General features: G+C 57.1%; 41 protein-coding genes and 2 pseudogenes (1 of these 43 running past the window's edge). 26 read left to right on the forward strand and 17 right to left on the reverse strand.

Annotation, left to right across the window (positions count from 1 at the left end; genetic code table 11):
* Positions 1–538, reverse strand: the 5' portion of a protein-coding gene (gene nfsA, locus C6A40_RS09250; RefSeq protein ID WP_008503442.1) for a nitroreductase NfsA. Its footprint begins 185 nt before the window's first position; 538 of the gene's 723 nt are visible here — the first part of the coding sequence; its start codon is at positions 536–538; its stop codon lies off the left edge, out of view.
* A 185-nt stretch (positions 539–723) separates the two neighbouring features.
* Between nfsA and C6A40_RS09255 the strand changes: the two genes are divergently transcribed.
* The gene (locus C6A40_RS09255) at positions 724–993 is read left to right on the forward strand and encodes a GrxA family glutaredoxin (protein ID WP_006809455.1); all 270 of its coding nucleotides are present in this window, start codon (positions 724–726) and stop codon (positions 991–993) included.
* Positions 994–1,028: 35 nt separating this feature from the next.
* Here the strand turns inward: C6A40_RS09255 and C6A40_RS09260 are convergent, their stop codons facing one another.
* Complete coding sequence (locus tag C6A40_RS09260) at positions 1,029–1,403, reverse strand: inner membrane protein YbjM (RefSeq protein ID WP_025912901.1); 375 nt, start codon at positions 1,401–1,403, stop codon at positions 1,029–1,031.
* Positions 1,404–1,676: 273 nt separating this feature from the next.
* Between C6A40_RS09260 and C6A40_RS09265 the strand changes: the two genes are divergently transcribed.
* Positions 1,677–3,362 (forward strand): aspartate:alanine antiporter, encoded by a 1,686-nt coding sequence (locus tag C6A40_RS09265; protein ID WP_008503440.1) that lies wholly within the window; start codon positions 1,677–1,679, stop codon positions 3,360–3,362.
* A gap of 204 nt (positions 3,363–3,566) precedes the next feature.
* Here C6A40_RS09265 and C6A40_RS24905 read toward each other — a convergent pair whose 3' ends face one another.
* The gene (locus tag C6A40_RS24905; RefSeq protein ID WP_131641656.1) at positions 3,567–3,821 is read right to left on the reverse strand and encodes a hypothetical protein; all 255 of its coding nucleotides are present in this window, start codon (positions 3,819–3,821) and stop codon (positions 3,567–3,569) included.
* A gap of 123 nt (positions 3,822–3,944) precedes the next feature.
* Here C6A40_RS24905 and C6A40_RS25225 point away from each other — a divergent pair, with 123 nt between their 5' ends.
* A complete protein-coding gene (locus C6A40_RS25225) occupies positions 3,945–4,526 on the forward strand; it encodes a GIY-YIG nuclease family protein (protein WP_045334003.1) in 582 nt (193 codons plus the stop codon).
* A 140-nt stretch (positions 4,527–4,666) separates the two neighbouring features.
* On the opposite strand, the pseudogene C6A40_RS25230 reads toward C6A40_RS25225, so the two are convergent.
* Positions 4,667–4,830, reverse strand: a pseudogene (locus C6A40_RS25230) (regulator).
* A gap of 168 nt (positions 4,831–4,998) precedes the next feature.
* On the opposite strand from C6A40_RS25230, the gene C6A40_RS25235 reads away from it, so the two are divergent.
* The 8 genes and pseudogenes from C6A40_RS25235 to arsC all read left to right on the forward strand — a co-directional run bounded on the left by C6A40_RS25235 (position 4,999) and on the right by arsC (position 11,704).
* The gene (locus tag C6A40_RS25235; protein ID WP_239991047.1) at positions 4,999–5,133 is read left to right on the forward strand and encodes a hypothetical protein; all 135 of its coding nucleotides are present in this window, start codon (positions 4,999–5,001) and stop codon (positions 5,131–5,133) included.
* An 80-nt stretch (positions 5,134–5,213) separates the two neighbouring features.
* Positions 5,214–6,890, forward strand: a complete 1,677-nt coding sequence (locus tag C6A40_RS09285) for a DUF4041 domain-containing protein (RefSeq protein WP_114191265.1) — start codon at positions 5,214–5,216, stop codon at positions 6,888–6,890.
* Positions 6,891–6,972: 82 nt separating this feature from the next.
* Positions 6,973–7,993 (forward strand): annotated as a pseudogene (locus tag C6A40_RS25015) (phage integrase).
* 164 nt (positions 7,994–8,157) lie between these two features.
* On the forward strand, positions 8,158–8,625 hold the full coding sequence (locus tag C6A40_RS09305) for a Panacea domain-containing protein (RefSeq protein WP_039029590.1): 468 nt from the start codon (positions 8,158–8,160) through the stop codon (positions 8,623–8,625).
* Between the two features lie 5 nt (positions 8,626–8,630).
* Positions 8,631–9,374 carry a hypothetical protein gene (locus C6A40_RS24910; protein ID WP_063930476.1) on the forward strand — a complete coding sequence of 248 codons (744 nt, stop codon included), beginning with the start codon at positions 8,631–8,633 and terminating at the stop codon, positions 9,372–9,374.
* A 235-nt stretch (positions 9,375–9,609) separates the two neighbouring features.
* On the forward strand, positions 9,610–9,930 hold the full coding sequence (locus C6A40_RS09310) for a metalloregulator ArsR/SmtB family transcription factor (RefSeq protein ID WP_008503437.1): 321 nt from the start codon (positions 9,610–9,612) through the stop codon (positions 9,928–9,930).
* 40 nt (positions 9,931–9,970) lie between these two features.
* On the forward strand, positions 9,971–11,260 hold the full coding sequence (locus C6A40_RS09315; RefSeq protein WP_021240936.1) for an arsenic transporter: 1,290 nt from the start codon (positions 9,971–9,973) through the stop codon (positions 11,258–11,260).
* Between the two features lie 12 nt (positions 11,261–11,272).
* A complete protein-coding gene (gene arsC, locus C6A40_RS09320) occupies positions 11,273–11,704 on the forward strand; it encodes a glutaredoxin-dependent arsenate reductase (RefSeq protein WP_021240937.1) in 432 nt (143 codons plus the stop codon).
* Positions 11,705–11,773: 69 nt separating this feature from the next.
* Here the strand turns inward: arsC and C6A40_RS09325 are convergent, their stop codons facing one another.
* Positions 11,774–13,288 (reverse strand): sensor domain-containing diguanylate cyclase, encoded by a 1,515-nt coding sequence (locus C6A40_RS09325; protein ID WP_045333993.1) that lies wholly within the window; start codon positions 13,286–13,288, stop codon positions 11,774–11,776.
* Between the two features lie 107 nt (positions 13,289–13,395).
* Complete coding sequence (locus C6A40_RS09330; protein ID WP_021240939.1) at positions 13,396–13,959, reverse strand: TetR/AcrR family transcriptional regulator; 564 nt, start codon at positions 13,957–13,959, stop codon at positions 13,396–13,398.
* Positions 13,960–14,040: 81 nt separating this feature from the next.
* Here C6A40_RS09330 and C6A40_RS09335 point away from each other — a divergent pair, with 81 nt between their 5' ends.
* A complete protein-coding gene (locus tag C6A40_RS09335) occupies positions 14,041–15,255 on the forward strand; it encodes an MFS transporter (protein ID WP_023326980.1) in 1,215 nt (404 codons plus the stop codon).
* Entirely contained in the window at positions 15,245–16,057 is an 813-nt protein-coding gene (locus tag C6A40_RS09340; protein ID WP_021240941.1) for a Cof-type HAD-IIB family hydrolase, read from the forward strand. Before C6A40_RS09335 ends, C6A40_RS09340 begins: the two co-directional genes overlap by 11 nt.
* 58 nt (positions 16,058–16,115) lie before the next feature.
* On the opposite strand, the gene C6A40_RS09345 is transcribed toward C6A40_RS09340, so the two are convergent.
* Positions 16,116–17,348 (reverse strand): MFS transporter, encoded by a 1,233-nt coding sequence (locus tag C6A40_RS09345; RefSeq protein WP_021240942.1) that lies wholly within the window; start codon positions 17,346–17,348, stop codon positions 16,116–16,118.
* Positions 17,349–17,516: 168 nt separating this feature from the next.
* Between C6A40_RS09345 and C6A40_RS09350 the strand changes: the two genes are divergently transcribed.
* The 3 genes from C6A40_RS09350 to deoR all read left to right on the forward strand — a co-directional run bounded on the left by C6A40_RS09350 (position 17,517) and on the right by deoR (position 19,687).
* Positions 17,517–18,245 (forward strand): phosphatase PAP2 family protein, encoded by a 729-nt coding sequence (locus tag C6A40_RS09350; RefSeq protein ID WP_023326979.1) that lies wholly within the window; start codon positions 17,517–17,519, stop codon positions 18,243–18,245.
* A gap of 7 nt (positions 18,246–18,252) precedes the next feature.
* Complete coding sequence (gene ybjG / locus C6A40_RS09355; RefSeq protein ID WP_021240944.1) at positions 18,253–18,861, forward strand: undecaprenyl-diphosphate phosphatase; 609 nt, start codon at positions 18,253–18,255, stop codon at positions 18,859–18,861.
* Positions 18,862–18,928: 67 nt separating this feature from the next.
* Entirely contained in the window at positions 18,929–19,687 is a 759-nt protein-coding gene (gene deoR / locus C6A40_RS09360; RefSeq protein ID WP_045333989.1) for a DNA-binding transcriptional repressor DeoR, read from the forward strand.
* Positions 19,688–19,772: 85 nt separating this feature from the next.
* On the opposite strand, the gene dacC is transcribed toward deoR, so the two are convergent.
* The gene (gene dacC / locus C6A40_RS09365; protein ID WP_008501207.1) at positions 19,773–20,978 is read right to left on the reverse strand and encodes a serine-type D-Ala-D-Ala carboxypeptidase; all 1,206 of its coding nucleotides are present in this window, start codon (positions 20,976–20,978) and stop codon (positions 19,773–19,775) included.
* Between the two features lie 241 nt (positions 20,979–21,219).
* Here dacC and C6A40_RS09370 point away from each other — a divergent pair, with 241 nt between their 5' ends.
* The gene (locus C6A40_RS09370; protein WP_008501206.1) at positions 21,220–21,846 is read left to right on the forward strand and encodes a glutathione S-transferase family protein; all 627 of its coding nucleotides are present in this window, start codon (positions 21,220–21,222) and stop codon (positions 21,844–21,846) included.
* Here C6A40_RS09370 and C6A40_RS09375 read toward each other — a convergent pair whose 3' ends face one another.
* Both C6A40_RS09375 and bssR read right to left on the reverse strand, forming a co-directional pair.
* Positions 21,847–22,965, reverse strand: coding sequence for a PQQ-dependent sugar dehydrogenase (locus tag C6A40_RS09375; RefSeq protein ID WP_023326977.1), 1,119 nt, complete (start codon positions 22,963–22,965; stop codon positions 21,847–21,849). It lies immediately after the preceding gene.
* Positions 22,966–23,071: 106 nt separating this feature from the next.
* On the reverse strand, positions 23,072–23,455 hold the full coding sequence (gene bssR / locus C6A40_RS09380) for a biofilm formation regulator BssR (protein ID WP_021240947.1): 384 nt from the start codon (positions 23,453–23,455) through the stop codon (positions 23,072–23,074).
* 216 nt (positions 23,456–23,671) lie between these two features.
* Between bssR and rimO the strand changes: the two genes are divergently transcribed.
* Entirely contained in the window at positions 23,672–24,997 is a 1,326-nt protein-coding gene (rimO, locus tag C6A40_RS09385; protein WP_008501203.1) for a 30S ribosomal protein S12 methylthiotransferase RimO, read from the forward strand.
* Between the two features lie 63 nt (positions 24,998–25,060).
* Here rimO and gsiD read toward each other — a convergent pair whose 3' ends face one another.
* The 5 genes from gsiD to iaaA are packed head-to-tail and all read right to left on the reverse strand — an operon-like array spanning position 25,061 to position 31,283.
* On the reverse strand, positions 25,061–25,972 hold the full coding sequence (gene gsiD / locus C6A40_RS09390) for a glutathione ABC transporter permease GsiD (protein ID WP_021240948.1): 912 nt from the start codon (positions 25,970–25,972) through the stop codon (positions 25,061–25,063).
* A gap of 1 nt (position 25,973) precedes the next feature.
* Positions 25,974–26,894, reverse strand: a complete 921-nt coding sequence (gene gsiC / locus C6A40_RS09395; protein ID WP_021240949.1) for a glutathione ABC transporter permease GsiC — start codon at positions 26,892–26,894, stop codon at positions 25,974–25,976.
* 5 nt (positions 26,895–26,899) lie between these two features.
* The gene (gene gsiB / locus C6A40_RS09400; RefSeq protein WP_023292928.1) at positions 26,900–28,438 is read right to left on the reverse strand and encodes a glutathione ABC transporter substrate-binding protein GsiB; all 1,539 of its coding nucleotides are present in this window, start codon (positions 28,436–28,438) and stop codon (positions 26,900–26,902) included.
* Positions 28,439–28,461: 23 nt separating this feature from the next.
* The gene (gene gsiA, locus C6A40_RS09405; protein WP_045333983.1) at positions 28,462–30,333 is read right to left on the reverse strand and encodes a glutathione ABC transporter ATP-binding protein GsiA; all 1,872 of its coding nucleotides are present in this window, start codon (positions 30,331–30,333) and stop codon (positions 28,462–28,464) included.
* 11 nt (positions 30,334–30,344) lie between these two features.
* Positions 30,345–31,283, reverse strand: coding sequence for a beta-aspartyl-peptidase (iaaA, locus tag C6A40_RS09410; protein ID WP_032622895.1), 939 nt, complete (start codon positions 31,281–31,283; stop codon positions 30,345–30,347).
* A gap of 187 nt (positions 31,284–31,470) precedes the next feature.
* On the opposite strand from iaaA, the gene moeA reads away from it, so the two are divergent.
* Together moeA and moeB are read left to right on the forward strand one after the other, a co-directional pair.
* Entirely contained in the window at positions 31,471–32,703 is a 1,233-nt protein-coding gene (gene moeA / locus C6A40_RS09415; protein WP_008501197.1) for a molybdopterin molybdotransferase MoeA, read from the forward strand.
* 1 nt (position 32,704) lies between these two features.
* Positions 32,705–33,457: a molybdopterin-synthase adenylyltransferase MoeB gene (gene moeB, locus C6A40_RS09420; protein ID WP_045333981.1), complete on the forward strand. Its 753-nt coding sequence runs from the start codon at positions 32,705–32,707 to the stop codon at positions 33,455–33,457.
* Between the two features lie 86 nt (positions 33,458–33,543).
* Here moeB and fsa read toward each other — a convergent pair whose 3' ends face one another.
* On the reverse strand, positions 33,544–34,206 hold the full coding sequence (gene fsa / locus C6A40_RS09425; protein ID WP_008501195.1) for a fructose-6-phosphate aldolase: 663 nt from the start codon (positions 34,204–34,206) through the stop codon (positions 33,544–33,546).
* A gap of 129 nt (positions 34,207–34,335) precedes the next feature.
* Between fsa and C6A40_RS09430 the strand changes: the two genes are divergently transcribed.
* The 4 genes from C6A40_RS09430 to C6A40_RS09445 all read left to right on the forward strand — a co-directional run bounded on the left by C6A40_RS09430 (position 34,336) and on the right by C6A40_RS09445 (position 40,062).
* The gene (locus C6A40_RS09430; protein WP_008501194.1) at positions 34,336–35,235 is read left to right on the forward strand and encodes a glycyl-radical enzyme activating protein; all 900 of its coding nucleotides are present in this window, start codon (positions 34,336–34,338) and stop codon (positions 35,233–35,235) included.
* 4 nt (positions 35,236–35,239) lie between these two features.
* A complete protein-coding gene (locus tag C6A40_RS09435) occupies positions 35,240–37,672 on the forward strand; it encodes a formate C-acetyltransferase/glycerol dehydratase family glycyl radical enzyme (protein ID WP_045333978.1) in 2,433 nt (810 codons plus the stop codon).
* Positions 37,673–37,838: 166 nt separating this feature from the next.
* Complete coding sequence (locus tag C6A40_RS09440) at positions 37,839–38,654, forward strand: Cof-type HAD-IIB family hydrolase (RefSeq protein ID WP_008501192.1); 816 nt, start codon at positions 37,839–37,841, stop codon at positions 38,652–38,654.
* Between the two features lie 151 nt (positions 38,655–38,805).
* Entirely contained in the window at positions 38,806–40,062 is a 1,257-nt protein-coding gene (locus C6A40_RS09445) for a DUF1479 domain-containing protein (RefSeq protein WP_045333975.1), read from the forward strand.
* Here C6A40_RS09445 and C6A40_RS09450 read toward each other — a convergent pair.
* Entirely contained in the window at positions 40,059–41,132 is a 1,074-nt protein-coding gene (locus C6A40_RS09450) for a LacI family DNA-binding transcriptional regulator (protein ID WP_023326968.1), read from the reverse strand. The genes C6A40_RS09445 and C6A40_RS09450 overlap by 4 nt on opposite strands.
* 288 nt (positions 41,133–41,420) lie before the next feature.
* Between C6A40_RS09450 and C6A40_RS09455 the strand changes: the two genes are divergently transcribed.
* A complete protein-coding gene (locus C6A40_RS09455; RefSeq protein WP_008501189.1) occupies positions 41,421–42,722 on the forward strand; it encodes an MFS transporter in 1,302 nt (433 codons plus the stop codon).
* A gap of 17 nt (positions 42,723–42,739) precedes the next feature.
* Positions 42,740–45,103, forward strand: a complete 2,364-nt coding sequence (locus tag C6A40_RS09460) for a glycoside hydrolase family 31 protein (protein ID WP_045333971.1) — start codon at positions 42,740–42,742, stop codon at positions 45,101–45,103.
* Positions 45,104–45,244: the final 141 nt, after the last annotated feature.

Raw genomic sequence — 45,244 nt, forward strand, 5'->3', positions numbered from 1 at the left:
GGTTTTCATGCACCAGCATCGCCGCAGGAATGCGCGGCTTCAGATCCGGGTTATCCGCCGGCCAGCCAAGGCACAGGCCAAACAGCGGCAGCACGTGTTTTGGCAGCTTCAGCAGGTCGGTCACACTTTGAATGTTGTTACGCAGGCCGCCAATGTAGACGCCGCCTAACCCCAGCGACTCCGCCGCCGTAAAGGCGTTTTGCGCCATCAGCGCGGTATCCACCACGCCCAGCAGCAGCTGTTCGGCCAGCCCCAGCTCGGCCTCAGGGCAGATCTGCAGGTGGCGGTTAAAGTCGGCGCAGAATACCCAGAACTCGGCTGCCTGAGCCACATGCTTCTGCCCGCCGGTCAGCGTCACCAGCTGTTCACGCATCGCCGGGTCGGTAATGCGGATAATGGAGCTGCACTGCAGGAAGCTGGAGCTGGAGGTCGCCCTTGCGCTGTTAATAATCGCTTCGCGCTGCGCATCGGTAATCGGCTCATCGGTGAAGTGGCGAATGGAACGATGGGAAAGGAGCAGGTCTATGGTTGGCGTCATCTTGTCTCTCTTTATCTTGCTTAAACCGTATGGCAGCCAGTATAGGCAATGATATGCGCGGTGTAATTGGCGAAACATAGCTCATAGATATTATAACGACAGGCGAAACCTTCTTTAATGACGACAGGTTATGGGGCACTATACGTGTCATTCGCCGTCAGGCTTGTTTTTTTGAGGAGAGAGAAATGTTTGCAGTTATTTTTGGTCGTCCAGGGTGCCCTTACTGTGTGCGCGCGAAAGAGCTGGCTGAGAAACTGACCGAAGAGCGCGATGACTTCAACTTCCGCTATGTGGACATCCACGCGGAAGGCATCACCAAAGCCGATCTGGAAAAAACTGTCGGTAAGCCGGTTGAAACCGTACCGCAGATCTTCCTCGATCAGAAACACATTGGCGGCTGCACCGACTTTGAAGCTTACGCCAAAGAGCACCTGGGCCTGTTTGCTGCCCAGTAATGAAATGAAAGGACGCCCTCACCGAGAGGGCGTTTTTATTTGTGGTGCCGTCGGTTATGAAGCAGACTGCGCACAAATAAGTAGCAGAGCGCGCCAAGGGCGCACCAGAAAACAGCGCTCATCAACCACGCCAGCTCCTGCCAGAAACTCCGCGTAGAGATATACAGCAAGCGCATCATCAGCAAACAGAGCGGCGCGGCCAGCATGGCGCCCAGCAGTGGCTTCACCACCTCCCCTTTACGGGAGAGAAAACTGGCAGCTGCCCCCGGCAGGGTAAAAAAGAGCAACCCGAGCTCCGGATGACCCGACGCCCTGAATGCCCCTTTCACGTTAAAAGCAAGCGACATGCATACGACCGTGAACAGCAAAAAGCAGCTGATCACCCCCGCCCAGTTTCGTTTCATATTCAACCTATCCTCCTGACTTATCTCTATCAAATACACTTTCGTCGGGTAGACGCCCAGTCAGATAAAGCAATGCGGCAATCCTTGCCAAAGTACGCACAGGGTGATGCGATAATCAGTAGCTGTCAGTAGCTAATGCGATTAAACTACACGCCAGCTAATGTTTTAGGGAATAAAGCAGGAAACAGGGAGCGTTAACGCTTTTCCCTGACCCAAAAAACAGTAGCCCAAAAAGTCCTTTCATTCAACAACTTACTGGTAAACAAGAAGTTAGCCTCCGTGAATATAAACGTCGCAGACTTGTTAAATGGGAATTACATCCTGTTATTATTTGTGGTACTGGCGCTGGGTCTTTGCCTGGGTAAATTGCGCCTGGGTTCGGTTCAACTCGGTAATTCCATTGGCGTTTTAGTCGTCTCCTTATTATTAGGCCAGCAGCACTTCAGCATTAACACGGACGCGCTCAACTTAGGTTTTATGCTGTTTATTTTTTGTGTTGGCGTGGAAGCGGGACCTAACTTTTTTTCCATTTTCTTCCGCGACGGCAAAAATTATCTGATGCTGGCGCTGGTGATGGTCGGCAGCGCGCTGCTGATCGCGTTAGGGCTGGGTAAACTGTTTGGCTGGGATATCGGGCTAACGGCCGGTATGCTGGCAGGCTCGATGACCTCCACTCCGGTGCTGGTGGGTGCCGGTGATACCCTGCGCCACTCCGGTATGGCCGGGGAACAGCTCTCCACCGCCCTCGACCACCTGAGCCTGGGCTATGCCCTGACCTATCTGATTGGTCTGGTGAGCCTGATCGTTGGCGCACGCTATCTGCCAAAACTGCAGCATCAGGATCTGCAGACCAGCGCCCAGCAAATCGCCCGCGAGCGCGGTCTGGATACCGACTCCAAACGTAAAGTTTATCTCCCGGTGATCCGCGCCTACCGAGTCGGGCCAGAGCTGGTGGCGTGGGCAGACGGCAAAAACCTGCGCGAACTGGGGATTTACCGCCAGACGGGCTGCTACATCGAACGTATCCGCCGTAACGGCATTCTGGCGAACCCGGACGGCGACGCGGTGCTGCAGATGGGCGACGACATCGCGCTGGTCGGTTACCCGGACGCCCACGCCCGTCTCGACCCGAGCTTCCGTAACGGCAAAGAGGTGTTCGACCGCGACCTGCTCGACATGCGCATCGTCACCGAAGAGATCGTGGTGAAAAACCATAACGCCGTTGGCCGCCGCCTGGCGCAGCTGAAGCTGACCGACCACGGCTGCTTCCTCAACCGCGTGATCCGCAGCCAGATTGAGATGCCTATCGACGACAACGTGGTGCTCAACAAAGGCGACGTGCTGCAGGTCAGCGGCGACGCCCGCCGCGTGAAAACCGTGGCCGACCGCATCGGCTTTATCTCCATTCACAGCCAGGTCACCGACCTGCTGGCCTTCTGCGCCTTCTTTATCGTTGGCCTGATGATCGGGATGATCACCTTCCAGTTCAGCAACTTTAGCTTCGGCATCGGTAACGCCGCCGGGCTGCTGTTCGCCGGGATCATGCTGGGCTTCCTGCGAGCGAACCACCCGACCTTCGGCTACATTCCGCAGGGCGCGCTGAACATGGTGAAAGAGTTCGGTCTGATGGTCTTTATGGCGGGCGTGGGCTTAAGCGCGGGAAGCGGCATTGGCCACAGCCTGGGTGCCGTTGGCTGGCAGATGTTGGTTTCCGGACTAATCGTCAGCCTGGTGCCGGTGGTGATCTGTTTCCTGTTCGGCGCCTACGTGCTGCGCATGAACCGCGCCCTGCTCTTCGGGGCGATGATGGGGGCGCGTACCTGTGCGCCTGCTATGGAAATCATCAGCGACACCGCGCGCAGCAACATCCCGGCGCTGGGGTATGCGGGCACCTATGCTATCGCTAACGTGCTGCTGACGCTGGCGGGTACGCTGATTATCATCATCTGGCCCGGACTCGGATAACTCCTAAGAATGCGCGTGGCGGAAAATATTTTCGTTACGCGCAGAACTTTTTTATCAAGGGGCAGTCATAACTAGTGCCACTGCTTTTCTTTGATGTCCCCAATTTGTGGAGCCCATCAACCCCGCCGTTTTGGTTCAAGGTTGATGGGTTTTTTGTTGTCTGAAGTTCGTGCCTTGTGGCGAACAGCCATAGGCAAAGCCTTCCTACGCCGTTTCAATCGCATATAGCAGTTCAACCAGATCAACCGCACTTACATCATCCCAGCGAAGGTAGCTCGACAGAGAGCTTGTTCCCGAATCTTGCCCTAAAACGCGCTGGCATATTGCCTGGTGGTCAACGGATGCAGATACCCAGACAGCACCACTCTGCTGACAAAAGTAGGTCGAACCTTTCAACCCATCCCTTTGAATACGTTTCTTCCAGGTATCCACCTGCTGTGTCGTCACTTTTAAACTCATATCTTCCCCTAAGTAAATCAAGCAATCCCAGTTGATGATCCCATAAAATACCCGGATAAATCAGCGCGGAGAATATCAGTGTTCAATTTTTATCCTGACAAGACATTTAACAGAACGGAAGTTATGAGTCGACCAACACCCGTTCCCGCCATCAACGGAGTCTATTTTTGGTGGTTCAAAGAAATCCCGCCGGGCGTTCCAACAGAAGGTTGCCTAACTCATGATGGGCTAACTCTGCTTTATGTGGGTATTTCTCCCGACAAAAAAGGGAAACCTAATAGTAGAGCCAATCTCAAAACACGTATCAAAACTCACTACAGCGGAAATGCCGAAGGCTCTACGCTGAGACGAACGCTAGGTGTTTTGCTTGCGGCAGTAAGCAATTATCCCCTCCGTCGTGTTGGAAGGGGAAACAGAACGACATTTACCCATGCTGGGGAACAATGGCTCGATCTTTGGATGGATCAGAATGCAAAAGTATACTGGGTAGCAGACGAAGAACCTTGGGTGCTGGAAGAAGCGTTGATAAGAAGTATTCCGCTCCCATTAAACATTCAAGGTAACACTCATCCTTTTAAGCCAACGCTCTCAGCAATGCGCAGCAAAGCTATGGCAGAAGCCAAACTGATGGAGATTGCGAACGAAACAGGATTTAGCAGACGTAAGGTCGTGGAGATTGTTGAGCAAGCTGTGAGGGTAGAATAATCGGCTCAGGAAGACCGCCGTTGCGCAGTTGCACCAAATAAAAGGCACAGCCCAGGCGGCAAACCATAAGTATTACGTTAACTGTTCAGGTATTCCATTCAAGTTTGTGCATTAAGGTGTGACAACATAGCCGTACAGATTTACCAAAGGCAGCATTTCTCATTATCTTTATGCAGGCGATGACGAGGCAATCGACCATCTGCTGGTATGTCGTTTAGGGTGACAACAGGCAGCCCAGTTAGCTCGCTATAGCGTTCCATAGTGACGTGCAGTTTGTTCAAGAAATTGTAATATTAGGGGTCATGGTGCAACACCTCCTACTGGCTTGTGGTGAGCCGTTTGTAAACGGGACAAGTACATAAATGGAAACAAAACTGATAATGGTTGATGGGAACGCTTACATTTTTGACGCGCCATTTCTTCCTATCAATCTTCATCTCCGATTGTTGTTAGTGATGGTCGTACTACATATATCAGTTGTCAAAAATTCACGGAAGTGTTAGATGCGCACTGGTTGATCAATATTGATGGGACCTATTCCGTTAGACTGATTACAAGACTGCAGAAAGGCATGATTAAAGTTTCTACTGCAGAAAATAGTTTTTAGTGTGCTTTTTCTTGTATAGAAGTTATTGCATGTATAAGAAGCACAACAGTTTCACACTGATTAGGTAAAAGGATTTAGAAATGGATTTGTTTCTTGTTGTAGTTTTGCTTTTGGCCTTACTCGCCCCCATCCTTAGTCTTATTTTGCTCAAGAAGAGCAAACAACATAAGACAGAGATCGAGGCACTTAATCATCAAAAGATAGCTCTTTCGAATGAACTAAGTGAAAGCCAAAAACATTTAACGAACGCTATAAGAGAGCACTCAGAGCTGGAAGGAAGAGCTGCTCCTCTGTGGCAATATGAAGAACTGCATAGTGCCGTTCTGGATGCAGAAAAGACGATAAAAACAGCAGACTCGATTGCTAAAAACACAGTGAATGAAGCACAACTTAAAGCATCCAGCATCGTCTTTGAAGCAAATAACCAAGCCCGACTAACGATAAGTAATGCCAATAACGAAGCAGTTGTAATAACTAAAGATGCTCGCGATGCTCGTTTAAAAGCCAAGGAACGATTGGAGAACGCCAATAGTAGGGCCGATGAGCTAATCTCCAATGCTAATGATAATGCAATGAAAATAGTCGCTGATGCAGAGATTAGAGCAAAAGAAATCGCCGGCTCTGCATATGAAGCAAAAGAATTTGCAGAAACCTACCAAGCTGTGGCCAAGTCAATGAAAAATAAAATTGAAGGGTACGGTGATGAATGGATTGTTCCAAACCGAAGCGTTCTGGATGAACTAGCAGAGAATTATGAATTTACTGATGCAGGCAGAGAGCTACAAAAAGCCAGAGAGTTAACAAAATCACTAATTAAAACGAGCAAAGCGGCAAGTTGTGATTATGTCGAACCGAATAGACGTAATACTGCGATAAAATTTGTATTAGATGCGTTCAATGGCAAAGTTGATAGTACACTTTCTAAAATCAAACATAACAATTACGGTAAACTTTCCCAGGAAATTAAAGACGCATTTCAGCTTGTAAATTATAACGGCTCAGCTTTTAGGTCGGCTAAGATCACTGATATATTCTTACAGGCCCGACTCAACGAACTGAAATGGGGCGTTGCAGTTAATGAAATTATGCTCGAAGAAAAAGAAGAACAAAGGCGCATCAAAGAGCAGTTGCGCGAAGAAGAAAAAGCACGTCGAGAATACGAAAGAGCGATAAAAGAAGCCAAGAAAGAAGAGAAAACAATTCAGCAGGCTATAGATAAGGCTACTAAAGAGCTGATGCTTGCAGGTGAAGAGCAACGACTCGCCCTTGAGCAGAAACTGGCTGAATTACAAATTAAATTCGAAGAGGCTGAAGCCAAAAACCAGCGTGCAATTTCGATGGCTCAACAAACACGCTCAGGTCATGTCTATGTAATTAGTAATATAGGATCGTTCGGCGAAAATGTTTATAAAATTGGCATGACGCGACGCCTCGAACCTCTAGACCGTGTTCGTGAACTTAGTGATGCCAGTGTTCCATTCGCCTTTGATGTACATGCAATGATCTACAGTGACGATGCACCATCATTAGAGAATCACTTGCATAAAGTATTTAATGGAAAACAAGTTAACAAGGTTAATTCTCGGAAAGAATTCTTTAATGTGGGCATTAAAGATATTAAATCAACTGTAGCCAATATGAATATCGATGCACATTGGACGATGTTTGCAGATGCCAAAGAATATAGAGAGTCTCTCGCAATTGAGAATGAACGCTCAGCCGCGCAGGTTGCAAACGAAGAACTCGTTGTTGCCTGACATAGGTGATTTCACGTAATCATACATTAATCACGATTTTTATATACAGTTAAATTTAGCCCTCAGACATGAGGGCTTTTTTATGGCAGTACGAAAACTCGAAACAGGAAAATGGATTTGTGAATGCTACCCCGCCGGACGCAACGGGCGGCGTGTGCGTAAGCAGTTCGCTACCAAAGGCGAAGCACTGGCTTTTGAACGCCACACAATGGAAGAGACGGAGGCTAAGCCCTGGTTGGGTGAATCGGTAGCTCGCCGAACTCTGAAAGACGTAGTTGAACTCTAGTTCAAGCTGCACGGCAAATCTCTGACCGCTGGCGAGCATGTTTACGACAAGCTGATCCTGATGGTCTATGCACTCTGAAACCCTATTGCTACTGATCTCAGCTCGAAATTATTCGCACATTACCGTGACAAACGCCTGACGTGTGAAATCTATTTCAGTGAGAAGTGGAAGAAAGGTGCCAGCCCGGTAACTATCAACCTTGAACAAAGCTATCTGAGCATTGTTTTTAGCGAGCTGGCCCACCTTGGAGAATGGACGGCACCAAACCCGCTGGAAAGCATGCGCAAGTTCACGATTGCCGAAAAGGAAATGGCCTGGCTGACGCATGAACAAATCACAGAGCTACTTTATGACTGCCAACGCCAAAGCGCCCTGCTCGCTCTGGTTGTAAAAATCTGTCTGAGCACCAGGGCACGCTGGCGCGAAGCTGTGAATCTCACTCGTTCCCAGGTAACTAAGTATCGAATCACTTTCGTCAGGACAAAAGGCAAAAAGAACCGCAGCATCCCGATCAGCAAAGAGCTGTATGAAGAACTCATTGCTATGGACGGCTTCAAGTTTTTCACCGACTGCTACTTTCAGTTTTTGGCAGTGATGGATAAAACTTCCATCGTGCTACCACGCGGGCAGCTAACCCACGTCTTGCGCCATACATTTGCAGTACACTTTATGATGTCAGGCGGGAACATCACTTGCCCTTCAGAAAATCCTGGGTCACCACGACATAAAAATGACCATGCGTTATGCCCACCTGGCACCAGATCACCTTGAGACAGCGCTACGTTTTAACCCGTTAGCTACCATGATAACTGCTTAAATTGGAAGAACCGCTCATACGCACTCACCGCGTTTTAGCACGTTTGAATCTCGATTTATTCAACTATGTATGCCACTATAAGTTAGCTTGGTTTTCAAAGATTCTTAGCAGCTGATTTCTCTAAAAAATTTGGCTACCTAGACACCAAGTTAAGGGGATAAATAATGATAAATATCAATCAACTATGTGATTACATCATCACAAAAATCTCAGCTTCAGGCGAAACTATGTCTAATTTGAAGCTGCAAAAATTGGCGTATTACGCGGATGCTTGGTATCTGGCTTTTTTTGATGAAAAGTTAGTGGATGAGGGGTTTCAAGCGTGGATTCACGGCCCAGTAAGCCGTGCGATTTATAACCGATTCTCTTCTACAAAATCACTGTATTCGGACATCACGATTGCAGATTGCACTCCTGGATTTGATCTTTCATCTATTCCAGCCGCTGCCGCAGCTCATATTGATGGCGTTCTTGAAGTCTATGGTGCTTTTTCTGGTGCACAACTTGAAGATATGACCCATAAAGAAGAGCCATGGATTAAGGCTCGTGAGGGTTACAGACCGTCAGCACGTTGCGAGGTAGTCATTGATCGCAACATAACTAGAGATTTTTACCGTAGCCGATTGAATTAATAACCATGGTGAAAGCCTTTCGCCCTTCATTAGGGACAAATCAGCCGACAGCGGTACAGACCCCTAAAACGCCCTCCGCACCCGAAAGAAAGTGGGCGTTTTCTTTTCGTTATTGGCGTCAAATTGAGAATTTTGGGTTAGATCGTACCGATTCAGGCTGGTTTGTTTCACTAATTGGAAAATTATCCGAGCTTTCCCAAAAAGATGTCAAAGGCTTTATTACCAGTGGGGCCGAAAGAGAGGCATGGCGCTATCATTCAATAAACTGGGAACAAAGAAATATCCCCGTACAACGTAACCAGTTGACCTGGATTGACTCTGACTACCTTGAAAATGACGAAGAATACCCATTATTACAATTTCAGATATCTACTGCCCTTGGTAGAGTTGTAGGCTTTTGGGATGAGAACCAAATTTTTAATGTTGTGCTTTTAGATCCTCTTCATAACATCCAGCCAACACGCTCTCATAACTATCGAGTTGACTACTGTGCACCGCTTGAGACCCCCTACTCACTTTTACTCTGTAGAGTAGATGATATAAGACGCACATGCCGTTGTTCAGATCCTGAATGTAGCTTCAAACGTCGAATCGAGCAATTTGAAGAAATTCCAATCCAGACAAACACACTTGTACACTATGTCAGTGACATGGAATGGGCTGAGACACAGCAATTTATAGCGGATGGTTTGATAAGCGATGCCAAAGAAGTTTTCTCTTGGGGGCTACTGGCTATCAGGGACCAGTAACCACCTGCCAAGTGGCGACAAAGTGGCGGCAGCGGTTGGCAATACCCCGTAATCGTCACTTCTCACCACCAAGCTAACTTATTGATTATCGTACAACTCATTGTTTTCACTAACCCGTCTATATAAATGGGTTTTTTGTTGTCTGAAATACCCCTTCCTCTAATCTTATCTTCTCTCTCGCCACCAAAACATATATGATTAAACACATATAAAAATCACATCTGCAGGAACACCCATGCTCCACCCACTCCACCTCTTCAAAACCCTCTCCGACGAAACGCGGCTCGCCATCGTCATGCTGCTCCGCGAAGCGGGCGAGCTGTGCGTCTGCGATCTCTGCGCCGCCACCGCCGAATCTCAGCCTAAAGTCTCCCGCCACATGGCGCTGCTGCGCGAGTCCGGGCTGGTGATCGACCGTCGCGAGGGTAAGTGGGTCCATTACCGTCTCTCTCCCAACATGCCTGCATGGGCGGCAGCCGTTATCGACACCAGTTGGAACTGCCTGCGGGAAGAGACGCGTATGAAGCTGAAAAACCGGCTTCCGGGTTCGTGCTAATCAAAACACATTCACAAAAACAGATATAACGGAGTAAGCGATGTTTCTGGCAGGGGCAATTTTTCTGTTTACGCTGGTGCTGGTCATCTGGCAGCCCAAAGGACTGAGTATCGGCTGGAGCGCGACTATCGGCGCCGTGCTGGCGCTGGCTAGCGGCGTGATTCACATTAACGATATTCCGGTAGTCTGGAATATCGTCTGGAACGCCACGGCAACGTTTATCGCCGTTATCATTATCAGTCTGCTGCTGGATGAGTCCGGCTTTTTCGAGTGGGCAGCACTGCACGTCGCTCGCTGGGGGAAAGGTCGGGGGCGATTGCTGTTTACCTGGATTATCCTGCTGGGCGCAGCCGTCGCAGCGCTGTTTGCTAATGACGGCGCGGCGCTGATCCTCACGCCTATCGTCATCGCCATGCTGCTGGCGTTGGGGTTCAGCAAACAGGCCACGCTGGCGTTTGTGATGGCGGCAGGTTTTATCGCCGATACCGCCAGCCTGCCGCTGATTGTCTCCAACCTGGTCAACATCGTCTCGGCAGACTTCTTCGCGCTGGGGTTCAGCGAGTACGCTTCGGTGATGATCCCGGTGGATATCGCCGCGATTGCCGCAACGCTGGTCATGCTGCACCTGTTCTTTCGCAAGGAAATTCCTCCAGAATATGACCTGGCGAAACTCCAGGAGCCTGCGCGGGCCATTCACGACCTCCCGACGTTCAGAACGGGCTGGATCGTCCTCCTTCTTCTGCTCGTCGGTTTCTTCGTACTTGAACCTCTCGGCATTCCGGTCAGCGCCATTGCGACCGTCGGCGCGCTGATTTTATTCGCTGTCGCAAAACGCGGACATGCGATAAATACCGGAAAAGTGCTGCGCGGCGCGCCGTGGCAGATCGTCATCTTCTCGCTGGGGATGTATCTGGTGGTGTATGGCCTGCGTAATGCCGGGCTGACGGACTCTCTCACAGGCGTACTGAATAGCCTGGCCGGACACGGGCTGTGGGCCACCACGCTGGGAACCGGGTTCATCACCGCGTTCCTGTCATCCATAATGAACAATATGCCCACGGTGCTGATTGGCGCGCTCTCCATTGACGGCAGCACGGCAACAGGATTGATAAAGGACGCGATGATTTACGCCAACGTGATTGGCTGCGATCTGGGGCCAAAAATCACGCCTATTGGTAGTCTCGCCACCCTGCTCTGGCTTCACGTGCTGGCGCAGAAAAACATGACGATTACCTGGGGCGGCTATTTCCGGACGGGCATCATCATGACGCTGCCGGTCCTGTTTGTGACGCTCGCCGCCCTGGCGCTACGTCTCTCCTTCACACTGTAATGAGCCACTGATATGAGCCACATCACCATTTACCACAACCCCGCCTGCGGCACCTCGCGCAACACGCTGGAGATGATCCGCAACAGCGGCGCGGAGCCAGAGATTATTCTCTATCTGGAAACGCCGCCGTCGCGCGATACGCTGACCGCCCTGATTGCCGATATGGGCATTTCGGTGCGCGATTTGCTGCGTAAAAACGTGGAGCCCTATGAACAGCTCGGCCTTGCCGACGATAAGTTCACCGACGACCAGCTTATCGATTTTATGCTGCAACACCCGATCCTGATTAACCGTCCGATCGTGGTGACGCCGCTGGGCACCCGCCTGTGCCGCCCGTCTGAAGTCGTCCTCGACATTCTGCCGGACGCGCAGAAAGGGGCGTTTACGAAAGAGGATGGCGAAGCGGTGGTGGACGCCAGCGGGAAGAATATCCTGAAAAAATAATCCTTCCTCAGGTGGACGACAGGGCCAGCGCCCGGCGGGCCCTGAACGCCTGGAGAAAACAACCGCCCGCTAGCTCGCCACGCAGACCCGGTTGCGCCCCTCACGTTTTGCACGATAAAGCTCACGATCGGCTCGCGCCAGGGCTGACTGCACGCCATGTTCAATCTCCAGTTCATCCGGCGTCATGCATACGAGCCCCATGCTGGCGGTGAAGCGGATCGTCTGCCCGTTGAAGTCGACGTTCTGGCTGGCAAGGCTCATCCGTACGCGCTCGGCGATCTCAGCGGCCGTCTCCAGAGAGGTCTGCGGCATTGCCACGACAAACTCTTCCCCGCCGAAGCGGGCGACAATGTCGCTGCCTCTCACCAGTGCCGGAAGCGCGTTGCCAATATGCTTCAGCACCGCATCGCCGCCGTCATGACCCCAGGTGTCGTTAATACGCTTGAAGAAATCCAGATCCATGCTCATCAGGCACAGGGGCTGCTGATGCCGACGGGCAAGATTGCAGGCCCGCAAAGACCACTCATCAAACTGGCGACGGTTTGCCAGCCCGGTGAGCGGATCGAGCCGCGCCTCCTGCTGGAAACGCGCCCGCTGCAGGGCGTTGACGTGGATGTAATGCATCAGAAACCACTGCGTAATGGAGATAACCAGAATCGCCAGCGCCGTCCACAGAGCCTGATAATACCAGCCGTGCAGCACGTCTTTTCTGGCCAGCCCGACGGCCAGCACCCATTTGCGTTCGTTGAGGTTAAGAAATACTCCCATACGTTCAACGCCATCAATCGGAGAAGTATATCGTTGGACCTGTGCGGTATCGCTTGCGTATTCCAGCAGCTTCGCGAGGCGCGGGTCGGAGGTGTTCAATTGCGAACCGTCATTCGCCCCCATACGGGCAAGCTGCACCGCATTGTCACGATCAAGGACCGCCATCGCCCCACCCTGACCTAAATCGAAGCCCTGCGCTTCCATTTTGCGAAACATATCGTTCATGGTGTTACCATTGAAAAAACCCAACGCACCACCAAGAAAGCGACCATGTGCATCGCGCACTGCACGGAACATCACGAAGCCCAACAAGTTTTTATCCGTGCCGTTGCTCTGCCAGTAAAACAAACTTTCGGTAACTTCATCCCGGCGAAAATCAGTAAACAGAGGGTGCTGCCGAAAGCTGGCCTGCGCAAGCGTAGAGGCGTCCAGAGCGCGCTCAAAAGGAAATAGCGCGCGGCTGCTGAGAAAATCACCGTCTTCATCAAAGACGACAACGCCATCCAGCCAGGCACGCTTGAGCTCCCCTTGCAGGAATGGCTGCGCGTTTTCAGGCGTGACCGTATGGTTGAGCAGAAAGGCATTCCCGATAAAGCGCATCTGGTAGCGCATCGCGTTAAGGCTGGTTTCAAACTGCTGGGACTGGAGTATGGCCGTATTGCGAAGGATACGTGCAGCGTTATCCTCCACATAGCCGCGCTGGTAGAGCAGATGCCCAATCAGCAGACTCGTCTGAACCAAAATCAACAGTACTAACAACGCTCTCTTTTTTGCCAGACTGACCTGCACGAACCAGGTACTTACTTTTTCACCCAACGCCAACCTCAACCACTGAACAGTAAATAACCACCGCGGTGGATAGTCACGTGTTCGGTCCGGATTGTCAATATGGAGAAAAATCGTAATACATTGAAAAATATGAACTAATTTTCTTTATTTAACGGTGTAATGCCCGCAATCCTCCCCACCATCGCCCGAATCTCCTCCCGGCTTAACGGCGCCCGGTCGGTGACATAGTGCAGCGTCATCCCTTCGATAAACGCGTCCAGCGCGCGGGTGGTGACCGGGTCGAACCACTGCTCCAGCGTGGTCTGGCTCATCTTCATCCAGTCCTGCATCACCGTTTTCAGCGCCGCGCTGCGGTGCATAAAGGCGTAAAGCTGATACATCAGCGCCATGTTGTGCGGCGTGGTCACCTGCGAGCTGTGGATCAGCGTGGTGATAGATTCGCACGCCATTTCCGGCCCGGTGACGCCCGCGAAGAAATCCCGGTACTGCTGCGACATCTGGCGGGTAAACCACGTGAAGGCCTCCTCCAGCAGCGGCTCCATGCCGTCGAAATAGTAGGTCATCGACCCCAGCGGCACGCCCGCGCAGGTGGCGATTTTACGGTGCGTGACGGCGTGAATACCGTGTTCAGCAATGGTGTCGAGCGTCGCCTGCAGGATCTTCTCCCGGCGATGCGGATCGTTGGGTGGTCTGCTCATCAATTCCTCACCTGGTTTGTGTACAAATGTACACAAACTTGCTAGTGTTGTCGCTATTGTTGTACTTCTGGTGCTACCCCAATGACGCTGACCTCTCCCCGCAAAGCCCTGCAGCTCCGCCTGTGGGCGCTGTTTATGTTCTTCTTCATTCCCGGTCTGCTGATGGCCTCCTGGGCCACGCGCACGCCCGCCATTCGCGACATTTTGTCCGTCTCTACCGCTGAGATGGGCATCGTGCTGTTCGGCCTGTCGATAGGCTCCATGAGCGGCATTCTCTGCTCCGCGTGGCTGGTAAAGCGCTTCGGTACGCGAGCGGTGATCCGCACCACCATGTGCTTCGCGGTGTTCGGGATGATGGTGCTGAGCGCGGCGCTGTGGTTTGCCTCACCGGTGCTGTTTGCGCTGGGGTTGACGGTGTTTGGCGGCAGCTTCGGCTCGGCGGAAGTGGCGATAAACGTTGAAGGGGCGGCGGTCGAGCGCGAGATGAACAAAACCGTGCTGCCAATGATGCACGGCTTCTATAGCCTCGGCACGCTGGCCGGTGCGGGCGTGGGGATGGCGCTGACGGCCACTGGCGTGAGCGCGAATCTGCATATTCTGCTGGCGGCGCTGGTGTGCATCATTCCCATTCTGACCGGCATCCGGGCCATCCCGGACGGCACCGGTAAAAACTCCGCGGACGAACAGCATTCTGCCGAAAAAGGGCTGCCCTTCTACCGCGATTTCCAGCTGATGCTAATCGGCGTGGTGGTGCTGGCGATGGCGTTCGCGGAGGGGTCCGCCAACGACTGGCTGCCGCTGCTGATGGTGGACGGTCACGGCTTTAGCCCGACCTCCGGCTCGCTGATTTACGCCGGGTTTACGCTGGGGATGACCGTCGGGCGCTTCACCGGCGGCTGGTTTATCGACCGCTACAGCCGCGTGGCGGTAGTGCGCGCCAGCGCCCTGCTCGGCGGGCTGGGTATCGCGATGATCATCTTTGTGGATGTGGACTGGATTGCCGGCGTCTCGGTGATCCTCTGGGGGCTGGGCGCGTCCCTCGGCTTCCCGCTGACCATCTCTGCCGCCAGCGATACCGGCCCGGATGCCCCGACGCGCGTCAGCGTGGTGGCAACCACGGGCTATCTCGCCTTCCTGGTCGGGCCGCCGCTGCTCGGCTTCCTCGGGGAGCACTACGGGCTGCGCAGCGCCATGCTGGTGGTGTTAGGGTTGGTCATCATCGCGGCGCTGGTGGCGCGCGCGGTGGCAAAGCCGGAAACGAATCAAACGACACTGGAGAAGGGATATGAGCGTTAAACTGATCGCCGTCGACATGGATGGCACATTCCTGAGCGATGCCAAGACCTACAATCGCCCGCGCTTTCTGGCGCAGTACGCGCGCATGAAGGCGCAAGGCATTCGTTTCGTGGTCGCCAGCGGCAACCAGTACTACCAGCTCATCTCCTTTTTCCCGGAGATTGCGCATGAAATTTCATTCGTCGCCGAAAACGGCGGCTGGGTCGTGAGTGAGGGTGAAGACGTCTTTAACGGTGAACTGTCGAAAGCCCATTTCGAGACCGTCGCGAGCGTCTTAAACGACGTTCCCGGCATTGAGATTATCGCCTGCGGAAAGAGCAGCGCCTACACTCTCAAGTGCTATGACGAGGGCTTTAAGGCCATCGCGGCGAAGTACTATCACCGTCTGGAAATGGTCAGCGATTTCGACAACCTGAACGATATTTTCTTCAAATTCGGACTCAACGTGTCCGATGATGAAATTCCGCGTATTCAGGCGCTGCTGCATGAAAAGCTCAGCGACATCATGGTGCCCGTCACCACCGGTCACGGCAGTATCGACCTCATTATCCCCGGCGTGCATAAGGCCAACGGCCTGCGGATCCTGCAACAGCGCTGGGGCATAGAGAACAGCGACGTGGTGGCCTTCGGCGACAGCGGCAACGACGTGGAGATGCTGCGCCAGTCCGGGTTCAGCTTTGCGATGGCAAATGCCAGACCGCATATCAAAGCGGCAGCGCGTTTTGAAGCGCCGCACAATAACGAGGAAGGCGTGCTGGATGTGATTGAGAAGGTGTTGAACGGGGAGGCACCGTTTAATTGACCGCGTGCGGTCTGGTGCCCTTACCCTAGCCCTCTCCCACAGGGAGAGGGCATAAGAATTAAGGTTGCAGAGCGTTTCCGACGCGCTTGTCTTTCAGGAATACCACCATCAGGCCAACCCACAGCACGCCATTGGCGAGGTTAAACAGGCTGAACAGCCCGTTACCGCCCATCGCGTAGGCATGCTTGCTCACCTCGATACCGACGGTAAAAATCAGCATCTGTAGCATCCCCATCGCCGCGGAGACCGTGCCCTTACTCATCTCGCTGGCAAACAGCGTCAGGCGCACCAGCCCGGCGTTCGCCACGCCAATCCCGAAGGCGTAGATACTCAGCCCCGCCGTCATCCACAAATAAGCGTGAGATGACGCGACGGTTGCCACCGCCGCCAGAATCAGCCCTGCCGCAATCGGCCAGCCGCCCATGATAATCAGCGAACGCACGGTGCGGCGTGACGTCAGACGCGCCAGCACCAGGTTACCGATAATCAGCGCGCCAAAGATCGGCACCTGCAGCAGGCCGTACTCGTAGCTGCTGAGCTTTTCGCCGCTGATGATAATGACCGGAGACTGGGCAATCCACGCCAGCAGCGGCAGGCTAACAAACCCGGTCGCCAGTGCGCCCGCTACAAAGCGGCCGTTTTTCAGCACCTCTTTGTAATCCCGACCCAGCTCTTTCAGCGAGAGTTTCTCGCCGATGCGGGTGGCGGTTTCCGGCATCGCACGGTGCAGGCCAAAGAACGCGATGGCGGCGAGAACGGCAAAGAGCACAAACATCCCTTCCCAGGGGGCCATATGCACCCATGCGGCGCCCACCAGCGGCCCGAGCAAGGGAGCGATCAGCGCCACGTTCGCCATCAGCGCGGTGATTTTGATACACACCGCCTCTTCAAACGACTCCTGAATGGCCGCATACCCCACGGCGCCGATAAAGCACAGGCTCACCCCCTGCAGGAAGCGCAGCAGAGTAAATTGTTCAATATTTTGCGCCAGCAGCGTGGCAAGGCAGGTGACGATGAACCACACCACGCCCGTCAGCATCACCGGGCGACGGCCAATACGATCCGACAGCGGGCCTAACAGCCACTGTAAAAACATGCCGCCGGCCAGATAGGCGGTCATGGAGGTCGGTACCCACTCAATTCCGGCGTTGTACTGCGCCACCACGGCCAGCATACCGGGCTGGATCATATCGTTGCCGATATAGGTAGAAAATTCGTAGAGCACCAGACACAAGGGGAAAAGCAACGCCTGACGACCCAGACGTGAACCTGAAGAAGAACGGTTTAACATGCAATCTCTTTATAATGACAAAATCGCGACGAGTGTAATGAAATGCCGCAGCCCGAGATAGTGATTTATCGAGGATAAACAGAAATAAAGCACATATCGTCTTCGTTTAAGGTTTCCTTAATTTGACAGATTTATGATAGCCCCATTACTCGTCAACGACCCCAAATTATGTCTCTCACCTCCAGCCGTTCAGAATTGTCTAAGTTACAGACAAATAAGACAAAACGCCTTTACCGCTTGCCGGCCCGCTTTTATGGTTATCAGCTTTTCATACTGATAGTCCTTGCCGTGGTGTTCACATGGCTATCGCGCAATGAAGCGCTCGACAGATGGATCACCGGCTTCTGGTATGACGCGGCGACGCAGAGCTTCCCGCTGCAGAAAGACCACCTGCTGGATCTGCTCAACCATCGTCTGGCGAAGTACATTGCCATCGCTTTAGGCGCCGTGGCGCTGTTTTACGGCGCGTACAAGCGTAACGCGAGGCTGGTTACGGCGGCGCTGCTGATGGGGCTTGGCGCGCTGGTCGTGGGCGTGCTGAAAAGCATGAGCCATCACAGCTGCCCGTGGGACCTGGTGGAATATGGCGGTAAGGCGATGTCCTATCCCCTGTTCAGCGCCGTCCCGGCGGACAGCGGACCGGGGCGCTGCTTCCCCGGCGGCCATTCTTCCAGCGGCTTTATGGTGATGGGACTGTTTTTTGCCTTCTGGCGCGAGCGGCCGCGTCTGGCCTGGAGCTTTGTCGTTCTCGGCATTTTGCTGGGTCTGGCGATGGGCTTCGGTCAGGTCATGCGCGGGGCGCATTTTTTCTCTCACAACCTGTGGGCCGGGTGGTGGGTCTGGTTTTCCCAGGTGGCAGTCTACGGGCTGGTTTCCACCCGGTTTGCTAAAGAGTGATAACGCTATGCTAGAGAATCTGAATTATCAGCTGTTTTATCTGATCAACGCCACCCCGGCCTCGCCCGAGTGGATGATCGACTTCGCCACCTTTCTGGCAAAAGATCTGATCAGTATCGTGCCCGCGCTGGCAGCCATCCTCTGGCTGTGGGGACCTCGTAGCCAGGTGAAAGCGCAGCGCAAGCTTGTAATCAAAGTGGCGATGGCTCTCGGCGTAAGCGTCCTGGCGAGTTACATTCTGGGCCATGCGTTCCCGCACGATCGTCCGTTTGTCGATCACGTCGGCTATACCTTCCTGCACCATGCGCCGGATGACTCTTTCCCGAGCGATCACGGTACGGTGATCTTCACCTTCGCACTGGCCTTCCTGTTCTGGCATCGCCTGTGGTCGGGTGCGGTGCTGATGGTGGTCGCTGTGGCCATCGCCTGGTCTCGCGTGTATCTGGGCGTCCACTGGCCGCTGGATATGGTGGGTGGCTTCCTGGTGGGGCTGATTGGCTGCGTGAGCGCGGCTATCCTGTGGAGCCTCATCGGGGAAGCGCTCTACCGTGCGCTTTCTTCACTCTATCGCGCCATTTTCGCCATCCCGATCCGCAAAGGCTGGATACGTGACTAACCCCGACCTGACAGGTTACACTTGAACCCCCGCCCTGCGGGGGTTCATTTTTTTATGCCGAGGAACTATGGAAACACGTCGCGATGACCGCATTGCTCAGCTGCTACAGGCGCTGAAGCGCAGCGATAAGCTGCATCTTAAGGAAGCCGCCAACCTCCTCGGCGTCTCGGAGATGACCATTCGTCGGGATCTGAACAGCGAGAGCGCGCCCGTCGTGCTGCTGGGCGGATACATTGTGCTTGAGCCGCGTAGCGCCAGCCATTATCTGATCAGCGACCAGAAGACGCGCCTGGTGGAAGAGAAACGCAAAGCCGCGCGGCTTGCGGCTTCCCTGGTACAGCCGCACCAGACGCTGTTTTTTGACTGCGGTACCACCACGCCGTGGATTATCGAAGCCATCGACAGCAGCATTCCGTTTACCGCCGTCTGTTATTCCCTGAACACTTTTCTGGCGCTTCAGGAGAAACCCGAGTGCCGGGTGATCCTCTGCGGCGGTGAGTTTCACGCCAGCAACGCGATCTTTAAGCCGCTCAACCTGCAGGACACGCTCAGCCATCTCTGCCCGGACATCGCATTTTATTCCGCCGCGGGTGTCAATGTGCGTCAGGGGGCAACCTGCTTTAACCTGGAAGAATTACCGGTCAAGCACTGGGCGTTAAGCGCCGCGCAGTACCATGTGCTGGTGGTCGATCACAGTAAGTTTGGTAAGGTGCGTCCGGCAAGAATGGGCGAGCTGGCGCAGTTCGATGCCATCGTCAGCGATTGCCGCCCGGACGACGAGATTGTGGCCCACGCGAAAGCGCAGCAGGTGAAGTTGATGTATTGAGGTTATGCCGGGTGGCGCTGCACTTACCCGGCCTACAACGGCTCGAACGTAGGCCGGGTAAGCGCAGCGCCACCCGGCAAAAAACTTAGCTAAACCAGCTGCCAAACCACCCGTGGAATTTCATCATCACGAAATCCCACATCCGGCTGAAGAAGCCGCCCTCTTCCACTGCTTCCATCACAATCAGCGGACGCTGTTCAATCGACTTACCGTTAAGCTGGAAATCAATCGTCCCAACCACCTGGCCTTTTTTCAGCGGGGCGGTGAGCTGTGGGTCGGTCAGAGTGTAGCTGGCCTTCAGGTTCTTCAGCTGGCCGCGCGGAATGGTTACCGAGCCCGCCTCACCCGCGCCCAGGTTCACCTCGCTCTTGTCACCAAACCAGACGCGCTGGCTGACGAACGTGGCATCCGGTTTAATCGGCGTCACGGTTTCATAAAAGCGGAAGCCCCAGGTCAGCAGTTTTTCTGATTCGTTAAAGCGAATGCGGTCGGTTTTGGTGCCCAGCACTACCGAAATCAGGCGCATGTCGCCCTGGGTCGCGGAGGCCACCAGGTTATAGCCTGCACCCGCCGTGGTGCCGGTTTTCATCCCGTCCACGTTGACGTTGCTGCTCCACAGCAGGCGGTTGCGGTTCGGCTGGCGAATTTTGTTGAAGGTAAACTCTTTCTCTTTGTGGATGGCGTATTCATCCGGCACGTCGTGGATCAGCGCTTTCCCCAGCAGCGCCATGTCGCGCGCGGTGCTGAACTGGCCCGGCGCATCCAGGCCGTGAACCGTTTTGAACGTGGTGTTGGTTAAGCCCAGCTTCTGCGCGTAACCATTCATCAAGCCAATGAAAGAATCCTGGCTGCCGGCAACGTAGTCGGCCAGCGCGATGCACGCATCATTTCCCGACTGAATAATCACCCCTTTATTCAGATCGGAAACGGAGACCTGATCCCCTGGCTTCAGGAACATCACGGAAGATCCGCGCAGGGCCGGGTTGCCGGTCGCCCAGGCGTCTTTCCCGATGGTCACCATATCGTCCAGCTTGATCTTGCCCGCTTTCAGCGCCTGGCCTACCACATAGCTGGTCATGATTTTGGTCAGGCTTGCCGGATCGAGTTTCTCATCCGCATTCCCTTCCGCCAGCACTTTACCGCTGGCGTAGTCCATCAGGATCCAGGCGCGCGCATCCACAGGCGGCGCTTCGGGCGCAGCCTGTTCAGCTGCGTAGAGCGTTGGTGCAAACAGGAAAAGAAGCGCAGAGCCTGCCGCCAGGCTGCGCAGAGAAGTCATTTTACGCGTCATAAATGCCACCCGAGTGTCCATTCAAAAATTACGTCACATCACCGTGTCGCAAGAAGCGATGAGTAATAGCGCACTAAAACCGTTAAAGAAACCCAACGAGGGTAAAGTTATTAAAGTTTATGCAATAACATTCAGATACGCTTTGATTAAGGCGATTTTTTTGTCTTCTGTTGCGTAATTTTTAGGTTTATCTCACCATGGCGAAAAGCTGATTCGGATTCACATCTCATCGGGAGTAAATATGATTACGCTGTGGGGCAGGAATAATTCGACCAACGTTAAGAAAGTGCTCTGGACGCTGGAAGAGCTGGATTTACCGTTCAATCAAATCATGGCAGGCATGGCGTTCGGCGTGAACAAGGAGGCCGACTATCTGGCCATGAACCCGAATGGCCTGGTGCCGCTGCTGCGCGATGATGAAACGGACGCGACGCTTTGGGAGTCCAACACGATTGTGCGTTACCTCGCCGCCCAGTACGGTCAGGGCCGCCTGTGGGTAGAAAACCCGGCCCGCCGCGCCCAGGGCGAAAAGTGGATGGACTGGGCGAACCAGACGCTGTCCCCAACCCACCGCGTGATCCTGATGGGGCTTATCCGCACGCCGGAAGCGGAACGCGATTATCCCGCGATTCACGCTGCGCAGGATGCCTGCGAAAATCTGTTTGCGATGATGGATGACGAGCTGGCGAAGCACGCCTGGTTCTCCGGCGAGACGTTCGGCACCGGCGATATCGCCGTGGCGCCATTCGTCTGGAACCTGACCAACATGGGCCTGAAGTGGACGCCGCGCCCGCACCTGGAGCGCTGGCTTAAACAGCTGAGCGATCGCCCGGCGTACCGTAACGTCGTGATGATCCCGGTTACCTGATTACGCACCGGACGGGCTGACTTTCAACAGCTGCCCGTCCGTCTCGTCGGTCAGGACATACAGATACCCATCCGGCCCCACCCGCACGTCGCGAATACGCTGATCCCGGTCGCCCAGAATGCGCCCGTCCTCTGTCACCTTGTTACCCTCCACGCTCAGCACGATCACGTCCTTCTCCTTCAGCGCGCCGATAAACAGCTTGTTTTTCCACTGCGGGAAGACGTCGCTGTTGTAGAACGCCATGCCGCTTACCGCGGGTGAGACTTTCCAGACGAACAGCGGCTTCTCGGTGCCCTCGACGTGCTCGCCTTTGGCTTCCGGGATTTTCAGACCACTGTAGTTAATGCCGTGCGTTGCCAGCGGCCAGCCGTAGTTCTTACCCTTCTCCGGGATATTGATCTCATCCCCGCCGCGCGGGCCGTGCTCGTTCAGCCACAGCGTGTCGCTCCAGGGGTTCATCGCCATCCCCTGCGGGTTGCGGATGCCGTAAGACCAGATTTCAGGTCGCGCACCGGGGGTATTCACAAAGGGGTTATCCGGCGGGACTTTTCCGTCTTCGGTGAGGCGCACCACTTTGCCCTGCAATTTATCCAGATCCTGCGCCGTCGGACGCTGGTTATTCTCGCCGAGTCCGATAAAGAGGGAGCCTTTGCCGTCGAACACCAGCCGTCCGCCGAAATGGTTACCGGTTGAGAGTTTCGGCATCTGGCGGAACGCCACCTGGAATCCCTCGATGCGGGAATAGTCGTCGCTCAGGCGGCCAAAGCCCACCGCCGTTCCGGCTTTGCCGTCATGCCCGGCCTCGGCGTAGCTCAGCCAGACGCGGCGCGACGTTTCAAAATCCGGCGCCAGCACCACATCCAGCAATCCTCCCTGGCCGTTTGCCCAGACTTTCGGTACGCCGACAATCGGATCGGAGAGCCCTTTTCCGGCCTGCCAGCGTTTGAGCTGGCCACCCTTCAGGGTCACCAGCAGCCCGTTATTATCCGGCAGGAATGCCAGGGACCAGGGGTGATCGAGTCTGTTTTGCAGCACCTCGACCTTAACCGCCTCTGGCGCGGCTAGAAGTGAAAACGGAATAAATAACGCAGGCAGGGAAATCAGCGAGGATCGAGGCATAACGCGCTCCTTTATCGGCATATGGCTTAAAGATTAGCCACTGCGTCCGGGCGCGTTACCACTTTTACAAAAGCTTAATCAGAAGGGGGAGTTGCCTCCCCCGGGATCAGTGCTGTTCGAGCTGTTTGTGCTCGTTCAGACACATGATGCATAGAGAGAGCGTTGTCAGGCAGTTTTCAAGCTTCTCCGCGTTTACGGCGATAAAATTCGGGCAGTCGTGGCGTCCGTTCATCAGACACACCCCTGCAATGGAGAGCACCTCGGCGGCGCGGCGCAGCGCGACTTCTTCACTTTCGCCGTAGTTCGCCTGCAGGGCCGGTGCTTTTTCACGCATGAAATTGCAAAGTTCAAACAGGTTATCACGCAGATGTTCGCTTTCGCTGACTGACATATACCCTTTTGCCTTCCTCAACTGCAGGTACGCGGCCAGGTCGATTCGGGCGTTGATCAGCTTGTTCAGCAGATCGCGTTTTAGTCTGTCAACGGTCATGCTCTTTCCTCCTCTGTCAGCCATTGTGCATAGTCAGGATAAGTACATTTTTTGTACAGTTTAATGCCTGGGATCAATTTTTATTAACTGATTAACATTATTTACAATGTTACAACCTCTGCCCGGCGCATCCGCCTTGCAAAGAGTGTATAAATCCCCCGCGATACGCTGTAAAATCCCGCCCTGATAACTCCATAATTGATGAATTTTTAACCTATGAGCAATGTTACGCACCAGCCGAAAATCGGCTTCGTCTCCCTGGGCTGCCCGAAAAACCTGGTGGATTCAGAACGCATCCTGACCGAACTGCGCACCGAGGGCTATGACGTGGTGCCAAGCTACGACAACGCCGATATGGTGATCGTTAACACCTGCGGGTTTATCGACAGCGCGGTCCAGGAGTCACTGGAAGCCATCGGTGAAGCGCTGACCGAAAACGGCAAAGTGATCGTGACCGGCTGTCTGGGCGCGAAAGAAGACCAGATCCGCGAAGTGCACCCGAAGGTGCTGGAGATTACCGGCCCGCACAGCTACGAGCAGGTGCTGCAACATGTTCATCACTACGTGCCAAAACCCAAGCACAACCCGTTCCTGAGCCTGGTGCCGGAACAGGGCGTGAAGCTGACGCCGCGCCACTACGCGTACCTGAAAATTTCCGAAGGCTGCAACCACCGCTGCACCTTCTGCATCATCCCGTCCATGCGTGGCGATCTGGTGAGCCGTCCAATCGGCGAAGTGCTGGCGGAAGCCAAACGTCTGGCCGATGCGGGCGTGAAGGAACTGCTGGTCATCTCCCAGGACACCTCCGCCTACGGCGTGGACGTTAAGCACCGCTCCGGTTTCCACAACGGCGAGCCGGTGAAAACCAGCATGGTCGGCCTGTGCGAGCAGCTGTCCAAACTCGGTATCTGGACGCGTCTGCACTACGTTTACCCGTACCCGCACGTTGACGACGTGATCCCACTGATGGCGGAAGGCAAGATTCTGCCGTACCTGGACATCCCGCTGCAGCACGCGAGCCCGCGTATCCTGAAGCTGATGAAACGTCCTGGCTCCGTTGACCGTCAGCTGGCGCGCATCAAACAGTGGCGTGAGATCTGCCCGGACCTGACCCTGCGCTCGACCTTCATCGTCGGCTTCCCGGGTGAAACCGAAGAAGATTTCCAGATGCTGCTCGACTTCCTGAAAGAAGCGCGCCTGGACCGCGTCGGCTGCTTCAAGTACAGCCCGGTGGAAGGCGCAACCGCCAACGAGCTGGCGGACCAGGTGCCGGAAGAGGTGAAAGAGGAGCGCTGGAACCGCTTCATGCAGCTTCAGCAGCAGATTTCTGCCGAGCGTCTGCAGGAAAAAGTGGGCCGCGAGATCATGGTTATCATCGACGAGGTGGACGAAGAAGGCGCGATTGGCCGCAGCATGGCGGACGCCCCTGAAATCGACGGTGCGGTGTACCTGAATGGCGAAACCAACGTTAAGCCGGGTGATATTATTCGCGTGAAGGTTGAAAACGCGGATGAGTATGACCTGTGGGGTAGCCGGGTTTAATCTCCCCACTCCGCTTTTGTAGGCCGGGTAAGGCGTAGCCGCCACCCGGCACATTTCACTGCACTACCCCTTTATCCTCGGATCCAGCGCGTCGCGCAGCCCATCCCCCAGCAGGTTAAACGCCAGCACGGTCAGGAAAATCGCCAGACTCGGGAAGATTGCCACGTGTGGCGCAATCACCATATCGGCCCTCGCCTCGTTCAGCATCGCGCCCCACTCCGGCGTCGGAGGCTGTGCCCCTAGCCCCAGAAACGACAGGCTGGCCGCCGAGATTATCGACACGCCGATACGCATGGTGAAGTAGACCACGATAGACGACACCGTCCCCGGCAGAATATGGCTGAAGAGAATGGTGGCGTCGCTGGCCCCCATACTGCGGGCCGACTCGATAAAGGTCTGCTGTTTCAGCACCAGCGTGTTGCCGCGCACCAGGCGGGCAAAGGCCGGAATCGAAAACACCGCGACCGCAATGATGACGTTGGCCATGCCGCTGCCCATGATCGCCACCACGGCAATCGCCAGCAGAATGCCGGGGAAGGCAAACAGCACGTCGCAGATGCGCATGATGATGCGGTCCCACCAGCCTTCGTAATAGCCGGCGACCAGCCCCAGCACGATCCCGATTGCCGCGCCGATCAGCACCGCAAACACCCCGGCGGCGAGCGAGATCTGCGCCCCCACCAGCACCCGGCTAAAGATATCCCGCCCGAGAGAGTCCACGCCGAACCAGTGGAGCATCGAGGGCCCGTCGTTCAGGCGGTCGTAGTCAAAATAGTTTTCCGCATCAAACGGCGCCACCCACGGCGCCACGATCGCCACCACGATCAGCAGCAGCACGAACAGCCCCGCCGTCATCGCGACCGGCTGACGGCGAAAGCGCCGCCAGAATTCAGACCACGGGGTGCGGATGTGGTCCGGTTTTAGCCCCGGCATGGCGTTTAATACGGCCTGACGCCGCCAGTTCAACAATCGCATCTTACTTATACCTGATGGCCGGGTTAATGGCGGCGTAGAGCACGTCCACCACGAGGTTGATAAGAATAAACTCCAGCGAGAAAAGCAGGACTTCCGCCTGAATCACCGGGTAGTCGCGCATCTCGACGGAATCGACCAGCAGACGTCCCAGCCCCGGCCAGTTGAAGACCTTTTCCACCACGATAGAGCCGCCCAGCAGGAAGCCAAACTGCAGCCCCATCATCGTCACGACCGGGATCATCGCATTGCGGAACCCGTGCTTGAGAATGACCCACTTCTCGCTGACCCCTTTCGCCCGCGCGGTGCGAATATAATCTTCGCTCAGCACGTCAACGAACGAGGCGCGGGTAAAGCGGGCCATCACCGCCGACACGGCAGCCCCCAGCGTCATCGAGGGCAGAATGTAATGCTTCCAGGTATCGGCCCCGACGGTGGGCAGCCAGCCCAGCTCAACGGAGAAGATCTGCATCAGCAGCATCCCCAGCGCGAACGCCGGGAAGGAGATGCCGGTCACCGCCAGCGCCATGCCGAGCTTGTCCGGCCAGCGGTTGCGCCAGACGGCCGCCACAATCCCGGCGCCAAGTCCGAACACCACCGCCCAGCTCATGCTGGCTATCGTTAACCAGAACGTGGGCATAAAGCGGCTGGCGATCTCCTCCGACACCGGACGACGCGACACCATCGAGATACCAAAATCGCCCTGCAGAACGTTGCCAATATAGTGCAGAAACTGCATATACAGCGGCTGGTCAAGACCCAGCTGTTTACGCACCAGCTCAATGACCGTGGCATCCGCTTCGGGCCCGGCAACCAGACGCGCCGGATCGCCCGGCAGCATATGGACAAACAAAAACACCAGCACCGCCACAATCAGCAGCGTCGGGATAAGCCCCAGCAGGCGTTTACAAACATAGTTCAGCATGGGCGTTATTTTAAATCCGCATCGTCAAAGCTAAAGCCCGTGTCCGGCATGATGTAGAACCCGGTCAACGCTTTGTTATGGGCTGACACCAGTTTCTCCACCACCAGCGGCACCCACGGCGACTCTTTCCAGATGATGTCCTGCGCGTCCTTGTAGAGGCGTGCTTTCTCCTCCGGTTTGGTGGTTTTCAGCGCATCGGCCAGGTCTTTGTCCACCTGCGGGTTGCTGTAGAACGCGGTATTGAACAGGGTTGGCGGCCAGTTCTGTGAGGCAAACAGCGGCGACAGCGCCCAGTCGGCTTCACCGGTCGAGGCCGACCAGCCGGTGTAGAACATCCGCACGCCGCTCTCTTTCTGCCCTTTCCCCTCGACCTCTGCCGCACGCTGTCCGGCATCCATGGCGGTAACCTGCGCCTTAATCCCCACCTGTGCCAGCTGCTGCTGGGTAAACTGCAGCACCTTCTGGGCGGTACTGTGGTTATGCGACGACCACAGCGTGGTGCTAAAGCCGTTTGGATAGCCCGCCTCTTTCAGCAGCTCGCGCGCTTTGGCCGGATCGTACGGCCACGGCTGATAGCTTTGCGCATACGCGATAGCCGGCGGCAGCACGCCGGTGGCCGGGGTGGCATAGCCCGCAAAAGCGACCTTCACCAGCGCCTGGCGGTTAATGGCATAGTTAATGGCTTCGCGCACCTTCGGATTATCGAACGGCTTTTGCGTGACGTTCATGCTGATGTAGCGCTGCATGATCGACGGGCTGGCGACCAGCTCCAGCTTGCTGTTTTTCTCCAGAATGGCGGCCTGCTCGTACGGGACCGGGAACGCAAACTGCGCCTCGCCGGTTTGCAGCATCGCCGCACGGGTATTGTTGTCCACCACCGGGCGCCAGGTGATGGTGTCCAGCTTCGGCAGCCCTTTCTGCCAGTAGCCCGCGTATTTCTTCACCTTCACAAAATCGGTCTGATTCCAGGTGACCAGCTCGTACGGACCGGTACCCACCGGGTGGAAGCCAATCTCCTTGCCGTATTTCTTCAGCGCGGCAGGGGAGATCATCGCCGTCGCCGGGTGCGCCAGAATATTGATAAACGCGGAGAACGGCTCTTTCAGGGTGATTTTTACCGTCGCCGGGTCGACCACCTCGGTTTTGGCGATGTTTTTATAGAGGTTGTAACGCTTGAGGCTGTTCTCAGGATTGCTGGCGCGATCGAGGTTTACCTTCACCGCGTCGGCATTAAAGTCGGTGCCGTCCTGGAACTTCACCCCGGTTTTGAGCTTAATGGTGTACACCAGCCCGTCATCCGAAACGGTGTACCCCTCCGCCAGCACGTTTTTAAGCTTCATCTCTTTATCCAGGCCAAACAGGCCCTGGTAGAACGATTTCGCCACCGCCTGGGAGAGCGTGTCGTTAGCGTCATACGGATCCAACGTGGTGAAGTTAGAGCCGACGGCGACCACCACATCTTTGGCAGCGAACGCGGGGGCAGCGGCCAGGGCTGCCGTCACGCTCGCGGCTAACAACCATCTACGCGCTACAAATGTAACCATTATGTTCTCCTGCCTGTTGAAAGTTATAACCGCGAAAAGGCATTGTCCTGACGCGGGGGAGCCACGAAATGACCCGGACCGACCTCACGCAGCGCCACGCGCTCCACGGCCTCGCCGCGTTTACGAATATTGCTCGGCATTTCATCCTGCAGCAGCACGCGCTGGCCGTGACGATGCGCCGGGTCGGCGACCGGGACCGCCGCGATGAGCTTGCGGGTGTACGGGTGCTGCGGGTTCTCAAATACCGCCCTTCGCGGCCCGATTTCCACGATTTGCCCCATAAACATCACCGCCACGCGATGGCTGATGCGCTCAACCACCGCCATGTCGTGCGAGATAAACAGGAAGGCGATCCCCATATCCCGCTGTAAATCCAGCAGCAGATTGATGATTTGCGCCCGGATAGAGACATCCAGCGCCGAGACGGATTCATCCGCAATCACCACTTTTGGGTTCAGCGCCAGTGCGCGGGCGATGCAGATACGCTGCCGCTGCCCGCCGGAAAACTCGTGCGGATAACGCCAGGCGTGTTCCGGCTTCAGGCCAACGCGCTCCAGCAGCCAGGCCACGCGACGCTGCGCCGCCTCGCCGTCGAGCAGGTTATGCACCCGCAGCGGCTCCATGATCGAATACCCCACCGTATGTCGCGGATCGAGAGAGGCATACGGATCCTGAAAAATAAACTGAATATCCCGCCGCACCGCCTGCAGCCTGCTGTCAGGAAGGGTATCAATGCGCTCGCCGTTAAAGGTAATGCTTCCCTCCTGCGCGTCCACCAGACGGAGCAACGCGCGCCCGGTCGTGGATTTACCGCAGCCGGACTCCCCTACCAGCGCCAGCGTTTCGCCCGGCCAGAGGTCGAAGCTGACGTTTTCCACCGCGTGCACTTCGCGCTTTACGCGGTTCAACACACCGCTGCGCAGCGGAAAACGCGTGACCAGATTGCGCACTTCCAGAATGGGCTTGCCCGGCACCACGGTGTCCTGCTCGCGTTCCTCCTCCTGCGGCTCAGACGCCTCCAGGGAAATCAACGGAAAACGACGCGGCAGATCGCTGCCGTTCATCGCCCCCAGGCGCGGAACCGCCGCCAGCAGCGCTTTGGTGTAAGGATGCACGGGCGCGTGAAAAATCTGCTCGACCGGGCCGGTTTCCACCGCGCTGCCCTTGTGCATCACCAGCACCCGATCGGCGATATCGGCGACCACGCCCATATCGTGGGTGATGAAAATCACCCCCATCTCCATCTCCTGCTGCAGCACCTTGATGAGCTGCAGGATCTGCGCCTGAATCGTCACGTCCAGCGCCGTCGTTGGTTCATCGGCAATCAGCACCGCCGGACGGCACGAGAGCGCCATGGCAATCATCACCCGCTGGCGCATGCCGCCGGAAAGCTGATGCGGGTAGCGGCCCAGGATGGCCTGCGCCTCCGGAATGCGCACCAGCTCCAGCATCCGTCGGGCCTCGTTGAGCGCCTCATCGCCGCTCAGCCCCTGATGCAGGCGGATGGACTCGGCGATTTGTTCCCCGACCGGGAACACCGGGTTCAGGGAGGTCATCGGCTCCTGGAAGATCATCGCAATGTCCGCCCCGCGCACGCCCTGCATCTGCGCGCCGCTCAGCTCGTTTAAATCAATGACCTGACGGTTACGGCGGCGCAGCAGCATTTTCTCGCTGCTGATTTGCCCGCCCGTCTGTTCCAGCAGGCGCATCAGCGCCAGCGCGGTGACCGATTTCCCGGAGCCGGATTCGCCAACAATCGCCAGCGTCTCGCCGCGCCTGAGCGTGAACGATAAATTCTGTACTGCGGGGATGAACTGCCGCTCTTCCTGAAACGCAATATTCAGCTGATGGACAGCCAGCACTTCGCGGTTGTCCAGCTCTTCACTGTGCGGCACGCGCTGCCCCCTTATTCACGATAGATCCCCGTGCTCGGCTCATCACCGGCATAGCCCCAGGCGCGGTACATGCCTTCACTGTTGAACGGCAGGGCCACGTTACCCTCGCGATCCACCGCAATCAGCCCGCCGACGCCGCCCAGGGCAGGTAATTTCTCCATCACCACGCGCTCGCAGGCTTCGCTGAGGCTTAAACCGCCGTAATCCATCAGCGCGGTGATGTCGTAGGCCGCAAGGGCACGAATAAAGACTTCCCCGGTGCCGGTACACGACACCGCCGCCGTCGCGTTATTGGCATAGCAGCCCGCGCCGGGCAGCGGGCTGTCGCCCACGCGTCCGGGGAGCTTGTTGGTCATCCCGCCCGTGGAGGTTGCCGCCGCGAGGTTGCCCGCTTTGTCGAGCGCCACCGCGCCGACCGTGCCCATTTTGCTGCGCTCATCCAGCGGCGCAGTATGGTCAAGCTGCGTCATGCCCGCCGAACGGGCGTCCAGCAGCTGCTGATAGCGCGCCTCTGTGGAAAACAGATCGGGCGATACCGGCGCCATTCCGTGTTCGAAGGCAAACCTCTCCGCCCCCGCGCCCGTCAGCAGCACGTGCGGGCTCTCTTCCATCACCAGACGCGCGGCCAGCACCGGGTTACGCAGGTGGCTGACGCCTGCCACGGCCCCCGCTTTCAGGGAGATACCGTCCATGACGCAGGCATCCAGCTCGTGGGTTTCATCCCGGGTAAAGACCGAACCTATCCCCGCATTAAATAACGGGCACTCCTCCAGCAGGCGTACCGCCTCGGTGACCACGTCCAGCGCGCTCTCGCCCGCTTCCAGCATTTTCTGGCCCGTTTCGACAATGGCGTACAGCGCGTCGATGTAGCGCTTTTCCTGCTCAGGAGTGAGCTGTGCACGGGTGATTGCCCCGGCCCCGCCATGAATTGCGATTACCGCCTTAACCATTCGCATCACCCGTTAGCCTGTTTTGCGGCTTTTTCTATAAATATCATTATCGTCGACGAAACTTCAGATGATTTTTGAATATAGAAAGACGTAACAGTGATGTAAAGCGTACACCCTCCGGTCATACAGTTAGCCGCACTTTTCTGCCATAATGGACGCTTTCGTTGTTACTCCGCAGGAGCCCACCATGGATTTTACCGCCGGACTGATGCCGCTTGAGACGGCACTCACGCAGATGCTTGACCGAGTTTCCCCGCTGCATGACGTTGAGACGCTGCCCCTCGTGCGCTGTTTTGGCCGTATTGCCGCACGCGATATCGTCTCCCCGCTCAACGTGCCGGGGTTTGATAACTCCGCAATGGACGGTTACGCGGTACGCCTGGCGGATCTCCAGACGGGTAACGCCCTGCCGGTGGCGGGTAAAGCCTTTGCGGGTCAGCCATTTAGCGGCGAATGGCCTGCGGGCACCTGCGTGCGCATCATGACCGGCGCGCCAGTTCCGGCTGGCTGCGACGCTGTCGTCATGCAGGAAGAGACCGAACAGACCGACGACGGCGTGCGTTTTACCGCCAGCGTCAAAGCGGGCCAGAACATCCGCCGCACGGGCGAAGACATCACCCTCGGCGCGACCGTTTTTGCCGCCGGGCAAAGGCTGACGGTGGCGGAGCTGCCGGTGCTGGCCTCGCTCGGCATCGCGGAAGTTGACGTTATCCGCAAAGTGCGCGTCGCCGTTTTCTCCACCGGCGACGAGCTGCAGCTTCCGGGCCAGCCGCTGCAGGACGGCCAGATTTACGACACCAACCGCCTGGCGGTACACCTGATGCTGGAGCAGCTGGGCTGCGAGGTGATTAACCTCGGCATTATTCCAGACGACCCGGAAAAACTGCGCGCGGCGTTTATCGAGGCGGATAAATCCGCCGACGTGGTCATCAGCTCCGGCGGCGTCTCCGTGGGCGAAGCGGATTACACCAAAACCCTTCTTGAAGAGCTGGGCGAAATCGCCTTCTGGAAGCTGGCGATCAAGCCGGGCAAACCGTTCGCGTTTGGCAAGCTTCCACACAGCTGGTTCTGCGGCCTGCCGGGTAACCCGGTCTCGGCGGCACTCACCTTCTACCAGCTGGCGATCCCGCTGCTGGCGAAGCTTTCCGGCAACAAGGCCAGCCCGCTGCCGGAACGCGTGCGCGTGCGTGCCGCCACGCGGTTGAAAAAATCACCGGGCCGTCTCGATTTCCAGCGCGGCATTCTGGCGCGCGGTGCGGACGGCGAGCTCGAAGTGAGCACCACCGGACATCAGGGTTCGCACATTTTCAGCTCCTTCAGTCTGGGCAACTGCTTCATCGTGCTGGAGCGCGAGCGCGGCAACGTGGAAGCCGGCGAATGGGTTGAGGTCGAGCGCTTTAACCACCTGTTCGGAGGCTGACATGACGGTGGAGCTGAGCGATCAGGAGATGATGCGCTACAACCGCCAGATTGTGCTGCGCGGGTTTGATTTCGAAGGTCAGGAAGCGCTCAAGGCGGCCAGCGTGCTGGTCGTCGGGCTGGGCGGGCTGGGCTGCGCCGCCGCGCAGTACCTTGCCGCGGCGGGCGTAGGAAGCATGACGCTGCTGGATTTCGATACCGTGTCGGTGTCCAACCTGCAGCGCCAGACGCTGCACAGCGACGCGACGGTGGGCCAGCCGAAAGTGGAATCCGCCAGAGCGGCGCTGGCGCGCATCAACCCCCACGTTCAGTTCACGCTGATTGACGCAATGCTGGATGACGACGCGCTCTCCGCGCAGATTGCCCGGCACGATCTGGTCCTGGACTGCACGGATAACGTCACCGTCCGTAATCAGCTCAACGCGGGCTGTTTTGCTCACAAAACCCCGCTGGTCTCCGGGGCGGCGATCCGCATGGAGGGGCAAATCAGCGTCTTCACGTACGCCGAGGGTGAACCCTGTTACCGCTGCCTGAGCCGTCTGTTTGGCGAGAATGCGCTGACCTGCGTTGAGGCGGGCGTGATGGCGCCGCTCGTCGGCGTGATTGGTTCATTGCAGGCAATGGAAGCGATCAAGGTGCTGACGAATTACGGCACGCCCGCCGCGGGGAAAATCGTGATGTATGACGCGATGACCTGCCAGTTCCGCGAGATGAAGCTGATGCGTAACCCCGGGTGTGAGGTGTGCAGCAAATAAAAAAGTCGGGTGGCGGCTTCGCCTTACCCGACCTACAACGGCTCGAACGCAGGCCGGGTAAGCGTTAGCGCCACCCGGCAACCGCGTCAGATGGACGTCCGTCCAAACGCCCCCTGCCAGTCCTGCTCAAACTTCACGATCGCCGCATCCACCGCAGGGGAAGTAATAAACTGCTGCGCCACGTCCAGCGGCAGCGTGATGGACTCGCAGCCTGCCAGCAGGCAGTCCAGCGCCTGACGCGGGGTTTTAAAGCTCGCGGCCAACACCTTTGACTGCGGCGCGTGCAGCGTCAGCAGCTGTTGCAGCTCAATTACGGTCTGAATCCCGTCCCCGCCCTGCGCGTCCACGCGGTTAACGTAAGGCGCCACATACTCCGCCCCCGCCAGCGCGGAGAGCATTCCCTGCGCGGCACCGTAGACCGCCGTGCCCAGGGTCGGGATCCCTTCCGCCTTCAGCATCTTGATCGCCGCCAGCCCTTCTGCGGTCACCGGCACTTTCACCACCAGATCGTTAATGATGGCGCGCAGCTTACGCGCGTCTTCCACCATCCCTTCGGCGGTGGTCGCCATCACCTGCGCGAACAGACGGCCCTTGCCGCCCAGCGCATCGTGCAGCGCGGGCAGCAGTTCGTCGAGCGGCGTTTTACCGGCCGCAACGATGCTTGGGTTGGTGGTCACGCCCGCCAGCGGGAAGATACGCGCCAGCTTTTTGACTGCCGCAACGTCAGATGTGTCGAGATAAAGTTCCATGATGTCACCCTCAAAATTAGCCTGCACTTACCCTATCACGACAAAACCTGCTCAAGAGTTGACCTGCATCAAGATAACTTTCATTCGAAAGTAATTTAATCTTCATATGCAAGATGAGAGGCGAAAAACATGATCTTCAATATTCAGCGTTACTCTACCCACGACGGCCCCGGAATTCGTACCGTGGTGTTCCTGAAAGGCTGCTCGCTGGGCTGTCGCTGGTGCCAGAACCCGGAAAGCCGCTCCCGCAGCCGGGACGTACTGTTTGATGCGCGTCTGTGCCTGGACGGCTGCGACCTGTGCCAGCAGGCGGCACCGGGCTGCATCGAACGCGCGCTGAATGGCCTGGTCATCCACCGCGAAAAGCTGAGTGAAGAGACGCTTGATGCCCTCACCGACTGCTGCCCGACGCAGGCGCTGACCGTTTGCGGCGAAGAACAGCAGGTCGAGGAGATCATGGCGACCGTACTGCGCGATAAACCCTTCTACGACCGCAGCGGCGGCGGGATCACCCTCTCCGGCGGCGAACCGTTTATGAACCCGGAGCTGGCGCACGCGCTGTTTAAAGCCAGCCATGACCAGGGTATCCACACCGCCGTCGAAACCTGCCTTCACGTGCCGTGGCACTATATCGAGCCGTCATTACCGTACGTCGATCTGTTCCTCGCCGACCTGAAGCATGTCGACGGAGACGTGTTCAAGCAGTGGACGGACGGTTCGGCTAAGCGCATCCTGGACAACCTGAAACGCCTGGCCGCCGCCGGGAAAACGATCACCATCCGCGTGCCGCTGATCCAGGGCTTCAACGCGGATGAAGCCTCCATCACCGCCATTACCAACTTCGCTGCCGATGAACTCGGCGTCCACGATATTCATTTTCTGCCGTATCACACGCTGGGCATGAACAAATACACCCTGCTCGGCCAACCCTACTCTGCCCCTGACAAACCGCTGGATAACCCTGCCCTGCTGGACTTCGCGCAGCAGTACGCCTGCCAGAAAGGGTTAACCGCGACCTTACGAGGATAAACCTATGACCACCCTGAATCTCAACACCCTCAGCGAGCGCATTAAGGCGCACAAAACGGCCCTGGTGCATATCGTGAAGCCGCCGGTCTGTACCGAGCGCGCGCAGCATTACACCGAAATGTACCAGCAGCACATGGACAAGCCGATCCCGGTGCGCCGCGCCCTGGCGCTGGCGCATCACCTGGCCAAGCGTACCATCTGGATCAAGCACGATGAGCTGATCATCGGGAACCAGGCCAGCGAAGTGCGCGCCGCGCCGATCTTCCCGGAATACACCGTCTCCTGGATTGAGAAAGAGATTGACGATCTGGCGGATCGTCCGGGCGCGGGCTTTGCGGTGAGCGAAGAGAACAAGCGCGTGCTGCATGAAATCTGCCCGTGGTGGCGCGGCCAGACGGTGCAGGACCGCTGCTACGGCATGTTCACCGACGAGCAGAAAGGCCTGCTGGAAACCGGCATCATCAAAGCCGAAGGCAACATGACCTCCGGCGACGCGCACCTGGCGGTGAACTTCCCCCTGGTGCTGGAGAAAGGTCTCGACGGCCTGCGCGCCAAAGTGGCCGAGCGCCGCTCGCGCATCAACCTGACGGTGCTGGAAGACCTGCACGGCGACCAGTTCCTGAAGGCGATCGATATCGTGCTGGAAGCGGTGAGCCTGCACATCAAACGCTTTGCCGAACTGGCGCGTGAAATGGCCTCCACCGAAACCCGCGTAAGCCGCCGCGACGAGCTGCTGGCAATGGCGGAAAACTGTGACGTAATCGCCCACGAGCCGCCAAAAACCTTCTGGCAGGCGCTGCAGCTGTGCTACTTCATTCAGCTGATCCTGCAGATTGAGTCCAACGGCCACTCCGTCTCCTTCGCGCGTATGGACCAGTATCTCTATCCGTACTACCGCCGCGACGTGGAGCTGAATCAGAGCCTGGACCGCGAGCACGCCATCGAGCTGCTGCACAGCTGCTGGCTGAAATTGCTGGAAGTGAACAAGATCCGCTCCGGCTCGCACTCGAAGGCTTCCGCCGGTAGCCCGCTGTACCAGAACGTCACCATCGGCGGCCAGAAGCTGGTCAACGGTGAGCCGATGGACGCGGTGAACCCGCTCTCCTACGCGATTCTGGAATCCTGCGGTCGCTTGCGCTCCACCCAGCCGAACCTGAGCGTGCGCTATCACGCGGGCATGAGCAACGACTTCCTCGACGCCTGCGTGCAGGTGATCCGCTGCGGCTTCGGGATGCCTGCCTTTAACAACGACGAAATCGTCATTCCGGAATTCATCAAGCTCGGCGTTGAACGCGACGACGCCTACGACTACGCGGCCATTGGCTGTATCGAAACCGCGGTGGGCGGCAAATGGGGCTACCGCTGCACCGGCATGAGCTTCATCAACTTCGCCCGCGTGATGCTCGCCGCGCTGGAAGGCGGCCGCGACGCCACCAGCGGCAAGGTGTTCCTGCCGCAGGAGAAAGCCCTCTCTGCCGGTAACTTCGATAACTTCGAGGAGGTGATGGCGGCGTGGGATAGCCAGATCCGCTACTACACCCGCAAATCCATCGAGATTGAGTACGTCGTGGACACCATGCTGGAGGAGAACGTCCACGACATTCTCTGCTCGGCGCTGGTGGACGACTGCATCGAGCGCGCGAAAAGCATCAAGCAGGGCGGCGCGAAGTATGACTGGGTGTCCGGCCTGCAGGTGGGGATCGCCAACCTCGGCAACAGCCTGGCGGCGGTCAAGAAGCTGGTGTTCGAACAGGGCGTCATTGGCCAGCAGCAGCTGGCGGCGGCGCTGGCCGATGATTTCGACGGACTGACCCACGAGCAGCTGCGCCAGCGCCTGATCAACGGCGCGCCGAAGTACGGCAACGACGACGACAGCGTGGATATGCTGCTGACCCGCGCCTATCAGACCTACATTGAAGAGCTGAAGCAGTACCATAACCCGCGCTACGGCCGCGGTCCGATTGGCGGTAACTACTACGCGGGCACCTCTTCCATCTCCGCGAACGTGCCGTTTGGCGCAGCGACGATGGCGACGCCGGACGGACGTAAGGCGCACACGCCGCTGGCGGAAGGGGCCAGCCCGGCTTCGGGTACCGACCACCTCGGCCCGACGGCGGTAATTGGCTCGGTGGGCAAACTGCCGACGGAAGCGATTCTCGGCGGCGTGCTGCTGAACCAGAAGCTGAACCCGTCAACGCTGGAAAACGACAGCGATCGCCAGAAGCTGATGGTGCTGTTGCGCACCTTCTTCGAGGTGCATAAGGGCTGGCATATTCAGTACAACATCGTCTCGCGCGAAACGCTGCTGGAGGCGAAGAAACACCCGGACCAGTACCGTGACCTGGTTGTACGCGTCGCGGGTTACTCGGCGTTCTTCACCGCCCTGTCGCCGGATGCGCAGGACGATATTATCGCCCGTACTGAGCATACGCTGTAAGAAAACGCCCGGTGGCGCTGCGCTTACCGGGCCTACAGAGTCTCCCCGTAGGCCGGGTAAGGCGAAGCCGCCACCCGGCTTTCTGACTTTCATTCGAAATTAAATTTGTGCTCCCCGTCACCTTGTTATTAGAATGTTTCAAAACGCAGTGACCCAGGAGCACAGTATGACCGTTAAAGTTATCGTCACCGATATGGACGGAACTTTCCTTGATGATGCCAAGCAGTACGATCGTGACCGCTTCCAGGCACAGTTTGAACAGCTTAAAGCCCGCGACATTGAATTTGTTGTCGCCAGCGGCAACCAGTATTACCAGCTCATCTCCTTCTTTCCGGAGCTTAAAGATCGGATCTCCTTCGTGGCGGAAAACGGCGCGCTGGTGTTCGATCGCGGCGAGCAGATTTTTCACGGCGAGCTGACCCGCCATGAATCGCAGATCGTGATTGGCGAACTGCTGAAAGACAAAGGGCTTAACTTCGTGGCCTGCGGGCTGGAGAGCGCCTACGTCAGCGATAAAGCGCCGGACGCGTTCGTGGCGCTAATGTCAAAGCACTACCACCGCTTAAAGCGCATCAGCGATTACCGCGACATTGACGACGTGCTGTTTAAGTTCTCCCTGAACCTGCCGGACAGCGATATTCCTAATCTGGTGGATAAACTCCACGTCTCCCTGGACGGCATCATGAAGCCGGTCACCAGCGGCTTTGGCTTTGTGGATTTAATTATCCCCGGCCTGCACAAAGCTAACGGCATCAGCCGTCTGCTGAAGCGCTGGAAAATTTCTCCGCAAGAGTGCGTGGCGATTGGCGACAGCGGCAACGATGCCGAGATGCTGAAGCTGGTGAAATATTCCTTTGCGATGGGCAACGCGGCAGAGAGCATCAAAGAAATCAGCCGCTACAGCACCGATGACAACAACCATCACGGCGCGCTGAACGTCATTCAGGCCGTGCTCGACAACCATTCCCCGTTCGACGCCTGATCCTCTTCTCGCCGGAGCCCTGCTCCGGCACCCTCACTCATTTTCCCGTCCTGTGGCGCAGGTCAAGTTTTTAAACTTGCATTAACTTATTTTTAACTTAAAGTATCACTTGTAGACACTTTTACTTTCGAATGAAAGATGCGAGGCAGTTATGACCTTTACCAGTGAAACCTTGCCAGCGGATCACAAAGCGGCAATCCGTCAGTTGAAACGTGAATTACGCGCGCAGATCGGCGACGTGCAGGCGGTGTTCGACAAGCTCAGCGACAGCATTGCCACCCGAGTGGCGGAAATTAACGCCCTTAAAAATAAAGGTGAATCCGTCTGGCCGGTGATTCCGTTTAACGATGTGAAAAACGGCACGATTACCGACGCACAGCGCGAGGCCGTTAAGCGTCGCGGCTGCGCGGTGATTAAAGGTCACTTCCCGCGCGAGCAGGCGCTGGCGTGGGATCAGTCGATGCTCGACTACCTCGATCTGAACAAGTTTGACGAGGTGTACAAAGGGCCAGGCGATAACTTCTTCGGCACCCTGACCGCTTCCCGTCCGGAGATTTACCCGATCTACTGGTCGCAGGCGCAAATGCAGGCGCGCCAGAGCGAAGAAATGGCGCAGGTGCAGTCGTTCCTGAACCGCTTATGGACGTTCGAGAGCAACGGCAAGCAGTGGTTCGACCCGGACGTGAGCGTGATTTACCCGGATCGTATCCGCCGCCGTCCGCCGGGAACCACCTCGAAAGGGCTGGGCGCGCATACCGACTCCGGCGCGCTGGAGCGCTGGCTGCTGCCGGCTTACCAGCAGGTTTTTGCCCGCGTGTTTGACGGCAACGTCGAGAAATACGATCCGTGGAACGCCGCGCACCGTACCGAAGTGGAAGAGTATACCGTCGATAACACCACCAAATGCTCGGTGTTCCGCACCTTCCAGGGCTGGACGGCGCTGTCGGATATGATCCCCGGCCAGGGGCTGCTGCACGTGGTGCCGATCCCGGAAGCAATGGCGTACATTCTGCTGCGTCCGCTGCTGGACGACGTGCCGGAAGACGAGCTGTGCGGCGTGGCGCCGGGGCGCGTGCTGCCGGTTTCTGAGAAGTGGCACCCGCTGCTTATCGAGGCGCTGACCAGCATTCCTGCGCTGGAGGCGGGTGATTCGGTGTGGTGGCACTGCGATGTGATCCACTCCGTCGCGCCGGTGGAAGATCAGCAGGGCTGGGGCAACGTGATGTACATCCCCGCCGCACCGATGTGCGAGAAAAACCTCGCCTATGCGAAGAAGGTCAAGGAAGCGCTGGAGACCGGCGCGTCGCCGGGAGACTTCCCGCGCGAGGATTATGAAAAAACCTGGCAGGACCGCTTTACCGTGAACGATCTCAACATCCACGGCAAACGCGCGCTGGGCATGGTCTAGCTGTCGTACAGCCCTTCCCGCTCCACGGCGGTGCGTCGTTTCCCCTGACGTATCCGCCGTACCGATTCCCGCACGGCCAGCGTGCCGTTCAGCAGCAATGTGCCCACCGGCGCGTCCGGGCGCATGAGCCGCTGCTGGAGCATGTGTACCGCTTCCGTTCCCAGCTCATCGCGGGGAACATGCACGGCCGTTAATGGAACATCCTGAATCGCCGCCAGGTTAAAGCCGTCGATGCTCATCACCGAGACGTCCTGCGGCACGCGCAGGCCGTGGTTTTGTAAGGCGCTGATGGTGCCCGCCGCCATAAAGTCGCCGCCAACCAGGAACGCCGTCGGCAGGTCTTTTCCCTGCTGCTGATTTAGCCAATCGCTCACCAGCTGCTCCGTCTCTCTGGCGCTGAAGCTCGGCACCACCAGCAGATCGCGCTTGTCGTTGAACGCCAGGTTGTGGGACTGCCACGCGTCGCGGATCCCCGACAGGCGCAGCTCCATCGTGTAGCGACGCAGGCACAGCACGTTCATCACCTCGCGGTGTCCCATCTCGAACAGGTACTCCGCCGCCCGCTCGCCGATGGCGCGGTGATCCGGCGCAACGGCAGGCAGACGCATGTGCCGGTCGCGGCAGTTAATCAGCATGCAGGGTTTGCCCACGTCCACAGCCAGATCGTGGATATGCGGATCGTCAATACCGAGAAGAATGGCCGCCTGGGTATCCGGCTCGTTCATCCGCGCCAGAAACAGCTGGGCGTCGCTGTCGTTCTCCTCCAGCGCGCAGTAGCGCAACCGGACCTCGTGGGAGGCAAGGGCTTTGCTCACGCTCTGGATCACGCGGTAGTAAAAGATGTCGGACCGCTCGTCGAAAGCGCGCTGCGGGGCAAAAACCACCAGGCTGTTAAGCAGCAGACGCCCGGCCGCCATGCCGTCCATTACCCCCAGCTCGCGCGCGCACGCCAGCACCTTTGCACGCGCTTTTTCGCTGGTATTCGCTTTCCCCGCCAGCACCCGCGAAACGGTGCTGATGGAGAGCTGCGTGCGGGCCGCGATTTCGGTGATTTTTAGCCTTTTGTCCATTTTGTGATCTGGCTCCATTTGCGAAATGAAAAAATTTTCATAGCGTATTTGTCAGGCAATAACTGGCATGAATGCCATCATGCCAGAGTGTTTTCGTCGGTTATGAGAAATTTTGCACAAAATCCACTTTTGCCCACTCATTTTCTTCCTTAAGGTGAACTTGTCACACAGCTTCCATACTAGTTGTATAGCAACTTAAGCATTATAAGCGGATAGAAATCAAAGGCATAACAATCTGTGTGACACCTGAACCTCCGTCCCCTTACCGTCCGTCTTGTGGAGAGTAAAATGAGTCAGGACATCAATAACACCATTGCGACAAGCAAAACCCGTCGCGTCATCAAGAACCTGCGCTGGTACGTGCTGGTGCTGTTTTTGCTGGGCGTCACCGTTAACTACATCACCCGAAATTCCTTAGGTATTCTCGCTCCGGAGCTTAAAGAGAGCCTCGGGATCACCACCGAGCAATACTCCTGGATCGTCGGCGCGTTTCAGATCGCCTATACCATTTTCCAGCCCCTGTGCGGCTGGCTGATTGACGTCATTGGCCTGAAGATTGGCTTTATGGTCTGCGCCGGTATCTGGGCGCTGATGTGTATTTTCCACGCGGGCGCCGGAAGCTGGCTGCACCTGGCCATACTGCGCTTCTTTATGGGAGCTTCCGAAGCCGCCGCTACCCCGGCGAACGCCAAAACCATCGGCGAATGGTTCCCGAAATCAGAGCGTCCCGTTGCCGCCGGCTGGGCGGGCGTGGGCTTCTCCATCGGCGCAATGCTGGCTCCCCCTATCATCTACTTTGCTCACGCCTCGTTCGGCTGGCAGGGCGCGTTTATGTTTACCGGCGTGCTGGCGCTGCTGTGGGTGATCCTCTGGTGGGCGTTCTACCACAACCCCGAGCAGCACCCGAACCTGAGCAAGGACGAGCTGGCGTTTATCAAGCAGGATAACGAACCGGCGCCGGTCAAACTGCCCTTCCTGACCGCGCTGAAAACCGTTTCAAAAAACAAACGTTTCTACGGTATCGCCATTCCGGCCTTTATGGCAGAACCCGCCTGGGCGGTGCTGAGCTTCTGGGTGCCGCTGTACCTTGCCAAAGAGCACGGTATGGACCTGAAGCAGATTGCGATGTTTGCCTGGCTGCCGTTCCTCGCCGCCGACCTCGGCAGCGTGGCAAGCGGCTACCTGACGCGTCTGTACACCCGCCTGTTCGGCTGCTCCCGCGTGAACTCTGTCGTCGCCAGCTCCGTGACGGGCGCGTTCCTGATGATCTCGCTGGCCATCGTGGCCATTACCCGCGACCCGTATATCACCATCGTGCTGATCTCCATCGGCGGCTTCGGGCACCAGATCATCTCCTGCATGCTGAGCGCCCTGGTCGTTGAGTCGTTCGACAAAGGCCAGATGGCGACAGTCAACGGCATGCGCGGCTCGGCGGCGTGGATCGCCAGCTTCCTGTTCTCGCTGTTAATCGGTGTGACCGCCGACAAAATCGGCTTTAACCCGCTCTTTATCGCCATGGGCTTCTTTGACCTGATTGGCGCTCTCTTCCTGGTAGCATTTATTGCTGAACGTCGCGCCAAGCGCGCCTGATAGTGGATGTATTGCATATGAAAACCCTGAAAAACTGGACCGTTGATACGCAGTCGGCAAACCATCTTGAACTGCTGGTCGATAACCAGCACCGCCTGTGCCTGTATGTACTGGAAGAGAACCTGTTCCGCGTGCTGATCAAACGCAAAGGCGAGCTGGCGCTGGACCGCACCTGGAGCATCGCCCCGGAACAAGACGTGCCGTGGGAAGGTCGCCGTCGCGACGATGTCAGCGGCTTCACCTGCCCGGCCTGGACGCTGACGCAGCAGGACGATACGTTAACCGTGGCAACCGAGCAGCTGCGCGTCACCGTCCACCAGCCGCTGTGGCTGGAGTGGCACTACCGCAATGACGCGGGCGAGTGGCAGCCGCTGGTCAACGACCGCCCCACCAGCGCCTACCTGCTGAACGCCCACGGCGACGGCGTGGCGCACTACCTCAGCCGCCGCAAGGACGAGCGTTTCTACGGCCTGGGTGAGAAAGCGGGCGATCTGCAGCGCAACGGTAAACGCTACGAGATGCGTAACCTGGACGCGATGGGATACAACGCCGCCAGCACCGACCCGCTGTACAAGCACATTCCGTTCACCCTCACCCGCCGCGACGACGTGAGCTACGGCCTGTTCTACGACAACCTGAGCAGCTGCTGGCTGGATCTGGGTAACGAGATCGATAACTACCACACCGCCTATCGCCGCTGGCAAGCGGAAGCGGGCGATATCGATTACTACATCTTTACCGGCAGGCGCGCGCTGGACGTCACTAAAGCCTTTGTTCGCCTGACCGGAAAAACGCTGTTCGGACCGAAATGGAGCCTGGGCTACAGCGGCTCAACCATGCACTACACCGACGCGCCGGACGCCCAGAACCAGCTGATGAACTTTATCCGCCTGTGCGAAGAGCACGCCATTCCGTGCGACTCATTCCAGCTCTCCTCCGGCTATACCTCCATCAACGGCAAGCGCTACGTCTTCAACTGGAACTATGACAAGGTGCCGCAGCCGAAGGTGATGAGCCAGGCCTTCCACGACGCGGGACTGAAGCTTGCGGCTAACATCAAGCCGTGCCTGTTGCAGGACCATCCGCGCTACAGCGAAGTGGCTGAACGCGGTCTGTTCATTCGCGATTCAGAAACCGATGCACCCGAACGTTCCAGCTTCTGGGATGACGAAGGCTCACACCTCGACTTTACCAACCCGCAGACGGTGCAGTGGTGGCAGAACGGCGTCACCACGCAGCTGCTGGAGATGGGCATCGACTCCACCTGGAACGACAATAACGAATATGAAGTGTGGGACGGGGAAGCCCGCTGCTTTGGCTTCGGCCAGGAGATCGCCATCAAGCATATTCGCCCGGTGATGCCGCTGCTGATGATGCGCGCCTCGCTGGAAGCGCAGCAGCGCTTTGCGCCGGAAAAGCGTCCGTATCTGATCTCCCGCTCCGGCTGCGCCGGGATGCAGCGCTACGTCCAGACCTGGAGCGGCGACAACCGCACCAACTGGGACACCCTGCGCTATAACATCCGCATGGGGCTGGGCATGAGCCTGTCCGGGCTGTTCAACGTCGGCCATGACGTCGGCGGTTTCTCCGGCGACAAGCCGGACGCCGAGCTGTTCGTGCGCTGGGTGCAGAACGGCGTGATGCACCCGCGCTTTACCATTCACTCGTGGAACGATGACCAGACGGTGAACGAGCCGTGGATGTATCCGGGCGTCACGCCTGCCATTCGCGGCGCGATTGAGCTGCGCTACCGCCTGCTGCCGTATCTCTACACCCTGCTCTGGCAGGCGCACGCCGACGACGAGCCGATGCTGCGCCCGACCTTCCTCGACCACGAGCACGACGCGCAAACCTTCAAAGAGTGCGACGACTTCCTGCTGGGCCGCGACCTGCTGGTCGCCAGCGTCGTCGAAGCCGGGCAGCGCGAGCGCCGCGTCTGGCTGCCGGATAACGAAACGGGCTGGTACGATTTTTACACTCACGCGTGGTATGCGGGCGGACAATCCATCGTCCTCGATGCGCCGCTCGAAAAACTGCCGCTGCTGGTGCGCGCCGGGGCCGGTCTGCCGCTCAGCGAGCGCATCACGCATGTGAGTGCCGAAAAAGATACGACCCGCGAGCTGAAGCTGTTCCCGGTGAAAGGCGTGGGCACAACCTCGGGGCTGCTGTTTGAAGACGACGGTGAAAGCTGGGGCTACCTGAACGGCAATGCGCTGTGGGTGGAATGGGAAATGGTGTGCGATGGCGCAACCATCAACCTGAAGGTGAACGCGCGCGGCGACTATCGTCCGACGTGGAAGGCGCTGAAGGTATCATTACCGGCGGGGGAAAAACGTACGCTGCGGGTGAACGGGGTTGAAAGGAGTGAGTGGGTGCTCTGAACATTGCCGGGTGGCGGCTTCGCCTTACCCGGCCTACAGTCACCCGTAGGCCCGGTAAGCGAAGTGTATGACCGGATACATAGGTGACAGATCAGACCGGGAACATAGGTAACACTTTTAGTCTATCCGCACCACACTCTG

The sequence above is a fragment of the Enterobacter sp. GER_MD16_1505_Eko_090 genome (assembly GCF_003331015.1).
Lineage (GTDB): Bacteria > Pseudomonadota > Gammaproteobacteria > Enterobacterales > Enterobacteriaceae > Enterobacter > Enterobacter roggenkampii.

What these genes read in the sequence shown, in the direction of transcription:
- C6A40_RS09255 (WP_006809455.1), top strand. Translation starts at nt 724, where the DNA reads ATGTTTGCAGTTATTTTTGGTCGTCCAGGGTGCCCTTACTGTGTGCGC.
- C6A40_RS24905 (WP_131641656.1), bottom strand. Translation starts at nt 3,821, where the DNA reads ATGAGTTTAAAAGTGACGACACAGCAGGTGGATACCTGGAAGAAACGT.
- C6A40_RS25225 (WP_045334003.1), top strand. Translation starts at nt 3,945, where the DNA reads ATGAGTCGACCAACACCCGTTCCCGCCATCAACGGAGTCTATTTTTGG.
- C6A40_RS09285 (WP_114191265.1), top strand. Translation starts at nt 5,214, where the DNA reads ATGGATTTGTTTCTTGTTGTAGTTTTGCTTTTGGCCTTACTCGCCCCC.
- C6A40_RS09305 (WP_039029590.1), top strand. Translation starts at nt 8,158, where the DNA reads ATGATAAATATCAATCAACTATGTGATTACATCATCACAAAAATCTCA.
- C6A40_RS24910 (WP_063930476.1), top strand. Translation starts at nt 8,631, where the DNA reads ATGGTGAAAGCCTTTCGCCCTTCATTAGGGACAAATCAGCCGACAGCG.
- C6A40_RS09310 (WP_008503437.1), top strand. Translation starts at nt 9,610, where the DNA reads ATGCTCCACCCACTCCACCTCTTCAAAACCCTCTCCGACGAAACGCGG.
- C6A40_RS09315 (WP_021240936.1), top strand. Translation starts at nt 9,971, where the DNA reads ATGTTTCTGGCAGGGGCAATTTTTCTGTTTACGCTGGTGCTGGTCATC.
- arsC (WP_021240937.1), top strand. Translation starts at nt 11,273, where the DNA reads ATGAGCCACATCACCATTTACCACAACCCCGCCTGCGGCACCTCGCGC.
- C6A40_RS09330 (WP_021240939.1), bottom strand. Translation starts at nt 13,959, where the DNA reads ATGAGCAGACCACCCAACGATCCGCATCGCCGGGAGAAGATCCTGCAG.
- C6A40_RS09335 (WP_023326980.1), top strand. Translation starts at nt 14,041, where the DNA reads ATGACGCTGACCTCTCCCCGCAAAGCCCTGCAGCTCCGCCTGTGGGCG.
- C6A40_RS09340 (WP_021240941.1), top strand. Translation starts at nt 15,245, where the DNA reads ATGAGCGTTAAACTGATCGCCGTCGACATGGATGGCACATTCCTGAGC.
- C6A40_RS09345 (WP_021240942.1), bottom strand. Translation starts at nt 17,348, where the DNA reads ATGTTAAACCGTTCTTCTTCAGGTTCACGTCTGGGTCGTCAGGCGTTG.
- C6A40_RS09350 (WP_023326979.1), top strand. Translation starts at nt 17,517, where the DNA reads ATGTCTCTCACCTCCAGCCGTTCAGAATTGTCTAAGTTACAGACAAAT.
- ybjG (WP_021240944.1), top strand. Translation starts at nt 18,253, where the DNA reads ATGCTAGAGAATCTGAATTATCAGCTGTTTTATCTGATCAACGCCACC.
- deoR (WP_045333989.1), top strand. Translation starts at nt 18,929, where the DNA reads ATGGAAACACGTCGCGATGACCGCATTGCTCAGCTGCTACAGGCGCTG.
- dacC (WP_008501207.1), bottom strand. Translation starts at nt 20,978, where the DNA reads ATGACGCGTAAAATGACTTCTCTGCGCAGCCTGGCGGCAGGCTCTGCG.
- C6A40_RS09370 (WP_008501206.1), top strand. Translation starts at nt 21,220, where the DNA reads ATGATTACGCTGTGGGGCAGGAATAATTCGACCAACGTTAAGAAAGTG.
- C6A40_RS09375 (WP_023326977.1), bottom strand. Translation starts at nt 22,965, where the DNA reads ATGCCTCGATCCTCGCTGATTTCCCTGCCTGCGTTATTTATTCCGTTT.
- bssR (WP_021240947.1), bottom strand. Translation starts at nt 23,455, where the DNA reads ATGACCGTTGACAGACTAAAACGCGATCTGCTGAACAAGCTGATCAAC.
- rimO (WP_008501203.1), top strand. Translation starts at nt 23,672, where the DNA reads ATGAGCAATGTTACGCACCAGCCGAAAATCGGCTTCGTCTCCCTGGGC.
- gsiD (WP_021240948.1), bottom strand. Translation starts at nt 25,972, where the DNA reads ATGCGATTGTTGAACTGGCGGCGTCAGGCCGTATTAAACGCCATGCCG.
- gsiC (WP_021240949.1), bottom strand. Translation starts at nt 26,894, where the DNA reads ATGCTGAACTATGTTTGTAAACGCCTGCTGGGGCTTATCCCGACGCTG.
- gsiB (WP_023292928.1), bottom strand. Translation starts at nt 28,438, where the DNA reads ATGGTTACATTTGTAGCGCGTAGATGGTTGTTAGCCGCGAGCGTGACG.
- iaaA (WP_032622895.1), bottom strand. Translation starts at nt 31,283, where the DNA reads ATGGTTAAGGCGGTAATCGCAATTCATGGCGGGGCCGGGGCAATCACC.
- moeA (WP_008501197.1), top strand. Translation starts at nt 31,471, where the DNA reads ATGGATTTTACCGCCGGACTGATGCCGCTTGAGACGGCACTCACGCAG.
- moeB (WP_045333981.1), top strand. Translation starts at nt 32,705, where the DNA reads ATGACGGTGGAGCTGAGCGATCAGGAGATGATGCGCTACAACCGCCAG.
- fsa (WP_008501195.1), bottom strand. Translation starts at nt 34,206, where the DNA reads ATGGAACTTTATCTCGACACATCTGACGTTGCGGCAGTCAAAAAGCTG.
- C6A40_RS09430 (WP_008501194.1), top strand. Translation starts at nt 34,336, where the DNA reads ATGATCTTCAATATTCAGCGTTACTCTACCCACGACGGCCCCGGAATT.
- C6A40_RS09435 (WP_045333978.1), top strand. Translation starts at nt 35,240, where the DNA reads ATGACCACCCTGAATCTCAACACCCTCAGCGAGCGCATTAAGGCGCAC.
- C6A40_RS09440 (WP_008501192.1), top strand. Translation starts at nt 37,839, where the DNA reads ATGACCGTTAAAGTTATCGTCACCGATATGGACGGAACTTTCCTTGAT.
- C6A40_RS09445 (WP_045333975.1), top strand. Translation starts at nt 38,806, where the DNA reads ATGACCTTTACCAGTGAAACCTTGCCAGCGGATCACAAAGCGGCAATC.
- C6A40_RS09450 (WP_023326968.1), bottom strand. Translation starts at nt 41,132, where the DNA reads ATGGACAAAAGGCTAAAAATCACCGAAATCGCGGCCCGCACGCAGCTC.
- C6A40_RS09455 (WP_008501189.1), top strand. Translation starts at nt 41,421, where the DNA reads ATGAGTCAGGACATCAATAACACCATTGCGACAAGCAAAACCCGTCGC.
- C6A40_RS09460 (WP_045333971.1), top strand. Translation starts at nt 42,740, where the DNA reads ATGAAAACCCTGAAAAACTGGACCGTTGATACGCAGTCGGCAAACCAT.